The 57,671-nt window shown below is 32.7% G+C and carries 47 protein-coding genes and 1 riboswitch (2 of these 48 cut by a window edge); of the genes, 40 read left to right on the plus strand and 7 right to left on the minus strand.

Annotated elements, in window-relative coordinates:
* The 6 genes from ABV008_RS08260 to ABV008_RS08285 form a co-directional block, all read left to right on the plus strand.
* Positions 1-8 carry the 3' end of a class I adenylate-forming enzyme family protein gene (locus ABV008_RS08260; RefSeq protein WP_352419352.1) on the plus strand. 1,636 nt of this gene lie to the left of the window's left edge, so only the last 8 of its 1,644 coding nucleotides appear in the window; the start codon falls outside the window, past its left edge; the stop codon is at positions 6-8.
* Between the two features lie 100 nt (positions 9-108).
* Positions 109-906: an acyl-CoA dehydratase activase gene (locus ABV008_RS08265; protein ID WP_352419353.1), complete on the plus strand. Its 798-nt coding sequence runs from the start codon at positions 109-111 to the stop codon at positions 904-906.
* On the plus strand, positions 903-2,141 hold the full coding sequence (locus tag ABV008_RS08270; RefSeq protein ID WP_352419354.1) for a 2-hydroxyacyl-CoA dehydratase subunit D: 1,239 nt from the start codon (positions 903-905) through the stop codon (positions 2,139-2,141). The genes ABV008_RS08265 and ABV008_RS08270 overlap by 4 nt, the downstream gene beginning before the upstream one ends.
* A gap of 17 nt (positions 2,142-2,158) precedes the next feature.
* Positions 2,159-3,277: a 2-hydroxyacyl-CoA dehydratase subunit D gene (locus ABV008_RS08275; protein ID WP_352419355.1), complete on the plus strand. Its 1,119-nt coding sequence runs from the start codon at positions 2,159-2,161 to the stop codon at positions 3,275-3,277.
* A gap of 354 nt (positions 3,278-3,631) precedes the next feature.
* Positions 3,632-4,960 (plus strand): sigma-54 interaction domain-containing protein, encoded by a 1,329-nt coding sequence (locus tag ABV008_RS08280; protein ID WP_352419356.1) that lies wholly within the window; start codon positions 3,632-3,634, stop codon positions 4,958-4,960.
* Between the two features lie 62 nt (positions 4,961-5,022).
* The gene (locus ABV008_RS08285; protein WP_352419357.1) at positions 5,023-5,601 is read left to right on the plus strand and encodes a hypothetical protein; all 579 of its coding nucleotides are present in this window, start codon (positions 5,023-5,025) and stop codon (positions 5,599-5,601) included.
* 113 nt (positions 5,602-5,714) lie between these two features.
* Here ABV008_RS08285 and ABV008_RS08290 read toward each other — a convergent pair whose 3' ends face one another.
* From ABV008_RS08290 to ABV008_RS08305, 4 genes are all read right to left on the minus strand, one after another.
* Positions 5,715-6,365 carry a nucleotidyltransferase family protein gene (locus ABV008_RS08290; RefSeq protein ID WP_352419358.1) on the minus strand — a complete coding sequence of 217 codons (651 nt, stop codon included), beginning with the start codon at positions 6,363-6,365 and terminating at the stop codon, positions 5,715-5,717.
* A 104-nt stretch (positions 6,366-6,469) separates the two neighbouring features.
* Positions 6,470-8,842 (minus strand): xanthine dehydrogenase family protein molybdopterin-binding subunit, encoded by a 2,373-nt coding sequence (locus ABV008_RS08295; RefSeq protein ID WP_352419359.1) that lies wholly within the window; start codon positions 8,840-8,842, stop codon positions 6,470-6,472.
* Positions 8,842-9,372, minus strand: a complete 531-nt coding sequence (locus ABV008_RS08300; protein WP_352419360.1) for a (2Fe-2S)-binding protein — start codon at positions 9,370-9,372, stop codon at positions 8,842-8,844. Before ABV008_RS08300 ends, ABV008_RS08295 begins: the two co-directional genes overlap by 1 nt.
* A gap of 1 nt (position 9,373) precedes the next feature.
* The gene (locus tag ABV008_RS08305; RefSeq protein ID WP_352419361.1) at positions 9,374-10,228 is read right to left on the minus strand and encodes an FAD binding domain-containing protein; all 855 of its coding nucleotides are present in this window, start codon (positions 10,226-10,228) and stop codon (positions 9,374-9,376) included.
* A gap of 481 nt (positions 10,229-10,709) precedes the next feature.
* On the opposite strand from ABV008_RS08305, the gene ABV008_RS08310 reads away from it, so the two are divergent.
* The 11 genes from ABV008_RS08310 (at position 10,710) to ABV008_RS08360 (ending at position 27,056) form a co-directional block, all read left to right on the plus strand.
* Complete coding sequence (locus tag ABV008_RS08310; protein WP_352419362.1) at positions 10,710-11,906, plus strand: patatin-like phospholipase family protein; 1,197 nt, start codon at positions 10,710-10,712, stop codon at positions 11,904-11,906.
* 174 nt (positions 11,907-12,080) lie between these two features.
* Positions 12,081-14,102 (plus strand): helix-turn-helix domain-containing protein, encoded by a 2,022-nt coding sequence (locus tag ABV008_RS08315; RefSeq protein ID WP_352419363.1) that lies wholly within the window; start codon positions 12,081-12,083, stop codon positions 14,100-14,102.
* A 267-nt stretch (positions 14,103-14,369) separates the two neighbouring features.
* Entirely contained in the window at positions 14,370-15,776 is a 1,407-nt protein-coding gene (locus tag ABV008_RS08320; protein ID WP_352419364.1) for an MATE family efflux transporter, read from the plus strand.
* A gap of 75 nt (positions 15,777-15,851) precedes the next feature.
* A riboswitch (purine riboswitch) is annotated at positions 15,852-15,953 on the plus strand.
* A gap of 164 nt (positions 15,954-16,117) precedes the next feature.
* Positions 16,118-19,888, plus strand: coding sequence for a phosphoribosylformylglycinamidine synthase (locus ABV008_RS08325; RefSeq protein ID WP_352419365.1), 3,771 nt, complete (start codon positions 16,118-16,120; stop codon positions 19,886-19,888).
* An 11-nt stretch (positions 19,889-19,899) separates the two neighbouring features.
* Complete coding sequence (gene purE, locus ABV008_RS08330; RefSeq protein ID WP_352419366.1) at positions 19,900-20,391, plus strand: 5-(carboxyamino)imidazole ribonucleotide mutase; 492 nt, start codon at positions 19,900-19,902, stop codon at positions 20,389-20,391.
* A 24-nt stretch (positions 20,392-20,415) separates the two neighbouring features.
* On the plus strand, positions 20,416-21,822 hold the full coding sequence (purF, locus tag ABV008_RS08335; RefSeq protein ID WP_502929763.1) for an amidophosphoribosyltransferase: 1,407 nt from the start codon (positions 20,416-20,418) through the stop codon (positions 21,820-21,822).
* On the plus strand, positions 21,815-22,855 hold the full coding sequence (gene purM, locus ABV008_RS08340) for a phosphoribosylformylglycinamidine cyclo-ligase (protein WP_352419368.1): 1,041 nt from the start codon (positions 21,815-21,817) through the stop codon (positions 22,853-22,855). Before purF ends, purM begins: the two co-directional genes overlap by 8 nt.
* Positions 22,843-23,469 (plus strand): phosphoribosylglycinamide formyltransferase, encoded by a 627-nt coding sequence (gene purN / locus ABV008_RS08345; protein WP_352419369.1) that lies wholly within the window; start codon positions 22,843-22,845, stop codon positions 23,467-23,469. The genes purM and purN overlap by 13 nt, the downstream gene beginning before the upstream one ends.
* A gap of 4 nt (positions 23,470-23,473) precedes the next feature.
* The gene (gene purH / locus ABV008_RS08350) at positions 23,474-25,006 is read left to right on the plus strand and encodes a bifunctional phosphoribosylaminoimidazolecarboxamide formyltransferase/IMP cyclohydrolase (protein ID WP_352419370.1); all 1,533 of its coding nucleotides are present in this window, start codon (positions 23,474-23,476) and stop codon (positions 25,004-25,006) included.
* 64 nt (positions 25,007-25,070) lie between these two features.
* Positions 25,071-26,327, plus strand: coding sequence for a phosphoribosylamine--glycine ligase (gene purD / locus ABV008_RS08355; protein ID WP_352419371.1), 1,257 nt, complete (start codon positions 25,071-25,073; stop codon positions 26,325-26,327).
* A 45-nt stretch (positions 26,328-26,372) separates the two neighbouring features.
* Positions 26,373-27,056: a phosphoribosylaminoimidazolesuccinocarboxamide synthase gene (locus tag ABV008_RS08360; protein WP_352419372.1), complete on the plus strand. Its 684-nt coding sequence runs from the start codon at positions 26,373-26,375 to the stop codon at positions 27,054-27,056.
* A 46-nt stretch (positions 27,057-27,102) separates the two neighbouring features.
* On the opposite strand, the gene ABV008_RS08365 is transcribed toward ABV008_RS08360, so the two are convergent.
* Positions 27,103-27,294, minus strand: a complete 192-nt coding sequence (locus ABV008_RS08365) for a hypothetical protein (RefSeq protein ID WP_352419373.1) — start codon at positions 27,292-27,294, stop codon at positions 27,103-27,105.
* Between the two features lie 285 nt (positions 27,295-27,579).
* Between ABV008_RS08365 and ABV008_RS08370 the strand changes: the two genes are divergently transcribed.
* The 11 genes from ABV008_RS08370 (at position 27,580) to ABV008_RS08420 (ending at position 38,564) form a co-directional block, all read left to right on the plus strand.
* On the plus strand, positions 27,580-29,166 hold the full coding sequence (locus ABV008_RS08370) for a transporter substrate-binding domain-containing protein (protein WP_352419374.1): 1,587 nt from the start codon (positions 27,580-27,582) through the stop codon (positions 29,164-29,166).
* Between the two features lie 45 nt (positions 29,167-29,211).
* Positions 29,212-30,567 (plus strand): sigma-54-dependent transcriptional regulator, encoded by a 1,356-nt coding sequence (locus ABV008_RS08375; protein WP_352419375.1) that lies wholly within the window; start codon positions 29,212-29,214, stop codon positions 30,565-30,567.
* Positions 30,568-30,885: 318 nt separating this feature from the next.
* Positions 30,886-32,025, plus strand: a complete 1,140-nt coding sequence (locus ABV008_RS08380; protein WP_352419376.1) for an ABC transporter substrate-binding protein — start codon at positions 30,886-30,888, stop codon at positions 32,023-32,025.
* Positions 32,026-32,080: 55 nt separating this feature from the next.
* Entirely contained in the window at positions 32,081-32,959 is an 879-nt protein-coding gene (locus ABV008_RS08385) for a branched-chain amino acid ABC transporter permease (protein ID WP_352419422.1), read from the plus strand.
* Positions 32,960-32,973: 14 nt separating this feature from the next.
* Positions 32,974-34,089, plus strand: a complete 1,116-nt coding sequence (locus tag ABV008_RS08390; RefSeq protein ID WP_352419377.1) for a branched-chain amino acid ABC transporter permease — start codon at positions 32,974-32,976, stop codon at positions 34,087-34,089.
* Positions 34,028-34,795: an ABC transporter ATP-binding protein gene (locus ABV008_RS08395; RefSeq protein WP_352419378.1), complete on the plus strand. Its 768-nt coding sequence runs from the start codon at positions 34,028-34,030 to the stop codon at positions 34,793-34,795. The genes ABV008_RS08390 and ABV008_RS08395 overlap by 62 nt, the downstream gene beginning before the upstream one ends.
* Positions 34,796-34,797: 2 nt before the next feature.
* Positions 34,798-35,505: an ABC transporter ATP-binding protein gene (locus ABV008_RS08400; RefSeq protein ID WP_352419379.1), complete on the plus strand. Its 708-nt coding sequence runs from the start codon at positions 34,798-34,800 to the stop codon at positions 35,503-35,505.
* A gap of 157 nt (positions 35,506-35,662) precedes the next feature.
* On the plus strand, positions 35,663-35,986 hold the full coding sequence (locus ABV008_RS08405) for a YerC/YecD family TrpR-related protein (RefSeq protein ID WP_352419380.1): 324 nt from the start codon (positions 35,663-35,665) through the stop codon (positions 35,984-35,986).
* A complete protein-coding gene (locus ABV008_RS08410; RefSeq protein ID WP_352419381.1) occupies positions 35,976-36,266 on the plus strand; it encodes a hypothetical protein in 291 nt (96 codons plus the stop codon). The genes ABV008_RS08405 and ABV008_RS08410 overlap by 11 nt, the downstream gene beginning before the upstream one ends.
* Before the next feature lie 46 nt (positions 36,267-36,312).
* The gene (nagA, locus tag ABV008_RS08415) at positions 36,313-37,473 is read left to right on the plus strand and encodes an N-acetylglucosamine-6-phosphate deacetylase (RefSeq protein WP_352419382.1); all 1,161 of its coding nucleotides are present in this window, start codon (positions 36,313-36,315) and stop codon (positions 37,471-37,473) included.
* Positions 37,474-37,532: 59 nt separating this feature from the next.
* On the plus strand, positions 37,533-38,564 hold the full coding sequence (locus tag ABV008_RS08420; protein WP_352419383.1) for an amidase domain-containing protein: 1,032 nt from the start codon (positions 37,533-37,535) through the stop codon (positions 38,562-38,564).
* 72 nt (positions 38,565-38,636) lie between these two features.
* On the opposite strand, the gene ABV008_RS08425 is transcribed toward ABV008_RS08420, so the two are convergent.
* Positions 38,637-40,055, minus strand: coding sequence for an NCS2 family permease (locus ABV008_RS08425; protein ID WP_352419384.1), 1,419 nt, complete (start codon positions 40,053-40,055; stop codon positions 38,637-38,639).
* A 512-nt stretch (positions 40,056-40,567) separates the two neighbouring features.
* Here ABV008_RS08425 and ABV008_RS08430 point away from each other — a divergent pair.
* The 11 genes from ABV008_RS08430 to ABV008_RS08485 all read left to right on the plus strand — a co-directional run bounded on the left by ABV008_RS08430 (position 40,568) and on the right by ABV008_RS08485 (position 56,808).
* On the plus strand, positions 40,568-41,518 hold the full coding sequence (locus ABV008_RS08430; RefSeq protein ID WP_352419385.1) for a hypothetical protein: 951 nt from the start codon (positions 40,568-40,570) through the stop codon (positions 41,516-41,518).
* A gap of 174 nt (positions 41,519-41,692) precedes the next feature.
* Positions 41,693-41,950 (plus strand): hypothetical protein, encoded by a 258-nt coding sequence (locus ABV008_RS08435; RefSeq protein ID WP_502929765.1) that lies wholly within the window; start codon positions 41,693-41,695, stop codon positions 41,948-41,950.
* A 70-nt stretch (positions 41,951-42,020) separates the two neighbouring features.
* A complete protein-coding gene (locus ABV008_RS08440) occupies positions 42,021-42,959 on the plus strand; it encodes a dipeptidase (RefSeq protein ID WP_352419387.1) in 939 nt (312 codons plus the stop codon).
* 155 nt (positions 42,960-43,114) lie between these two features.
* Positions 43,115-46,408, plus strand: a complete 3,294-nt coding sequence (locus ABV008_RS08450) for a UvrD-helicase domain-containing protein (RefSeq protein WP_502929764.1) — start codon at positions 43,115-43,117, stop codon at positions 46,406-46,408.
* A 14-nt stretch (positions 46,409-46,422) separates the two neighbouring features.
* Complete coding sequence (gene ligA / locus ABV008_RS08455) at positions 46,423-48,414, plus strand: NAD-dependent DNA ligase LigA (protein ID WP_352419388.1); 1,992 nt, start codon at positions 46,423-46,425, stop codon at positions 48,412-48,414.
* 653 nt (positions 48,415-49,067) lie between these two features.
* Positions 49,068-49,985, plus strand: a complete 918-nt coding sequence (locus ABV008_RS08460; RefSeq protein WP_352419389.1) for an ABC transporter permease — start codon at positions 49,068-49,070, stop codon at positions 49,983-49,985.
* A 14-nt stretch (positions 49,986-49,999) separates the two neighbouring features.
* Positions 50,000-50,923 carry an ABC transporter permease gene (locus ABV008_RS08465; protein WP_352419390.1) on the plus strand — a complete coding sequence of 308 codons (924 nt, stop codon included), beginning with the start codon at positions 50,000-50,002 and terminating at the stop codon, positions 50,921-50,923.
* Positions 50,924-50,942: 19 nt separating this feature from the next.
* Positions 50,943-51,962 (plus strand): ABC transporter ATP-binding protein, encoded by a 1,020-nt coding sequence (locus ABV008_RS08470; protein ID WP_352419424.1) that lies wholly within the window; start codon positions 50,943-50,945, stop codon positions 51,960-51,962.
* Positions 51,963-51,967: 5 nt separating this feature from the next.
* On the plus strand, positions 51,968-52,930 hold the full coding sequence (locus tag ABV008_RS08475) for an ABC transporter ATP-binding protein (protein WP_352419391.1): 963 nt from the start codon (positions 51,968-51,970) through the stop codon (positions 52,928-52,930).
* A 145-nt stretch (positions 52,931-53,075) separates the two neighbouring features.
* Positions 53,076-54,764 (plus strand): peptide ABC transporter substrate-binding protein, encoded by a 1,689-nt coding sequence (locus ABV008_RS08480; RefSeq protein ID WP_352419392.1) that lies wholly within the window; start codon positions 53,076-53,078, stop codon positions 54,762-54,764.
* Between the two features lie 382 nt (positions 54,765-55,146).
* The gene (locus ABV008_RS08485) at positions 55,147-56,808 is read left to right on the plus strand and encodes a peptide ABC transporter substrate-binding protein (RefSeq protein ID WP_352419393.1); all 1,662 of its coding nucleotides are present in this window, start codon (positions 55,147-55,149) and stop codon (positions 56,806-56,808) included.
* A 136-nt stretch (positions 56,809-56,944) separates the two neighbouring features.
* Here ABV008_RS08485 and ABV008_RS08490 read toward each other — a convergent pair whose 3' ends face one another.
* Positions 56,945-57,100, minus strand: a complete 156-nt coding sequence (locus ABV008_RS08490) for a hydroxymyristoyl-ACP dehydratase (protein WP_352419394.1) — start codon at positions 57,098-57,100, stop codon at positions 56,945-56,947.
* 279 nt (positions 57,101-57,379) lie between these two features.
* On the opposite strand from ABV008_RS08490, the gene ABV008_RS08495 reads away from it, so the two are divergent.
* Positions 57,380-57,671 carry the 5' portion of a hypothetical protein gene (locus tag ABV008_RS08495; protein WP_352419395.1) on the plus strand. The gene runs 185 nt beyond the window's last position, so only the first 292 of its 477 coding nucleotides appear in the window; the start codon lies at positions 57,380-57,382; its stop codon lies beyond the right edge, outside the window.

Consider the following 57,671-nt stretch of genomic DNA (forward strand, 5'->3'; position numbering starts at 1 on the left):
GTCAATAAGGATTATAGTTTGCCTTTATTAACTAAAATACATTACATTATGAAGGAACTTCTGGGGGTCAGAAAATAGTACCTTCTTCATAGTTAGGAGTGAATTAAAATGAATACTTCTTATTATTTAGGCGTCGATATTGGTTCAGCATCATCAAAAGCTGTATTAATGAATGAAAATCGAGAAATCATTCATACAAGTGTGGTGCAATTAGGAACGGGAACTAGTGGACCCAAAAAAGTAATTGATGAATTGTTTTCGAAAACGACTTTATCTATTGAGCAAGTTAACTATATGGTGGCTACTGGATATGGCAGATATTCACTTGAACATGTAGATAAACAATTCAGTGAAATAAGTTGTCATGCCAAGGGAATTAATTATGTCTTTAAAAATGTAAGAACAGTTTTAGATATTGGAGGGCAAGACGTTAAAGCCATTTCTATTGATGAAAAAGGAAAGGTGTTAAGCTTCTATATGAATGATAAGTGTGCAGCTGGAACGGGAAGATTTTTGGAAGTCATGGCACGTATACTGGAGACACCTATTAATGAATTAGGAGCTTTAGATGAATTATCTCAAGCTCCTGCAACAGTAAGTAGTACATGCACTGTATTTGCAGAATCAGAAGTAATTTCATTATTATCTAAAAAAACTAAACGAGAGGATATTGCTAGAGGCGTACACAATTCTATTGTTAATCGTGCACTTGGCTTGTTATATCGTACGGATATGGAAAATGATTTTTCGCTAACTGGTGGTGTAGCACAAAATCAAGGGGTAATTCGTGCTTTGGAAAGAGTTTTAAAACAAAAAGTTTATGTAGCCAAAACACCTCAGCTAATTGGTGCAATTGGTGCAGCACTCTTTGCTGTTGAGTTTGGACAAGAAAGGAGTAGGATATGAGTATTATCAATGAAAGTATGACTTCAAAAGAAATGCTGAATATATTGGTGGCTAAGAATATGGAAGATGCAAGAAAAGCTAAGGAACGAGGCGATTTAGTTTGTTGGTCGAGTTCTATTGCTCCTTGTGAATTTTGTGAAACCATGGGTATTTATACAGTCTATCCTGAAAATCATGTAGTAGGAATTGCAGCACGTAAGGGAGCGCCAGAATTGTTGGAATATGCAGAACGAAAAGGATATTCCAATGATATATGTGGTTATGCTAGAGCAAATTTAGCTTACATGGATGTACAGAAATGTGTATCAGAAGAGTTGCCATTGCCAGATTTAGTTTTGCTATGTAACAATATCTGCGAAACTTTATTAAAATGGTATGAAAATATTGCCTATGAATTGAACATACCTTTGCTTATTGTTGATGTTCCATATAATCATGATAAAGAAATTACGGAAGAAAACATTAAATATGTTGAAGCACAGTTTCATGATATCATTCATCAATTAGAAGTAATTTGCAATAAGCCTTTTGATGAAGAAAAATTTCAAGAAGTAATGAAGGTATCTGCACAGAACGCAAAAGACTGGTATGAAGCTACTATGCTTTGTTCAGCGCGTCCTTCGCCTTTAAGTGGCTTTGATATGTTTAATTATATGGCATTAATTGTTTGTATGAGGGGAAAAGAAGAATGTGGAATGACATTTAGAAAGTTAAAGGAAGAACTAGAAGAAAAGATTTCAAGAGGCGAGTGTGGGTTAAAGGATACAGAGGAAAAATACAGAATTATGTGGGATGGTATAGCATGTTGGCCATATTTATCCCATACGTATAAAGTTCTGAAAAATCATGGAATCAACATGACTGGTTCAACGTATCCGTCAGCTTGGGCATTGGAGTATACACCGGGAAATCTTTTTGAAATGGCAAAGGCTTATACAGGCATGGGAAATAATCTGTCTTTAGATGGTCAAATTAATCTTCGAAAAAGTATTATTGAAGAAACTAAGTGTGATGGTGTAATTATGCATATGAATCGTAGTTGTAAAATGTGTGATTTTCTTCAATATGAGGTAGGAAAAGAATTAAAGGATAGTTTAAGTATTCCTATTACCACTTTTGACGGAGACCAGGCTGATCCAAGAAATTATTCTAAGGCACAATATGAAACACGTATCGAAGCTTTAGTAGAAATGATGAGTCAAAGGGTTTCCTCCAAAAACAGTTCTGAAGATTAAAAATAAAGGAGAATAAAATGGAGATAAATCAAATTATTAATTATTTTAAACAAATTGCTGATTCACCAGGTAAAGCTGTTAAACAATCTTGTGAAAGAAATCATAAAAATGCAGTAGGTTGGGTTGCACCTTATGCTCCAGAGGAAATAATCTATGCTGCAAATTGCATACCTGTGGGGCTATGGGGAGGAGAGGTTGAACTTAGAAAAGCCAGAACTTATCTTCCAGCATTTGCTTGCTCAATAATGCAGTCTGTGATGGAATATGAAACCAGAGGCACTTACGATATATTAAAAGCAGTTTTAATTCCTGCAATGTGTGATACTCTAAAGTGTTTTGGACAGAAATGGAAGGGAGCTTGCCCTGCTATTCCATTTGTTTACCCACAAAATAGACGAGCAAAAAGTGCAGAATTGTTTTTAGAAAATGAATATAGATCCATCGTAAAAAAATTAGAAGATATTTTAAATGTAGAGATTACCGAAGAAGCATTAAGAGAAAGCATAATTCTTTACAATGATTATCGTTTAGCTATGCGCGAATTTACAGAAATTGCTGCTATGCATACAACTACTATTTCCCCCACTGTGCGTCATCAAATTATCAAAGCATCTTATTTTATGGATAAAAAAGAGTATTTATGTTATCTTAGAGAGTTAAATGAGAAGCTTCGACTACAGCCGGTAGAACATTCTAAAAATAAACGAGTTGTTGTTTCTGGAATTATGCTAGAACCTAAAGGTATTCTTAGCCATTTTGAAGCGTTAGGCATTGACGTGGTTGGAGACGATTTAGCACAAGAATCTAGGCAGTTTAGGACAGATGTACCTTTTGCAGGCGATGCTATAAAGAGTCTTGCAAGGCAATGGACAAACCATACTTGTTCTTTGGCTTTTGATCCATATAAGCAACGTATTCAACATTTAGTTGACTTAACTCATCATTTCAAAGCAGACGGAGTTGTATTGGCGCTAATGAAGTTTTGCGATCCAGAGGAATATGATGTACCAATTATTATGTCAAAGATGAAAGAAGAAAATATACCTTTATTGGTAATTGAGGTTGACCAGCAAGCAACAGCTTTTGAACAAATTAATACAAGGCTGCAAGGTTTTGTGGAGAGTATGGATATTTAGTAAAGTATTGCATAAATTAATGTTCTTCCAATGTAAACTAAGGAGTAATTACTATTAATTTATGTTCTGAAGAAGGAATGGGAGTGATGCACCATTAACTTCAGTTTTCCATTCCGCTCTTCAGATATTTCTATACATACTGTAGATATAAAAAGAAAATGCGTTATAAAAAATTATTTATAAATTTATCTTATAATATTAAAGATTAGTGTTAGATAGTTCTTTCTTATACTAATCTTTAATATTATATTGCTTTAACATTAAGCGTTGTGGTGGTATTATTAAATTATGAGTATGATTGTTTAGCTTCGTCTATTTTGTGATTATTGTCTTTTGAAAAGGGGAGAGGAACCAATGAAAAACGACTTAATAACAAACGAAAATATAATTAAATGCATAGATGAGAGCAATGATGGAATAATGATTAGTGATGCAGAAGGAAGAATTTTATATGTAAATGCAAGCTATTTAAATATGACGAAATTAGATAAAACCATTTTAGACCATAATATTGGTGAATATGTATCAAAAGGAATCATTACTAAATCTACTTGTTTATCTTGTATTAAGTATCAACGTACATATACTCATGTACACCATGAAAAAAATGGCGTAGAGATTATTACAGTTTCAAAACCAATTTTTTCAACAAGTGGGGAACTAGAGTATACAGTTACCAATGTTAGGGATATTTCTAGTTATGTTAATTTAAGTCAAAACTTAATGGAAGTAAACGAAAAAATTGCTCAGTCGTCAAATAGTATAGAATGTGGTGATAAAGAAATTATAGCTAATTCTCCAGAGATGATGCAGGTTATTAATTTGGCACAAACAGTAAGCAAAGTCGATGCAAGTGTATTAATTTTGGGTGAGACAGGAGTTGGTAAAGATGTTGTAGCTTGCTATATTCATAAAAATAGTCCAAGAGCTAGTCAACGATTTATCACCTTAAATTGCGGAGCAATACCTGGTGAACTTATGGAGTCCGAGCTATTTGGTTATACACCAGGAAGTTTTACAGGGGGATTAAAAGAGGGGAAGAAAGGAATTCTTCATTATGCACAAAATGGAACACTCTTTCTAGATGAAATTGGAGAATTACCTCAATATCTTCAGGTAAAACTTTTGAGAGTTTTGGAGAACAGAGTATATTCACCTATAGGTAGTGTAGAAGAAATTCCTATTGATATTCGAATTATCGCAGCAACAAATCAAAATATTCAAGAACAAATTCAGAAGAACAAATTTAGAGAAGATTTATATTATCGTTTAAGTGTTGTGACTATTAATATTCCTCCTTTACGAGAAAGACAATCCGATATTATTCCTTTAGCTGTAAATTTCTTAAAGCGTTATACAAGTAAATATGGAATTACAAAAAAGCTAGGGGTAGATACATTAATTCAATTACAGCAGTATGATTGGCCAGGAAATGTTCGTGAATTAAAGAATATGATAGAAAAAATGGTAATATTAAGTCAAGGAAATACTTTGGATTTCCCTTCTAATAATATGAGTAGAAAAGAGATGTCAGAGTACAAATTAAATGAATATATGGAACGTATGGAAAAGGAATACTTAATTAATGTGAAAAAACTATTTTCAAGTACAAGACAAATGGCAGAAGCCATTGGAGTTGATCATTCAACAGTAGTTCGTAAATTTAAGAAGTATAATTTATAACTAATTAATTTCTCTTAAAACCAAGATAAAAAAACATGAAACAGTTAAAGGGGGATAAAGGTATGAAGCTAAAAATAGCTAAGATAATAAGCATTTTATCAGTAGTGCCTATTATAGCGTTGGCTTTATTAACCACTTTATTTAAGCAACATAGTTATATTTTTAACAACAGTTTCAAATGGTATATTGTTGCTATAATTTTTTTATTCATAATGCCTATTTCAGCCTATGGACTTAAGTACATAATACCAAAATATAAGGATAAAGGAAGAGATGGCGAGAGAAAACTTGCATTTATAATGGGAGTTATGGGTTATATTATTGGTACAATAGTATGCATCCTGTTTAATGCGCCAAAAAGTTTAACAACAATATTTTTATCATACTTGCTTTCTGGAGTAGTACTTACATTTGTTAACAAGGTAGTAAAATTAAAAGCAAGCGGACATGCATGTGGAGTATCAGGACCTATGACACTATTTATATATTTTGTAGGCAGGAAGGGATGGTATGCATTAATAATGCTACCAATAGTGTTCTGGTCAAGAATAAAGATGGGAAGACATACTATAAAAGAACTATTTGCAGGAACTTTTGTCGGGATAATATCTACTTCAATAGTGATTTTTACATATATTTAAATATTAAGAGATAAAATACAGGTAAATAAATCTATTTTATACTTAATATTTTGCAAAATAAAAAAGACGAAACCTTTTAGATGAAGGATTCGTCTTTTTTATTTGTGATACTTTCATAAAGAATTTGATTCCAATTGGTTTTTAAACTTAGCACAGAGTTTTAAATAATCTTCATAAGTATCGATATCAAAAACTGTTCCTTCGTCTTCTACTTCAACATAATATGCCTGCTCCTCATACTTATTCAGAAGAGCTTTAAGTCCTCCTGACCCATCATATTTAATGATTTTTGGAAATAAGCAGGATGAGATAAGAGGAGGGTGACCACGTCTATTCGAGAAGGAAGGATAAATAATACTTTGTTTACTTTGCTTGTAGCCTTCAACAAGGCTATCAATTGTTTCTCCTTTTACAAGAGGAATATCAGCAGGTAATAAAAAGAAGCCTTTTACATGTGAAGGAAGTGAGCTTACTCCAGCAATGATTGATGAATACATACCTTCAGAAAACTTCTCATTATATATCCATTTAACGCCTCTATGGTTTAATACAGGTATCAATTTTTTAGCTTGAAAGCCAATTACTACAGTGATATTTTCAATACCAGCTTCTAAAAAACTATCAATAGAATTTTCAATAACTGTAGAGCTTCCCAAAGGCAATAATGGCTTAAATAGCTTCATTCTTGACGAATAGCCTGCTGCTAATATTATAGCTGCCAAATCTTTTTTCAAGGGCTCGTCTCTAACTACAGTTTCGCTCATTTAATTTACCTCCAACTTATTTTTAGCTGAGGACTAAATATGAAACTTCAGGTAGAGTATATACTCTACCTGAGTTAAATTTTAGTTTATATTATACTAATTATTTATTCGCTTTTATTGTTATTTGCAATAGCTAAAGCTACGTTTTCTGGTGACAATGGTAGTCTGTGGAAGTTGATTCCTAGTGCATCGTAAAGAGCATTTCCTACTGCAGAAGGCACTGAAATCATAGGATGTTCTCCTATACCACGTGCTCCATAAGGACCATCTATTTGAGCTGATTCAGGATTTTCTATATATATTGGAACAATTTCATCAGGAATATCCTTAGCTGTAGGTATCTTGTTATCTGTAAATGAAGGATTGAGTAGTTTACCATTTGGGCTAAATTTGTATCCTTCAACTATTGCTGAACCTATTCCTTGAATTACCCCTCCCATTACCTGACCATCAACTAATTTCTTATTGATGCATTGTCCGATGTCAAATGCAGAAGCAATTTTTAAAATATGGATTTCTCCAGTTTCTACATCTACTTCCAAATCTATACCATGAGCACCAAATGTCCATACTAAACCTGGTCTACCTTGCCCTGTTTCAGGATCTGGATTTGTTAGACCACTTGCCATATATATTCCATGGGAGATTACTGGACCGCCAACACCATTACCATTTTCATACATATATCCCATTGCTAATTTAGTATATGGAACACGTCTTGCAGTATGGTGTACATGATAAATATATCCATCACCATGTGTTAATTCATCTGGATGACATCTTAGTACTTGGGCTGCAACTTCTTTCATCTGTTGTACCATGTTTTTAGCAGCTTTTCTAACAGCATTACCACCCATAAATGTGTATTTAGATGCAACTGTATTCCAGTCATATGGATGTTTATCAGTATCAATATTCCAAACAACTTCAACATTTTCCATAGGTATACGCAATTCTTCAGCTGCTATCTGTGCCATTATAGTATTAGCGCCTTGGCCCATATCTACAGCACCAATCATAACCTTTACATGACCATCTTCATTCATTTGCATAATTGCAGAAGTAGATGTGTAGCTTGGCATAGCAGGAGCTTTTTGTAGCATTGCAAAGCCTTTACCACGAATTTTGCCAGTTTTCAACTCAGCTTGACGCTCTTTTTCTGTTTTACGTCCTGTCCAGCCTATTTCTTTAGCAACTGCTTCTAAGCAAGCTTTAGGGCTACCAGTAGTTTCATATATTAATTCACCACTTATAGTAGTTGTACCTGGGCAAAGTAAGTTTTTCATTCTAAATTCATAAGGATCCATTCCTAGCTTTTGAGCTATAATATCCATATGTCTTTCTACTGCCCAGTGAGTTTCTAAGTGACCAAATCCACGATATGCAGTACTAAATACTTTGTTTGTATATAGTGTACGAGAATGAAGTTCTATGTTTGGAATTGAGTATGGGCCTGCACCAGAATAAACTGCTGTTTTACCAACATTTACAGCATAGTCTGCATATGCACCACTATCCCAGTCATGATAAACTATCATAGATGTAATAGTACCATCTTTCTTAACTCCAGTTTTAAATCTACTTCTCATACCTGCACGAGTAGGCAATAGGTTAAATTCTTCTTCACGAGTAGCTTTAAACTTAACAGGACGGCCTTTAGCTGCTCTTGAAAGAATAGTCACTAGTGGTTCAAGATGAATACCTGCTTTACCTCCAAAGCCACCACCGATGTATGGTACAACAACATGAACATCGCTTTTTGCTATACCTAAAGATTTAGCTAATAATTGACGTACTGCAAAAGGAGATTGTGCAGAAGACCATATTTTAACCTTATTTGAGTAAGGATCTGCTTGAGCAATAGTTACGTGTGTTTCCATTGGAACGTGTGCTACTGCAGGTACAGAAAATTCACCTTCAAATATAAAATCTGCTTCCTCAAATCCTTTACTTACGTCACCCTTCTTAGTCCTGTTCCAGCTTGCTATATTTGTATGAGCTTGTGGGAAGAAAACGCCTTCCATATGCTCATACTTGTGAAGATCTTCGTGAACTAATACTTTTCCTTCCAATGATTCATCTATAGTATGAACAACTGGTAGCTCCTTATACTCAACCTTGATTAAAGAAACTGCACGTTCTGCTATGACTTCATTTTCAGCTGCAACCGCTGCAACAATTTCACCTTGGTATCTTACTATGTTTCTAGCAATTACGTTTTTATCTACCATATATAAACCAACTAGATAAGGAGCATCTTCTCCTGTAATTACAGCCTTAACTCCAGGAAGAGCTTTTGCAGCAGATGTATCGATAGATACTATTTCAGCATGGGCATATGGAGAATGTAAGCATTTTGCATAAAGCATTCCTGGAAGTTCCATATCGTGTACATAAACTGCTTGACCTGTTACCTTTTCCTGTGCTTCTTTTCTATCATAAGACTTACCAATGTGCTTGTATTGTTTATCACTCATTATTTCAACTCCTCTCTTTCCCTTTTTGACGTAGCTTTAACTGCATCAACAATTGGAACATATCCTGTGCAACGACAGAAGTTGCCAGCAAGAGCTTCTTTTATTTCATCATCACTTGGTTCAGGATTTCTATCTAGCAATGAACGGGCTGACATTAGCATGCCTGGTGTACAGAAACCACACTGCAAAGCATCATTTTTAATAAATTCTTGTTGTAGAATAGAAAGCTCATTTCCTTTAGCCAGACCTTCAACTGTAAGTATATCTGCACCTTCTGCTTCAATTGCTAACACAATACAAGAATTCACAGTCTTACCATTCATTATAATAGTACAAGCTCCACATTCGCCTTCGCCACAGCCTTCCTTAGTACCAAAAAGCTTTAGTTCATTGTGAAGAAAATGAAGCAATGTCATTGTAGGGTCTATCATTTTATGAACATCTTCACCGTTTACAATGCAGTTTAGTGCTACAGGAGGCATACCTGAGCTAGTATATTCAAAGCAATTTCCATTATGTTTATCGCACATTCTAATTAACCCCCTTTTCGATAAGCTGTAACAATCCTTTTTTAGCTAAAACTCCAGATACATGTAGACGATATTCTGCTGAAGAACGAACATCTGAGATTGGGTTTATATGATTAGCTACTTCCTTACTTAGCCATTCTGCAGTTTCAGGTGTTAAGCTTTTACTGGATATAAGCTTTTCAAGCTTAGTAAGTCTTATTGGAGTTGGAGCTACTGCTGACATAGCAATAAGTACTTCTTTATTAGCAGTTATACGTACAGATACACCTGCTATACCTAAATCATGTCCTTTTATACGAGCTTGTTTGTTATATGTGCTCATATCTCCTTGCTCTACATCTGGAAGAGATACACCTGTTACAATTTCATCTTTTTGTAAAACTGTCTTTTTCACACCTGTAAAGAATTTGTCAATATCTACAATTCGTTCACCTTCTGGTCCTATAATGTGTACTTTTGCATTGTACACTAATAGAGGTGAAGATAAATCAGCACCAGGAGATGCGTTGGTGATGTTTCCTACTAAGGTTGCACGGTTTCTTAATTGAAACGAAGCAACAGTATCAGCTGCTTGTCCTAATGCTTCGTATTTTTCTCGGATTATTTTTGATTCAGCTACTTCGTTTACTGTGACAGTTGCACCGATAAACAAACCTTCACCTGGCTTATACTCTACATTTTTGAGTTCAGGAATACCTTTAATATCTAGAATATGGTCTACTAACTCAATATTACGACGTAAGAGTATCATTATATCTGTACCCCCAGCAAGAATCTTGGTACCTGGATTACTCTTTAAGTAAGTTATAGCTTCTTCTAGAGTTTGTGGTTTAAAATAATCAAATTTGCTTAACATAACTAACCTCCTTATTTTTTTATTATATTCAATGCATGTGCATGAATTAACCATTTTATTGTTGGATAAAAATCATATATGTATTTAATATTTTAGTGCTTATTATAGAGTCTAATGAGGTGCTAGATGTTTTCTTAATATTCAAATAAATTATAATAAACTGAGATAATATAGATTTTTTCTATACATATAATGGAAGCTTTCTTTACTTATAATTATATTAAACAAACGATGATTCTAATATGTGAATACTTCACAAACAAATGACTATTAATCTGTAGCTCTTTAACAACATATACTTTTGCAAATGAATTAATAATTATTTCATTTTGAAGAGTGCTCTTTTCTTAGATATAATATAGATATAGAGATTCAAGAAATTATCAAATAGAGAGAATAACTACTTATATATTAAATAAAATAGCTAATATAAACATATGATATAGAATAATTATAAAACATGAAATATAAGAGGTGGATTATGGTTGGATTAGTCTTAGAAGGTGGAGGAGCTAAGGGTTCTTATGAAATTGGAGCTTATAAGGCTTTAATGGAACTAGGTATAGAAATAAATGGAGTAGTTGGTACGTCTATTGGTGCAATTAATGGAGCAATGATTGTACAGGGAGATTTAGAAAAAGCATATGAACTATGGTATAATATAATACCTTCAGACATTTTTGATGTAAATGATAGAGATTTTAAGAAGATTGTAAATTTGGAAATAAAAACAAGAGACATCCCTAGACTTGCAAGAGGATTCAGAAAAATCATAAAAGACAAAGGCTTAGATACAAGGCATATTAGGAAGCTATTAGATGAAAACATAGATGAAAATAAGATTAGAGAATCTGAGGTGGATTTTGGAATAGTTACAGTATCATTAAGTGATAAAAAATCAATGGAGCTTTTTAAGGAGGATATTCCAGAAGGAAAGATATCAGATTATATAATGGCCAGTGCTTATCATCCTGCTTTTAAGCTTGAAAAAGTAGATGGGAAGTTATTCTTAGATGGAAGCTTCCATGATAATCTCCCCATAAGACTTTTATATGAAAAAGGCTATAGGAATATTATTGCCATAAGGCTTTTTGCAATAGGAAGAGTAAGAAAGATTAAAGAAAATGACTTAGAAATAACTTATATAGAGCCTTCTGAAAAGCTATGTAATTCATTAGATTTTACTAATAGAAATGCAAGAAAAAATCTTCAACTAGGATATTTTGATACTTTTAAAGTATTTAAAAACTTAAAAGGAAGGAAGTATTATTTAGAACCAAAAAATAATGAAGAGTTCTTTTTAAATTATCTACTAGAAATTGATGAAGAAAAAATATTAAGGATAGGTAAAATTTTAGGATTTGAAGATCTACCTTATAGAAGAATGTTATTAGAATTTATTATTCCTAGACTAATAGAACTCTTAGAATTAGATAAGAACATAGAATATGAAGAACTAGTTATTGCACTAGTAGAAGAAATGGCTAAAAAATGTGAAATTGAAAGATTTAAAATCTATAATTATGATGACTTTTATAATATGACAATAGAAAGTTACAATATGTACAAAAGAATACCAAAAAATAGAATCCCAAATTTCATAAAGCAAAATGAAATCTTATCAAAGGCCGCTAAAGAGCCTATTCTTGAAGAAGTAATCTTTGCAATATTTAGCTAAGAGCTTAAAAAACTCAGGCATAGCGATATGAGCCCCTTAAGGTAGAAAGACTATAGATAAAAGTCTAATATCAAGAGGGGCTTTTGTGTAGCTTTAAGGCTTCCATGTATTCAGCTTTGGTATGTGATATAATATTATTAATAGTACAACTATAAAAAGAGCGAGGAAAATAAGATGAGAAAAGAGTTTACAGAATACATGCCTAATATTCCTATAAATGTGTCTTTTGTAAATGTATTAGGATATCCATTGCATTGGCATGATTCAATAGAAATACTTTTCGTGCTTAAAGGAAGCATTAGTGTAACTATAGAAAATGAAACATATATAGTAGAAGAAAAGGAAATTGAGATAATAAACATTAATGAAGTTCATAGCATTAAGAGCAAGGACAAGGATAATAGAGTTTTAATATTTGACATTGATCCTAACTTCCTCAAGAAATATTACAATGATATAGATAATGTGTTTTTTTACACAAATTCCTCAGAAGAAGGAATACAAGAAAGAGAAGAATATTATGTTCTTAGAAAATATCTTGCAGAACTTTTATGTGAAATAACTGAAAAACATGATGACTATGATGATATAATAAGGGAATCTCTTTTAGAGCTTTTATATCATTTACTTAATAATTTTCACTATCTTTTTTATGATGAGGAAAGCTTAAAAGAAGATGAGTTCCAGTTAGAAAGATATCATCGAATAGCAAAATATATTAGCAATAACTATATGAATAAGGTAAGCTTACAGGACATAGCAAAAAAAGAATTTTTAAGCACACAATATCTATCATATAAAATAAAAAACACTTTAGGCTATTCTTTTAATGACTTTTTAAACTTTGTTAGAGTAGTGGAATCTACTAAACTGTTATTAGATACAGATATGAACATATCAGAGATTTCAGAAGAAGTTGGCTTTTCTCACGTCAGATATTATAATAAACATTTTAAAAAGCATTATAAATCTACACCTATGCAGTATAGGAAAAAACATAAAGTTGATGATGAGAAACTTGAGAAAATGAAGCAAATCACTTATTTTACTCTTGATGAAGGACTTAATATGGTCTCTCAATATTTGGAGGATTACAAACGGTTTAATTATGAAGATAGGATATATACAATAGATGTTGACTTGTCTAGCTCAGAAGGAAATATAGAGCTAAAGTTTATAGATACTATAGATTTAGGAGATGCAAAAGACCTTTTGATAGAAGATAATAAGTCAATAATATGGGATATTCAAAAAAATATAGGCTTTAAATACGGAATAATAAGCAATTTGTTTAGTGAAGAGATGGGCATATATATAGAAAATAATATGGATTTTATTAACTGGAGAAATACGGAGAAAATATTAGATTTTCTTCATAAAGTAGAAATAATACCAATAATTATAGTGCCAAATGTAGAAGATGCAGATATTTTTGAAAATTTATTATTTGAATTTACAAACTTTTTTTATAATTTATACGGCAATTGGATAACTGAGTGGAATTATTATTTTAATGAAAGTATTTATATAAGTCAAATTAAAAATGAAATGATTAAAGAAGAACAAATAATAAAATTTGACTCAAAATTCAAACAAGTATTTAAGCAAAATAATGCATATGACACCTGCGAAATAGTTCCATATATTATACAAAGCTGTATCTATGGCACTAATAATTTAGTATTTAAAGCCTTTGATACCTTTGGCAAAGATTTTAAACAAGATAATGAGTTGTTTTGTGGAGATGCTGGACTAGTTACTGTAAACGGAATAAAAAAACCTGCTTATTATGGATACTATTTTCTCTCAAAACTAGGAAATAATCTAATTAGAAAAGGAGAAGGCTTTATAATTACTGAAGAAAATGAAAATATACAGATTCTTTTATATAATCTTAAAGATAATAAAAATACTGTAAAGAATAAATTTTCTTTAAATTTGATGAATATATCATATAACTATAATATAACAAAATATGAGATTAGCGAAAATCAAGGCTCTTCTTATGGATATTGGATTGCCATGGGAAGTCCAGAGAGATTAAGTAATGACGATAAAGAACTGTTAAAGAGAATATCTTTTCCTAAAACAACCTTTATTAACATAAAGAAAAGTACTTTTTCAAATAAAGTTATTACAGTAGATGGAAATGGAGCAGTTCTTTTAGAATTCAAAAAAGGTACTTTAATAATATAATAAAGTACCTTTTTATAGGTTTGCCATAAAAGTACAAATCAAAAGACCCTAAACAAGTACCTCAAACTAAATATCTAAGTGAATGAAAAAAGGTCCTATTAATATTAACATAGTAACATAGGGCTTTTTTAAATTAACAGTTTCGAAACACAAATTTGTTCACTCCCTATGGTCGTGCAAATTTGGTTCTCATTGCGTTTGACCTACCATCGATTTTCTGACAAAAGCATCCAGAAAATCGGGTTAGGTCATAAGGAGGTAATGTTTATGGGTTTAGATGATAATGCTTTTTCAAAAGAAAAAGTAAGCAAGCTACTATTTAAGTTTTCAATACCAGCTATAGTATCTTTATTAGTAGCTGAGTTATATAACATGGTAGATACAATATTTGTAGGTAGAGAAATAGGAGGTAATGCCATAGCTGCACTTGTGGTAGTATTCCCTATTCAGCGTATAATAGCAGCTGTAGGTATGCTGCTGGCAATAGGTACTTCTACTTCTGTTGCTAGAAGTAATGGGGAGAAAGATTATGATAGTTTAAAAATGTATATAAAGAACTCATTAAGTCTTGTTATTGTAATGATTTTTACTCTAATAACTATTATTTTCATTTTTAGAGAAAAGATATTAATGTTTTTAGGAGCAAGTAACACAGTTATTCCTCTTGCTAATGACTATCTTTCCATAATAATAGTTGGCTCTGTTTTCCAATGCTATACAGTAGTAATTGGGTATATATTAATGTCTTTAGGAAATAGAAGAGTATTACTCACAAGTAATTTTATTGGAGCAATAACAAACATAATAGTGGATTATGTTCTTGTAGTACTACTTGATTTTGGAGTAAAGGGTGCAGCAATAGCTACAGTAGCTTCTCAGATTTTAGCCTTTACTTACATGTTATATCACTTTATCAAAGCAAATAAGGTTCTCAAATTGAAGATTAGATTTAGTATTAATAAAGAAACAGCACGCTCCATAATAATGATTGGATTTGCTGCATTTATAATAGAAGCAGAGGACGGTTTTGCATTGGCAGTATTAAACAATCTTTTACTCAATAATGTAGGAGACATAGGGGTTGTAATATCTGGAGTAATATCTAAGTTATCTATGTTCTTGTTTATTACAATACTTGGAATAAGCGCTGCTATGCAGCCAATTGCAGCATATAATGCTGGTGCTGGACAATATGATAGATTAAGAAAAGTTGTTAGAGAATCTATTATAGTAGCATTAATTACTTCAGCTGTTCTATGGGTAGGAGTACTAATATTTGCAAAACAAATAATATCTATTTTTGTAAAAGATAATTATATTATAAATGAATCAGTTAAAGCTTTCAGGATAATGATATCAGTGTTCCCTATAATTAGTATGTATTATGTTTCTATATACTATTTTCAAGCTATAGGGAAAGCTAAATCATCCTTTTTACTTTCAATATACAGGCAGATAATATTATTTATTCCGATTTCAGTACTATTAGTTGGAGTACTAAAGCTTGGAGCTATTGGTGCGTGGATTTCATATCCTATTTCCGATATAATTTCAGCTCTAACTTCATATTTCTTAATTAGAAGAGAAAGAGTAAGAATTAATAAAAAGGTTGAAGAAAGAAAGAAAAAATCTGATACTAGAAAAGCATACGGAGTACCTGTATATGGAAACTAGAAAGAAATGTAAAATAAATATTTGCAAAAATTCATTGACTAATTTAGTTTTTACTGCTACCATTAACTTGTAAGATAAAACAGATTAATATTTGCCCATATAAATCTCAGAATATGGCTGAGAAGTTTCTACCAAGTGACCGTAAATTACTTGACTATGGATGAAAGTGTACCTAGGGTTCCGAGGTGCTTATTAGCATTTGCCTGGTCCGAGCGGTACAGATATTACTCATGCTTATTTTAGAGTAATATTACACCTTGGGGATAAAAGCCCGGGCGGGTAGGTTTCACGTATAGTGAAACTTACTCTGCCCGGGCATTTTTTTTGAAAGGAGTGGTATTATGGATAAGCTAGTAAGAAGAATTTTTATCGAAAAGAAAAAAGGTTTTAATATCGATGCAGAACAATTGTTCAATGATTTAAGTGAAAATCTTAGCATTAAGTCATTGACTGAAGTTAGAATTGTCAATAGGTACGATATTCAAGGAATATCAAGAGAAGATTATGAAAAAGCAATAGTAAATATATTTTCAGAGCCTAATATTGATTTAGTTTATGAAGAGGACTTTGAGGCAGATAATGATTATAAGGTATTTGGAGTCGAATATCTTCCAGGGCAATATGACCAGAGAGCCGATTCAGCTGCTCAATGTGTAGAGATTCTTACTATTAGTGAAAGGCCAATTATTAAGACTGCTAAGATAATAATGCTTAGGGGAGATATTACAGAAGACGAATTTATAAAGATTAAAAACTTTTGCATAAATCCTGTAGACAGTAGGGAAGCCTCCTTGGCAAAACCAGAAACCTTAGAGGATAACATAACTTATCCAATGGATGTAGAAGCTATAAAAGATTTTACCCAAAAATCTTACAAAGAACTTATAAAGCTTAAAGAAGATTTGGGACTTTCAATGAGTGATGATGATATTAAATTTTGCCAAGAATATTTTAGGCTAACAGAAAAGAGAAATCCTACTATAACTGAAATAAGAGTTATAGACACATATTGGTCAGATCATTGTAGACATACTACTTTTATGACTGAAATAGAAGATGTGAAATTTGAAGAAGGAATATATAGTAGCCCAATAAAAAAAGCATACAAAGAATATCTTGATTCTAGAGCTTATGTTTATGGTGACAAAAACAAAGCTATTTGCTTAATGGATATTGCAACCATAGGAATGAAGGAGCTTAGAAAAAAAGGTTTATTAGAAGACTTGGATATTTCTGATGAAATAAATGCATGTAGTATTAATGTAAATGTAGATGTTGATGGAGAAATGGAAGAATGGCTCGTGATGTTTAAAAATGAAACTCACAATCATCCTACTGAAATAGAGCCTTTTGGTGGAGCAGCTACTTGTTTAGGGGGAGCTATAAGAGACCCCTTATCAGGAAGGTCTTATGTTTATCAAGCAATGCGTATTACAGGTAGCGGAGATCCAAGAACGAAAGTAGAGGATACTCTTCCAGGAAAACTACCTCAAAGAAAAATTACTACAGAGGCAGCTAGAGGATATAGTTCTTATGGAAACCAAATTGGTATAGCTACAGGTCATGTATCTGAAATATATCATGAAGGTTATGTAGCAAAGAGAATGGAGCTAGGAGCTGTAATAGCAGCGACACCAAAAGAAAATGTAGTTAGAGAAGTACCCAAAGAAGGAGATTTAGTGGTTCTAGTAGGTGGAAGAACAGGGAGAGATGGATGTGGTGGTGCAACAGGTTCATCTAAGTCTCATACTGACGAATCAATTTTAACTAGTGGAGCAGAAGTTCAAAAAGGAAATCCACTAATAGAGAGAAATCTTTTAAGATTATTTAGAAAAACAGAATTTAGTAAGATAATAAAAAGATGTAACGATTTTGGAGCTGGAGGAGTATCAGTAGCCATAGGTGAACTTGCTGACAGCTTAGAGATAAATTTAGATAATGTATTAAAAAAATATGAAGGTTTAGATGGTACAGAACTTGCGATATCAGAATCTCAAGAAAGAATGGCTGTTGTCATAGATAAAGATGACATTGAAATACTAGAAAAACATGTATTAGAGGAAAATCTAGAGGCTACAGTAGTAGCTAAGGTTACATCTAGCAATAGATTAACTATGAAATGGAGAAACAAAATAATATTAGATATAGATAGAGATTTCTTAAACACTAATGGAGTAAGACAAAAAACTAAGGCATATATAGAAGAACCTAATTCAAAAAGCTATTTTAATATATCAGCCCATGTTAAGAATGATAATAATGAAATAGAAACCGCTTGGATAAACAATTTGAAAAATCTTAATGTAGCTAGCCAGAAGGGGTTAGTAGAGAGATTTGATAGTACAGTAGGTGCAGGTACTGTATTAATGCCTTTCGGTGGAAAGTTTAACTTAACTCCATCACTAGGAATGGCTGCAAAAGTTCCTGTTTTAGAAGGGCAGACAAACACTTGTACACTTATGACTTATGGATTTAACCCTGAACTTTCTACTTGGAGTCCTTTCCATGGTGGACTATATGCAGTAGTTGATTCAGTCACTAAAATAGTAGGGATGGGAGGAGATCCTAGGAAAATAAGACTTACTTTCCAAGAGTACTTTGAAAAGCTAGGAAAGAATAGTGAAAAATGGGGTAAGCCTTTGGCTGCACTTTTAGGAGCATATGAAGCACAAAAAGGATTTAATATACCTTCTATAGGTGGCAAGGACAGTATGTCTGGAACGTTTAACGAGCTAAATGTACCACCTACTTTAGTAAGCTTTGCAGTATGCCCAGGAGATGCAAGAGATGTTATATCACCAGAGCTTAAAAAAATTGATAGCCATATAGTTTTAATTAGTTTACCTAGGCTGGAAAATGAAACTCTAGATTTTGAAATATTAAATAGAAACCTACTAAAGGTGCATCAATTAATAAAAAACAAAAAAGTATTATCAGCTCATAACATTGGAAATGGTGGGATAGCAGCTGCTATAAGTAAGATGAGTTTTGGAAATAAAATCGGTGTGACATTTACTGACAATGTAGATAAGGGAAGGCTATTCTCAGCTGACTATGGCTCAATAATATTAGAAATTAATAGCCATGAAAATCTAGATGAGATATTCGAAGGATTAGAGTATAAAGTACTAGGATATACTACTGAAGAACCTGTTATAAAAATTGGTGGTACTGAAATTAATTTGAGCCTTGCAATAAAAGAATGGGAAGAGCCTTTAAATGAAGTATTCCCTATTAAAAAGGACTTAGCGGGAAACCTTGAAAAAATAAATTATAACAAAGGAAATATGGTTAAAGCAAAATGTAGTATAGCAAAGCCTAAAGTATTTATTCCTATTTTCCCAGGTACAAACTGCGAATACGACATGGAAAAATCCTTCGTAAAGGCTGGCGGACAAGTTGATAGTTTTGTATTTAAAAATATAACAACAGAGGATATAAAAGATTCTATAACTACAATGGCTAGGAAAATAAAAGAAAGCCAAATAATAGCATTACCTGGTGGATTTAGTGCAGGAGATGAGCCAGATGGTTCAGGAAAATTCATAGCAACTGTATTTAGAAATCCATATATAGTAGAGCAGGTTATGGACTTACTAAAAAATAGAGATGGGCTTATCCTAGGAATATGTAATGGCTTCCAGGCACTTATAAAGCTAGGCCTTGTACCATATGGAGAAATAAGAGAGATGAAAGAAGACTCGCCAACACTTGCCTTTAATAGGCTAGGAAGACATGTATCACGTATGGTTAATACAAAAGTAGTGTCAAATCTTTCGCCTTGGTTTAACAACGTTAATGTAGGAGATGTATTTACTATCCCTATATCACATGGTGAAGGCAGATTAGTGGCTAGTGAAGAAGCTATTGAGGAAATGATAGAAAAAGGACAAGTAGCCACTCAATATGTAGATTTTGATGGGAAACCTAGCTACAATGGAGATTTTAACCCAAATGGTTCAAATCACAGTATAGAAGGAATAACAAGTCCAGATGGAAGAGTGCTAGGAAAGATGGGGCATTCAGAGAGAATTGGAAAAGACTTATATAAAAATGTCTATGGTGAAACAGATCAGAAGCTATTTGAAGCAGGGATAAGGTACTTTAGATAGGAGGTAATAACATGAAGGTTGCAATTATTATGGGAAGTGATTCTGATTTTCCTGTAGTGGAGAAGGGTTTAAAAATTTTAAAGGAATTTGGAGTAGATGCAGAAGTTAGAGTAATATCTGCTCATAGAACACCAGATAAAGCAGTAGAATTCGGAAAAAATGCTGAGGCAAACGGAATAGAAGTAATAATAGCAGCAGCAGGAAAGGCTGCACATCTTGGAGGCGTATTAGCAGCAGTTACTGTACTTCCAGTCATAGGATTGCCTATTAAATCGTCAACATTAGATGGACTAGATTCACTATTATCAATAGTTCAGATGCCTAAAGGAATACCAGTAGCAACAGTAGCCATAGACGGAGGAGAAAATGCTGCACTTTTAGCTATTCAGATTTTGTCTATAAAATATGAAGAACTAAAGGAAAAGCTTAAAGAATACAGAAAAACTATGGCTCAACAGGTTGATAAAAAAGATAATGAACTTAATCGTAAACTATGCAACTAACAAAATAGTTAGGAGGCAATGATAATGAACATAAATTTAATTGATGATGATAAACTTAAAGAAGAATGTGGCGTAATAGGGATATATTCAAAGGAAGAGAATGTTGCTAATATGATTTATTACGGTCTTTATGCCCTTCAGCATAGAGGACAGGAGAGTGCAGGCATTGCAGTAAATAATAATGGAACAATAAGTTATTACAAGGATGCAGGACTTGTATCAGAAGTCTTTAACAATAATAATAAGCTAGAAAAGCTAAATGGTAATATGGGCATTGGTCATGTTAGATATGGGGCAGATTCCGAAAAACTGGCTATTAATGCTCAGCCATTAGTTGTTAAATATAAAAAAGGAAGCATTGCTATTGCACACAATGGAAGCATAGTAAATGCAAATAGTCTTAGAGAAATACTCGAAGATGATGGGGTTGTATTTCAAACTACTAATGACAGTGAAGTAATGGCTAATATGATAGCAAGATATCACAAAGAAGAAATAGAGAAGGCAGTTAATAGAGTAATGGAGCTATTAAAAGGGTCGTATGCGCTTGTACTCATGACAGAAAATAAACTCATAGGAGTAAGGGACAATCAAGGCATAAGACCTCTTTGCCTAGGTAAAATAGATGATGGATATGTTTTGGCATCTGAAAGCTGCGCTCTAGATACTATAGGAGCAGAGTTTATAAGAGATATAGAGCCTGGCGAAATGGTTATTATAGATGAAAATGGTATTAAGAGCATATTTAATGATAAATGGAGCAAAAAGAAACTTTGTATATTTGAGCTTATATATCTTGCAAGACCAGACAGCAGAATTGATGATATAAGCGTTTATCATGCCAGAAAAGAAGCGGGAAGAATACTGGCTAGAGAATGTCCGGTTGATGCTGATATAGTAATTGCAGTTCCAGATTCAGGAATATCTGCTGCAGTTGGTTATGCTGAGGAATCAGGAATACCTTACAGTATAGGCTTAATAAAAAATAGATATGTTGGAAGAACATTTATTAAACCAAATCAGAGCAACAGAGAAGAAGGAGTAAAAATAAAATTAAATGTTTTAAAAGAAAACATTGAAGGGAAAAGAGTTGTACTTGTAGATGATTCAATAGTAAGAGGGACTACTAGCAGAAAACTAGTGAAGATGCTAAAAAAGGCTGGAGCAAAAGAAGTTCATCTTAGAATAAGTTCTCCACCTGTAATGTTCCCTTGTTACTTTGGCATAGATACACCATATAGAGAACACTTAGTTGGAGCCAATAAAACCATAGAAGAAATATGTGAAATGATTGATGCAGATAGCTTAGGATTTATATCTGAAGAAGGGCTTGTTAAATCAACAGGAAAAACAGATGGATTTTGCCTAGCATGTTTAAATGGTGATTATCCTATGGAAATACCTAGAGAGGAAGGTGCTTTTCATGAGTAAAGGACTAACATATAAAAACTCAGGTGTAGATGTAACAGCAGGATACGAAGCAGTCAAACGTATGAAAACTCATGTGCAAAAGACTTTTATAAAAGGAGTTTTATCAGATTTAGGCGGATTTGGCGGAATGTTTGCCTTAGACAAAAATCAGTATGATGAGCCAGTTTTAGTATCTGGAACAGATGGTGTAGGCACTAAGCTAATGATTGCATTTGCCATGGATAAACATAATACTATAGGAGAAGATTGCGTTGCAATGTCTGTAAATGATGTACTTTGTCAAGGTGCAAAGCCTCTTTTCTTCCTAGATTATATTGCTACTGGTAAGCTTTATCCAGAAAAAATAGCAAGTATAGTGGAAGGTATATCAAATGGATGTATTAAGGCAGAATGTGCTCTTATTGGTGGAGAAACAGCTGAGATGCCAGGATTATATGGAACAGACGAATATGATTTGGCAGGTTTTGCAGTAGGAATAGTAGACAAGAAAAAAATCATAACTGGAGAGAATATAAAAGAAGGAGATGTCCTAATAGGTCTTCCTTCTAGCGGGCTTCACAGTAATGGTTTTTCATTAGTTAGAAAGCTTTTCTTCGATATTAAAAAATACGATGTAAACCAATATATTGATGAACTAGGCAGTACATTAGGTGAAGAGTTAATAAAACCTACAAAGATATATTCTAATGCTTTAATAGAACTGAATGAAAAATTCAACATAAAAGGTATTAGCCATATAACTGGCGGAGGATTTTATGAAAACATTCCTAGAATGCTTCCTAATGGTCTTAGTGCAGTAGTAAATAGAAAACAGGTTGAAATTCTTCCTATTTTTAATGTAATACAAAAGCTAGGAGATATTGAAATAGATGAGATGTATTCAACCTTTAACATGGGTGTTGGCATTATAATGGCAGTAGAACAACAAGATGCAGATAGCATAATAAAATTCTTAAAAACTAAAGATGAAAAAGCATATGTAATAGGTGAGATTGTCCATGGAGAGAGAGGCGTATCAATATGTCATCAGTAAGGATTGGAGTCCTTATATCTGGAAGTGGGACAAATCTTCAAGCTTTAATTGATGGTGTAGATGCAGGAGAAATAAATGGTGAAATTTGTGTAGTCATATCTGATAAAGAACATGCCTACGGACTTGTACGAGCTAAAAAAAATGGTATTGATACTGCTTTTGTCAATAGAAAGGACTTCTTAAATGATATAGATTTCAATAGAAAAATTCTAGAAGAACTTAAAAAAAGAGACATTGAGCTTGTAGTATTGGCAGGATATTTGAAAATTTTAAGCAGTGAATTTATAAATGAATATAAAAATAGAATAATTAACATTCATCCATCTTTAATCCCAAGTTTTTGTGGCAAAGGTTACTACGGTGAAAAAGTTCATAGAGCAGTATTAGAGTATGGTGTAAAGGTTACAGGAGCCACAGTCCACTTTGTAGATGAAGGAGCAGATACAGGTCCTATAATTTTTCAAAAATCAGTGCGGATAAGTGAAGAGGATGATGTGGAATCACTTAGAAATAAAGTGTTGAAGGTAGAACATGTGCTTCTTACTGAGGCGGTAAGTCTTTACTGCAGTGGAAAAATAAATGTAAATGACAGAAAAGTTATTGTTGGGGAGTGATAAAATGAAAAGAGCATTGATTAGCGTTTATGACAAAACTGGTATAGTAGAGTTTTCAAGAAAGCTTGTCAATATGGGCTGGGAGATTATCTCTACAGGAGGTACATCAAAAATACTTTATGAATCAGGAATTGATGTTATTGATGTTTCTAGTATTACTAACTTTCCTGAATGCTTTGATGGCAGAGTAAAAACACTTCACCCAAAGATACATGGTGGACTTTTGGCCTTAAGAGATAATAAAGATCATTTGAAGACTATGGAGGAACTTGGAATACATGCAATAGATATAGTAGTGAATAATCTATATCCATTTAAACAGACTGTTTTGAAAGAAGGAGTAACTCATGAAGAGATAATAGAAAATATCGACATAGGTGGTCCTTCAATGATGAGAGCAGCAGCCAAGAATTATAAGTATGTAACAGTACTTGTAGACCCTAGAGATTATGATGCTGTAATAAATGAATTAGAAAAAAATAGTCAAGTATCAGAAAAAACTAGAGAGTATTTAGCAGCAAAAGTATTTCAACATACTAGTAGCTATGATGCACTTATTTCAAGCTATTTCAACAAAAAGGCAGATATTAGATTTCCTGATACTATAACTCTAACTTTTGATAAAAAACAAGATTTAAGATATGGGGAAAATCCTCATCAAAGTGCTGGATTTTATTCAGAAGTATTAGAAACAAAAGGCACTTTAACAGCTGCAGTACAGCTTCACGGGAAGGAATTGTCCTATAATAATATTGGAGACGGAAATGGTGCATTAGAGATATTAAAAGAGTTTGACAAACCTACAGTTGTAGCAGTAAAGCATGCAAATCCATGTGGAGTAGGCAGCGGAGAAACTATAGAAGAAGCCTTTAAGAAAGCATATGAAGGGGACAAACAATCTATATTTGGAGGAATAATAGCTGCCAATGGTGAGATAGGCGAAAATACTGCAAAGATGATAAATGATATATTCATAGAGTTAGTTATAGCACCTTTTTATTCTGAGTCAGCATTAGAAATATTAAAAACCAAGAAGAATATAAGACTCTTAATGTTACCTAGTATATCGAAGCATGAATATACAAGTTGTGACATGAAAAAGGTTCTAGGAGGAATACTAGTACAGGATAGGGATCAAAGCTGTCTTTATGAAAAACTAGAGATAGTAACTAATAGAAAGCCATCTGATAAGGAACTAGAAGATATGCTATTTGCTTGGAAGGTAGTTAAGAATACTAAGTCAAATGCCATTGTTTTAGCTAAAAATGGGGGGACTGTAGCAGTAGGGCCAGGACAGGTCAGCAGAATATGGGCATTGGAAAATGCAGTTAAACAAGGCGGAGAAAATACTAAAGGCAGTGTAATGGCATCAGATGCATTTTTCCCTTTTTCTGATTGTGTAGAGTTGGCTGCTAAAATAGGAATAACTGCTATTATACAGCCTGGAGGCTCAATAAAAGACAAGGACTCAATTGATGCTGCAAATAAGCATGGAATAGCAATGATTTTCACTGGGACTAGACATTTTAAACATTAGTTACGACATATTTCCCGGGGAATGACACGTATTTACAAAATAAGCATAATTGAGAGGTGAAACTATGAAAGTACTTGTTATAGGCAGTGGTGCAAGGGAACACGCTATTGTTTGGAAACTATCACAGAGCCCAAAAGTATCTGAAATATTTTCAGCACCTGGAAATGGAGGAATTAGTCAGATTGCTAAATGTGTGAATATTAAGGTTGAGGACACAGATGTTCTTCTTTCATTTGCACTAAAAGAAAGTATCGATTTGACTATTGTAGGGCCAGAAGTACCATTAGTAGCTGGAATAGTTGACAAGTTTACTGAAAAAGGGTTAAAAATCTTTGGCCCATGTAAAAAGAGTGCAATGCTTGAAGGAAGTAAAAAATATGCAAAAGAATTCATGATGAAACATGGGATACCTACTGCTAAATATGCAGTATATAACAGCTTTAATGAGGCAATAAATGGCTTAGATGAATTTTCTTTTCCATTGGTGATAAAAGCAGATGGACTAGCAGCAGGTAAGGGTGTAGTTATATGCAACAATAAAGAAGAAGCTTATGAAGCTGTTAGAGGCATAATAGAAGACAGAAAATTTGGAGAGGCTGGGAAGGAAATTATAATTGAAGAATTTCTTGAAGGAATAGAAGCTTCACTTATGTGCTTAGTAGACGGCAATAAAATAATACCACTAGAAAGTGCAAAAGATCATAAGAGATTACTTGATAATGACGAAGGACCTAATACAGGAGGCATGGGTTGCATTTCACCAAATAAAATACTAGACGAAAAACTGATGGCTGAAATAAAAGTGGAAATATTAGAAAAAGTATTGAATGGGTTGCAGAATGAGAAGCTAGATTTTAAGGGAATACTTTTTATTGGTTTGATGGTTACTGTAGAAGGAGCAAAGGTATTAGAATTTAATGTCAGATTTGGTGACCCTGAAACAGAAGTAATACTGCCAAGATTAGAAAGTGATATTGTAAATATATTTTTAAAGACCATAGATGGGACTATATCGCAGGAAGATTTAAAATGGAGTCCTAAATCATGTGTTTGTACAGTTTTAGCATCAGGAGGATATCCCGAAGCCTATGAAAAGGGCAAAGTTATATCTGGATTAGATAAAGTTGACAGCGATGTACTAATATTTCACGCAGGAACAAAAAGAGTTGATAATATTATTACTGATGGTGGGAGAGTACTTGCTGTGACTACTTTAGCTGATAGCATAGATGAAGGTAGAAAAAAGATATATGAAAATATAAATAAAATATACTTTGATGGGATGCAATACAGAAAAGATATTGGAAAGAAACTAAATTAGAGCTTAGAGATTGCAAAATAAAATTTAAAAGAAAGGACTGTTGCTATGAAAACTGTATATGAAGGAAAAACAAAAAATGTTTATACGTTAGAAGATGGGAACTATTTGCTTAAATTTAAGGATGATGTAACAGGAGAAAACGGAGTATTTGATCCAGGAGCCAACTCAGTAGGCTTATCTATTGAGGGTTCAGGAAAAGCTAATATTAGAGTGACTAAGTTTTTCTTTGATATCTTAAAGAAAAAAGAGGTTCCTACTCATTATATAGATGCTAATGTAGAAGAAGCAACTATGACAGTAAAACCTGCAAAACTGTTTGGAAATGGGCTTGAAGTAATCTGCCGTTATAAGGCAGTAGGAAGCTTTATGCGTAGATACGGTATGTATGCAGAAGAAGAACAATCATTAGATGCTTTTGTAGAATTTACACTTAAAGACGATAAGCGTCAGGATCCTCCTATTACAGAAGATGCTCTTGTTATGTTAGGAATTCTATCATCAGAAGAATACAAAACATTAAAAGATTTAACTAAAAGAATTTCTAATATAATAAAAGAAGAGTTAGCTAAAAAAGATATAGAATTATATGATATAAAGCTTGAATTTGGTAGGGTAGGAGAAGACAACGAAATAGCTTTAATTGATGAAATCTCTGGTGGCAACATGAGAGCTTACAAGAACGGAAAGTATATTGAACCATTAATGCTGGACAAACTAATACTAGAATAGGATGAAGGGAGCTTTTTGCTCCCTATTGTTTTTTGAAATAAAGCTTTTACTTTAGCTGATTTTCTTTTAAATCATTATTTGCCACTGCATCAGTATCTTTATAGAATCTCATAGTATCAATGGCATCTACATCTCTTATCATGCTCCATGGAAAAAAAGTTGCGTTAGTTTGATTTTCAAGAATAAACTCATACCCATTTATGTCTGTTGAATTTCTTCTTTCGTTCTTATTTCCCATATATACAACCTCCCAAAGTAATATATTAGGGTGTTCTTAAAGCTAAAATTACCCTCGAGCTCATCCCAAAATTTCTATGTGAAGATTACAATTAGGATTAATTTTAATCCTATAATTATTATTTCTCTATTTTAGTATAATAATTTAATGAATTGGATTATTTCCTTTGGTGCTATATGTTATTATTATATAGGATCTCATTTTAAAAATTAAAGCTATAGGATTTTTTGGCATACTAAGTACACATGTTATATTTTATTTCTAACTTAGTGAGGTGATAGTAAGTTGTGTTCAAAAAAACAAATTATAATATTTATATTAATATTTGCAATATTTTCGATAACTAGTATAGCATATGGTGTAGATGAAACAAATTTAACAAGCAAAGTTATTAGAATAGCGGGAGACAATAATTATCCTCCTTATGAGTTTGTGGATAAGGATGGTAATTATAAGGGATTCAATGTAGATATAATGAGAGCTGTAGCAATTGAGCTAGGTATTGAAATAGAGCTTGTGCCTACGAGCTGGGAAAGAGCTATTTATCTCTTACGTGAAGGAGAAATAGATGCTATACAAGGTATGACTAAAACACCCTTAAGAGAAGAAATGTTTGACTTCACTCAAGAGCTTGTGACAAATTCTCAGAATATATTTGTTATGAACAATACAACTCATATAGCTGCTTTAGAAGACTTAGCAGGAGTAAAGGTTTCTTTTCAAGCAGGGGACGTAACAGATGAAATACTAGCTAAAGTTCCTGATATAATCCCTATAGAAAAAGAAAATCAAAAAGAAGCAATAGATGCTTTATTTTCAGGTGAAGTTGAAGCTTTTATGGGTAACAGATTAACTGGAATTTATTATATTCAAAAAGAAGGTTTAGCTGGAGAATTTAAGATAGTTGGTGAGCCTATGTATGTTACACAGTATTGCTCATCTGTAAAAAAAGGTAACATAGAGCTACTAACGGAGTTGAATAAAGGAATAGATGATATAAAGAAAAATGGAACCTATGATAAAATCTATAAAAAGTGGTTTGGAGAAGAGATATTAGAGTCGGGTAGAAAATGGCGTCAACTTCTTTATATATCTTTGTTAGTTTTATTAGTAGCATCAATAATAATAGGAATAATTATATATTGGAATAGAAGTTTAAGAAGAGAAGTAGAAAATAGAGCCAAAGAAATAAAAGAACTATATGAGTTAGCAAAGCATGATGATAAGATGCGGGCATTAGGTAAGCTATCGGCAGGAGTTGCTCATGAATTAAGAAATCCCCTTACTTCCATAAAGGTGTTTATTGATATGCTACCTAATAAGTTAGATAATCCTGAATTTGTTGAGGAACTTACAAAGATAGTACCTATGGAAATAAACAGACTAAATAGTTTGGTAAATACTCTTTTAGATTATTCAAAACCTAAGGTCCCTGTTCCTAAAGAAAATAACTTGAAGGACATTCTCACTGAAATATTAGTTCTTTTAAAGCAGAAAATTAACGAAAAAAAGATTATAGTAGAAGAAAGTGGAACGAATATTTGGTTTTTGGCAGATACATCCCAATTTAAACAAATTATGATAAATATTATTCTAAATAGCATTGATGCTATAAAAGAGAAAGGCATTATATCTATTACTGGTAGAATAGAAGAAAAAAAAGCTATAATTATTATAAAAGATAACGGAATTGGAATGTCAGAGGATGTACTAAGTAAAGTATATGAACCGTTTTTTACATCTAAAAAGTCTGGATATGGAATAGGCTTATCTATTACTCATCAGCTTGTAAAGGAAAACAAAGGAGAAATTTCAATTGATAGTACAGAAGGAGTAGGTACAACTACTACTATTAGTTTACCAACAGCTTAAAGAAAAAGAGATTTAAATACACAAGAAGAGGAGGAAAATTTAAAAATGTACAATATATTAGTAATTGATGATGAACCTTCCATACTGACAGCTTTAAAGTTTGCATTGGAGGATAGCTTTAATGTGTATTGTACACCCAATGTACCAGAAGGTCTGGAGCTAATTAATAATAAGGATATAGATTTAGTATTATTAGATCAATATCTAGGAGAATATAAGGGACTTGAAGTATTACAGACTATACGAAGCCAAAATCCAGGAGTTTTAGTTATAGCTATGACAGCATATGGAAGTATTGAAGACTCTGTAGAAGCTATGCAAAGAGGTGCATACTACTATATTACAAAGCCTCTTGATATAAATGGCTTGATAATTCTTATAAATAAAGCATTAGATTATCAAAATCTTTCTAATAGAGTTGAAGATTTAACTAAACAAATGAATCAAAAACTAGGATTAGATAATATAGTGGCTTCGAGTAAGGCTATGAATGAAGTATTTAAAATAATAGAGAGAGTTAAAGATTTAGATATAAATGTTTTGGTAACAGGTGAAAGCGGAACTGGAAAAGAGCTTATAGCTAGAGCAATTCACAATTCAAGCAAGAGATCAAATGAATCACTAGAAATAATCAACTGTGCAGCCATACCTTATAATCTTTTGGAAAGTGAGCTTTTTGGATATGAAAAAGGAGCATTTACAGGAGCTAATCAACGGTATAGAGGTAAATTTGAATTAGCAGATAAGGGAACTATATTTCTTGATGAAATAGGAGAAATGGATATTCAGCTTCAAGCAAAACTACTAAGAGTAATACAAGAAAAAAGAATAACACCACTAGGAAGTGAAAAGTCAATTTCAGTAGATTTTAGACTAATAGTTGCTACTAATAAAAACCTTACTGAGGAAGTAAAAAAAGGTAATTTTAGGGAAGATTTATTTTTCAGGCTCAATGTAATAAGTATTAGTACTCCTCCATTGAGAGAAAGAAAAGAAGATATACCAGCATTGTCAAAATATTTTATGAATAAATATAGTCAAATGTTTAACAAAGAAGTATCAGGAATATCAAAGAGTGCTATATCAGTTCTTGAAAAATACACTTATCCCGGTAATGTAAGGGAATTAGAGAATATAATCGAAAGAGCAGTAGCATTAACTAATAGTGATATTATTGAAATTGGAGATTTACCAAAGGAAATCATAGAAAATATTGATATAGGAGCGTCAAGTGAGCTAGTACCTATTTATGTAGGAGAAAGTCTTGTAGAAGCAGAAAGAAAACTAATCCTAGCTACTTTAGAATACTGCCAAGGCAATAAAAGAAAAACAGCTAAGGTTTTGGGCATGAGTGAGAGGCATTTATATACAAAGATAAAGGAGTATGATTTAGAGGAATAATAGTATGAAATTATTTCATACTATGAAATATCTTCATATTTACGAACAATAAAATATCTAAAATTATAATCAAGACCCATAAGGGTCTTTTTTACTTTTTGCATATTCAATATCAAATTTTATCTTTTTAGAAGTTGCAATTGTGGGCCTTTAGCTTTTAATTGTTAAAAACTATTCGACACAATTTGACTATGTTTTTAACTTGGCACGATAATTGAATATATAATATAGCAAGTAATTCAGAAAGAGGGTTTTATGAAACAAGGAAAACGATTACAGTAACAAAACTATTATTTAAAATTTAAAGGAGGATTTTACATGAAAAAGAAAGGTGTATTAGCAGCAATATTAGTGTTAACAATGGTAATATTAGCAGGTTGTGGCTCAGGCTCAGCAAACAGTTCATCTAAAATATATATTGCTTCAGCAAACCCTATGACTGGCGACTCAGCTCAGTTTGGTGATATGAAGGTTAAAGCTATTCAGCTAGCAATAGATGAAGTTAATGCAGAAGGCGGTATTGATGGTAAACAAGTAGAGTTAATAGTTGGAGATGACACAGGTAATCCTAAGGAAGCTCCAAACGTAGCACAAAAATTTGCAGCAGACAATAACATACTTGCAGTAATAGGTCACTGGAACAGCTCATGTACACTAGCTGCAAGAGGTATATACGAAGCAGTGCAAATGCCAGTTATTACAGATTCAGTTAACAAGGCTGTAACAGACGGAACTACTCCTCACTTATTCCGTATATCTCTTACAGATACTACTCAAGCTAAGAACCTTGCACAATATGCATATGACAAGCTAGGTAAGAGAAAGGCAGCTATACTATTTACAGCAAACGATTTTGGTACAGGCTTGAAAAACGATTTCACAGAAGAATTTATAAAACTAGGTGGAGAAGTAGTAGGTTCAGAAACATATTTTGAAGGACAATCAAAGGATTTTAGTCCGCAGCTTACTAAAATAAAAGGACAAAACCCAGATGTATTATTCGTAGCAGGCTATTATGTTGAAACAGCTCTTATAGCACAACAATCAAAGGAAGCTGGACTTGATATTCAAATGATTGGAACAGAAGGAATAAGCTCAGAAGAACTTGTAAAATTAGGTGGAGATGCAGTTGAAGGAATTAAATTTGCAGCATTCTTCCATCCAGATGTAGAGTTCCCAGGAACAAAAGAATTTGTTGAAGCATTTAGAGCTAAATATAATAAAGAACCTGATAACTATACAGCATTAGCATATGACTCAGCAAAGCTTATACTTGAAGGTATGAAGAAAAATGGGGCAACTAGAGAAGGAATAACTAAGTATATAAATGAAACAAAGGATTTCCCAGGAGTAGCAGGTCCTATATCCTTTGAAAATAACGGAGTAACTAGAGGAATAATCATATTAACTGTTAAAGATGGCAAGATAGTGCCAGCAGATGTTCAATTAGCAGAATAGAAAATAATATGGGTGGGGTTCTTACCCCACCCCCTAATATCAAAAGAGGAAGGTGATAAATATGTTTATGGAGCAGTTAAGCAATGGAATAGCTTTAGGAAGTATTTACGCTTTGACTGCAATAGGCTTTACAATGGTATACGGAATAATAAGACTCATAAACTTTGCCCATGGTGATATATACATGATAGGTGCATTCTTAACATTAACATGCTTAACTCTTTTTAACATACCAATTATACCAGCATTTTTAATTGGCATGATAGGGGCATCTTTATTCGGTATAGTAATAGCTAAATTTGCTTATAGTCCAGTATTCAAAGCACCAAGAATAAATCTTTTCTTATCAGCAGTAGGAGTTGCAATATTTTTAGAAAACTTTGCAATGCTTGTATGGGGACCAGAGACACAATCATTTCCAAATGTAATATCAAATAAAGTATACAATATTTTAGGTTTAAGAATAACAACTCTTCAACTTATTATTTTAGGAACTACAATAGTATTAGTTGCTATTTTAACATATCTTGTTCAATACACTAAATTTGGTAGAGCCATGAGATGTACATCTCAAGACATGGACACTGCTAAACTTATGGGAATAAACACTAATAGAGTAGTATTTTTCACATTTGCTATAGGCTCATCATTAGGTGCAGCAGCGGGAGCTCTTGTAGGTATGTACTATAAAGCAGTTTTCCCTATGATGGGATTTGTTCCAGGACTTAAAGCATTCATAGCTGCAGTTATTGGAGGAATAGGTAGTATTCCAGGAGCTATGATAGGTGGAATAATAATGGGAGTTTCAGAAAGTTTAGGCGCGGCATATATTTCTTCAGGATATCGTGATGCAATAGCATTTGTAATTTTAATAATAATTCTATTAGTTAAACCTGACGGATTGTTAGGAAAATCAATTAAAGAAAAGATATAAGGAGGGGAAACAGAATGGGCAATTTACCAAAGGTTTTACTGAACCTAGTCATTTATACAGCAATACTATTTGTTGGCATTAAGCTTTTATCAAAGGTCTTTGACTTAGGCATAAAAAAATTCCTTACCTTAGACAAAAAGACAAAAAGAATATTATCTACAGTACTAACTGTTGCCATAATTGCATGGCCTCTTCTTGTTTCTAGTCAGCCTTATGTACTAAGAACAAGTGTAATCGTTTTACTTTATATAGTGCTAGCATTAAGTTTGAACTTTGTAGTTGGTTTTGCAGGGCAGTTATCTATGGGGCACTCATCATTTTATGCTATAGGTGCATATACTACAGCTTTACTAACAGTTAATTTTAGAGTTCCATTTTGGATAGCATTGTTAGCTAGTGCATTAATAGCAGGTATATTTGGACTATTGCTTGGTATACCTACACTTAGATTAAAAGGAGACTATCTAGCAATCACTACAATAGGTTTTGGAGAAATACTTCGTTTAGTTCTTGTAAACTGGACATCATTTACAAGAGGACCAGCAGGAATTCCAGGTATTCCTTCACCATCAATCTTTGGATTTGTGATAAATAACAACATTGGATATTTCTATATAATTTTAGCACTTGCATTATTGACTATATTCATATCAAATAGACTTTTAAATTCTAGACTTGGAAGAGGACTTATAGCTGTTAGAGATGACGAAGTAGCAGCAGAGGCTATGGGTATCAATCCTACCTATTTAAAGATATTAGCATTTGTATTAGGAGCAGCTTTAGCAGGACTTGCAGGAGGTTTCTTTGCTTCATTTATACACTATGTAAATCCAGACAACTTCACTTACAATGAATCAGTTACTATATTGATTATGGTGGTTCTTGGAGGAGTAGGTAGCGTACCTGGAGTTATAGCAGGAGCTACTGTACTAGCAGTACTACCTGAAGCATTAAGAAGTATTTCAACTTATCGTTATGCAATATATGGAATCTTATTAGTTCTAATGATGATTATAAGACCACAAGGTATGATTAGTATGGCTAGCTTAAAAGGAGGTGCAGGTAAAAATGAGAATACTAGAAGCAAAAGGAATCACAAAATCCTTTGGAGGGCTAACAGCAGTAAATAATGTAGATTTCCATATAGATGAAGGAGAGATAGTAAGTCTAATTGGACCAAATGGCGCAGGAAAAACAACCTTTTTTAATCTTTTGACCGCAATATATGAGCCAACAAAAGGTGAAGTAAAATTTTTGGGGGAAAAGCTTCAAAAATCTAAACCTTATGAAATAACTAAACTAGGAATAGGTAGAACATTTCAAAATATAAGGTTATTTAGTAGTATGACTGTATTAGAAAATGTTATGGTAGGTCAATACTGTAGAACATCGGCTAATTTGTTTGGAGCTATAATAAAGTCACCAAAAGTAATTAAGGAAGAAAAAGCCGTAAAGGAAAAGGCGTTAGAAATATTAGACTTTCTCGAATTAACTGATTTAAAAGATGAAATAGCAGTAAGTCTTCCTTATGGACATCAAAGAAGAGTTGAAATAGCTAGGGCTTTAGCATCTGAACCAAAACTTCTATTGCTCGATGAGCCTGCAGCAGGTATGAACACAGGTGAAAAGGTTGAGATGACAGAGCTTATAAAGAAAATTCGTAAAAAAGGATATACTATATTAGTTATAGAGCATGATATGAAGCTGGTTATGGGAATCTCTGACAGAATAATGGTATTGGATTATGGAAATAAAATAGCAGAAGGTCTACCTGAAGAAATACAGAAAAACGAAAAAGTAATTACAGCTTACTTAGGTAAGGGAGGTGCAGAATAACTATGTTAACTATAAAAGACCTAGAAGTTTATTATGGAGGTATTCATGCACTTAAAGGTATTACATTTGAAGTTAAGCAAGGGCAAATAGTTACCCTTGTAGGAAGTAATGGTGCTGGAAAAACTACAACACTAAGAGCCATATCAAATTTAGTAAAGTCCAAAGGTAGCATTGAGTACAATGGACAAGAGATAAGCAACATGCATTCTGAAAAAATAGTGGCACAAGGTCTAATCCACGTACCAGAAGGAAGAAGAATATTCACAGCCTTATCAGTAGAAGAAAATTTAATGATGGGTGCATATTTGAGAAAAGACAAGCAGAAGATAGAAGAAGACTTACAATATGTATATGAACTCTTTCCAAGACTTAAAGAAAGAACTAAACAATATGGTGGAACATTAAGTGGTGGAGAACAGCAGATGCTTGCTATTGGTAGGGCTATGATGTCTGATCCAAAACTATTAATGCTAGACGAGCCTTCAATGGGATTAGCTCCAATTGTAGTAGAAGAAATATTTGCATCAATAAAAGAGTTAAATAAAAAGATTGGACTTACAGTATTACTTGTAGAGCAAAATGCAAATATAGCATTACAGGTAGCAGATATTGGATATGTTATTGAAACAGGAGATATTGCATTTTCAGGAAACGCTAAAGATTTGCTAAATGATGATAGAGTTCGTAAAGCTTATCTTGGAGAAGAATAAAAGTCTTCCTTTAAATTATAAATATATTATAAACAGTAAGTAGACATAACTTATCTACTTACTGTTTGTTTTTTGCTTAACATATTGTAAAAACTCTCAGTTAATAATACAATAGTTATAAGAAAACGTTTTGCATAATTAGTTAAGGGGTGATTTTGTGGAATATAGGCCAAAGATTAAGGACAAGCAAATAGATGAATTGTTTGAAGCTGTATTGAAACTTGAAAATATTGAAGAATGTTACAGATTTTTTGAAGACATATGTACCATAACTGAACTCAAATCCATTAGTCAGAGGCTAGAGGTAGCAAAACTATTAAGGCAGGAAAAAACATATAATGAAATAGAAGAGAAGACAGGAGCTAGTACTGCAACCATAAGCAGGATTAATAGAGCATTAAACTATGGTGCAGAAGGATACAATTTGATACTAGACAAATTAGGATATATTAAAAAACAGGAGAAGAATGATGAAAGCTAAAAATATGAATGATAAAGACATGATGATTAAAAGAATGAGAACTATAAAGATAATTGAAATGTGTATATCATTATTGGTTATTGGTTTGGCTGTATTTCTATACTATAAAGGATATGATCCAACAGTTGTATTAATTTACCTTGCAGGCAAAAATCTTTATTCAATTACAAGAAGAAAAAATATTACAAAAAACTATAAATTTTTGTTAATTCTTAATGTTGCAGGTTTATTTCTTGGACTTTTAGGAGGGTATAATTTAATACAACAGTTAATCAAGTAAATTATAAAAGTAAGGATAGTATAATAAATTAAATGGGGATTAGTATATGAGATATTTGATAAAATCAGGAGAAGCCTTCTTAAAGGATAGAATACTAAAGAACGGCGTTTTCTTAATTAACAATGGCATAATAGAAGAAGTGAAAGTAGAAAATATCTTTGAAGATATAGAAACTATTGATTTAAGCAACTATAAACTATTGCCTGGACTTATAGACACTCATATTCATGGCGCAAGTGGCTATGATACAATGGACGCAAACTATGACTCATTAAATGAAATATCTAAATACCTAGGTAGTATTGGAGTAACAGGCTTTTTAGCCACTACAGTAACAGCACCTTGGGATAAAATAACTTCTGCAGTTAAAAATGTTGACCAGACAATGAAATTAGGAGTAGAAGGAGCAGAACTATTAGGCGCTTATATAGAGGGCCCATTTATTACTGAAAAATATAAGGGAGCTCATCCTTCTGAGTACATTAGAAGAATAGACATTGATGACACTAAGGAACTAATAAATAAATTCCCTTCTTGTATAAAAACTGTAATAGTAGCACCTGAAAAAGAAGGAGCTTTAGAGCTGATAAAATACTTAAAATCTAAAAACATAAATCCTTCTATAGGGCATACAAATGCAACCTATAAAGAGGTTATAGCTGCAGTAGATGCAGGAGCTAACATTGCAGTGCATGTATTTAATGGAATGAGAGGGCTTCATCATAGGGAGCCTGGTACAGTTGGTGCTGTTTTGTCAGATGATAGAATATGCTGTGAGTTAATAGCTGATATGATACATGTACATCCTGCTGTGACAAAGATAGTATTAAAAGCTAAAGGTCCTGAAAATATAAGCTTAATAACTGATTGTATGATGGCAGGCGGACTTGAAGATGGTGAGTACATGCTTGGTGAGCTAAAGGTATTTGTAAAAGATGGAGTAGCTAGAATAGAAAATGGTTCTCTTGCTGGTAGTACACTAAAACTGATAAATGCTATAAAGAACATGAATGAACATGTAGGAGTTAGTATGCTAGATGCAGTCAATATGGCATCCTTAGTTCCAGCACGAATAGCTGGTGTAGATCATGTTCAGGGTAGCATAGAAGCAGGCAAAAAAGCTAATTTTACTGTCGTAGATAATGATTTTAATGTAGTGATGACTATAGTAAATGGTAAGTGTATATATTCAAAGTATTTGGTTTAGGAAGGTTTGTAACTGATTACCAAGGAAATAACAACTTACTCTTTCATAGCATAAAATAAATGAAAAGTAATGAAGGGAGTTTTGCTATGTGGAGTAAATTCGCACTATTAGGGATAAGAAAAGAATCATTATTAAATGAAAAATTAACTAAAGAACAAATTTATAATAAAATCCTTCGCAGGGTAAAAGGTAAAAAAGTTAAACCATATGATATTGAAAAGCTTTATAAATATGTTCTTATAAAAAAGTATAATAACAATACGGTAAATAAAACAGATTCAGGTAATAAAGATATTTTGAATATAGAGGAAATTGAAAGCTATAGAAACATGATGAATGAGGAGAAATATATTACCAACCTTATTACTGAAAAGTATGGCAAAGAAACATCTATCTCCAATTGGCAAATGAATTTACAATTTTTAAAAGGACATTACTTAGAGATTATGAATGATATAAGTGTTGATATTGATATAGTAAATTCATATATAGAAGAATATTCTCTTATTGATAATATGAAAAATTGTCATACTATTAAGACAAGAAAAGGAGCAAAGACATTTTCCACTTACTCACCAGTCAAGGCTAGAGAATATGCAATAACTTATGCCTTTAACTATAACACAGCTAAGTATCCAAGCTATGCAGGAAATGGTGGGGATTGTGCCAATTTTATTTCACAAGCACTGCATGCTGGAGGAAAACCAATGAAAGGGTCTAATGCAACTAATTTTAACAACTGGTTTTGTAGATCAAATCATTTATGGGATGTAAACAAAATATCTTCAACTTGGAGAGGAGCAGATGCATTTGGACATTATTGGATTAAAAATGCTGTTTCTTATAAAAACTTTGATAGTTCTTACTTTAAAGACAACTTGAAATTTAAAAAAGTGTTTTCTTATGGACAAAGAGGAGATGCAGTATCGTTGCTTAATAGCAATGGTAGGCCTTTTCATACATTAATAATTATTGATTATGGTAAAGATGACCTAATATGCGCAACACATTCTAGAGATACAATAACAGCATCTTTAAGGAACTATGGCTTCTTTAGTGGAGTAAGAATATATAAAATGAGTGGTGAGTAAAAAAATTAAGTGTAAATACAAAAAAGGCCCAATTTATGGTAGTTGCCTATAATTGGACCTTTTTTATATTTACTAGTTTGGCAATAATGCAAATCTTATTATAAACAATATCGCTAATATATATATTATTGGATTTACTTCCTTATGTCTACCTGTAACTAATTTCATAATTGGGTAGAATATTATTCCTGCCGCAACACCGTTTGCAATACTGAAAGTAAATGGCATTATTGCTAATGTAAAGAAAGCAGGAACAGCTTCTGTAAAGTCTGAAAAATCAATATTGACTACGGATTGTATCATTAACACTCCAACTATTACAAGTGCTGGTGCAGTTGCCTGAGTAGGTACAATACCGATTACACCTGAAAGGAATAAAGAAGCTAAGAATAATACACCTGTTACTACTGATGTAAGACCAGTTCTACCTCCTGCAGCAATTCCTGCTGTCGACTCAACATAAGTTGACGTTGTAGTAGTTCCAAAGAATGAACTTAATGTTGTCGCAATAGAATCAGATAATAAAGCTCTGTTCATATTTCTAACTTTTCCATTTGGCTCAATCATATTTCCTCTTTGAGCAGTTCCTAAAAGAGTTCCAATATTGTCAAATAAATCAACAAAACTAATTGTCATAACGACCATACCAATGTTAATTAAAGCTCCTACAAATCCACCTTCTCCATTTCCTAATAATCCTGTAAAATCCCATTTCATAAATGTTGGAGCTATTGATGGTGGAGCACTAAATAATTTAATTCCTTCTATGTTTGTGATACCCATTGGTATACCTATTATTGTAGTAATAATAATTGATATAAGCATTGCACCTTTAACATCTTTGGCCATAAGAATAGCTGTTATTATTATACCTATTAGTGTTAACAATACACCTGGATTTGTAAAGTCTCCAAACTCAACTAGGTTAGCAGGGTTTGAAACAATAAGGCCACCACTTTTTAAACCGACTAATGCTATAAATAAACCAACGCCTGCACCTATTGCAGTTCTTATGTTCACTGGTAAAGCATCAATTATTTTCTCTCTTATTGATGTTACGGTTATTATGATAAATAGGATACCAGAAATCATAACAGCTGCAAGACCTTGTTGCCATGTATATCCTAAGTCTACTACTACAGTGTATGCAAAAAATGCAGTAAGTCCTAATCCTGGAGCTGTAGCAAAAGGTAGTTTAGCAAATATCCCCATTTGAAGAGTTCCATAAGCTGATATTAAACAAGTAGCTGTAAATAAAGCACCTACAATTGGGTCATTAAAAATTGTTAAAGTTGAAGCTTCATCTCCTAATAAACCAGCTGAATTCATACCTGCTGCTTTAAGAAGGCTTGGAATAACTAGCAGAACATATGCCATAGTAACAAATGTAGTTATACCTGCTACTATTTCAGTCTTAACATTTGTACCATATTTAGATAGTTGAAAATATCTTTCAATAAATGATTCGGATTTTCTATTTGTATTTCCCATTTTGAATCCTCCTGTAAGTATTCTTTAGTAATTTTTGTAACATAAGACCTTATAAAACAATGTTAACGTTATCAAGCTAGAAAACGTTAACACAGTTTAATATTCTATCATCCAATATATTGAATGTAAACTGTAAAAAAATTACCAATAACAAATGCTCTTTTTATTATGTATAATTAAAGCTAAAAAAATTCTTAAACAAATTACTTAATTTCAACAAACGAAGAGGTATATCGTGCTTTTCTAAAAATAAACTATTAGTGAACAATTTAAAAAGTTTTGTAGAAATTTAACAAAAGACTCGATATGTAAAGATAATTACATCTTTGGGAGTTTTGATAAAGCGAATTATTTCTACAGCTTGTTCAAAGTTGAGAATGTAGAATAAAAAATTTTTAACTTGAAACGGAACTTTTCATATGAAAATATAGTCTATATTTATATGGAAACAGGAATAATGCTATTTAAGTACTGTTTCTAATAAATAGATTATATTTTTAGGAGGAAAATAAATGACAAAGGAAAAAGTAACTATGGTGGTTATAGCGTTATCACTATCTGTACTAATGGGATGTTCAAATGTTGATAAGCAAAAAAATGGTAACAATTTAGATAATGGCAGTAAAGTAGAACAAGAGCAAAAAGAAGATGTGAAAGCAGATGAAAAAGGATTAGTTAATGAGCTAAATGAAATAGTAAAAGATAATGACAATCTATCGGATGCTATTAAATTTGTAGATACAAATATTTCAAATGTTTCCGAAGAAACTGCTTCTCAGATGGTAGACATAATTGAAAAAGCTCAGAAAGATTATTTAACTACTATAGAAGGTAAATACTATGCAGAGGGAATGCCAGAAAAGTTTTTTAATTTGAAAAAATCAGTAGAGGATTTAAATGAATTAAAAGATATTAATGATGAAAATATAAAGGATTTAATAACAGAAACAAAGAGTCTTGGCTACAAAGTAGAGACTGCTGAAGGAATGCATTTTCCCATTATTGATTATAGCTTCTTAAAGAAATATAGCTCCTATGTAACAGCTGATATGAAGGAATATATTGATATTATGTCAGTAGAATCAGATAAAGTTCCTGCAAAGGATGCAGCATTAACTATTGGCTGGGACGACATGATAAATAGGGCATTGACACAAGAAAAGTTTATAAACGAATATAAAGATTCTGTGAAGCTTAATGATGTTAAAGAGCTTTACGAAAAATACGTATACTTCATATTCAATGGATTAAATAATACTCCTCTTTTTGAATATGATACAAAGACTATGGTATCAGAAGCAAAAACATCCTATTTAACTGCTATAGAGAACAAAGACAATAGCCTGTTATTAGAAGAATTAAGTGAGTACATGGAAGTTCTTAAAGGAACAGATTATAAATTAACAGATACTGTTCAAGAATATAGAGAAGATGCTATTAAAAGATTTATAGATGGTGAATAAAAGACAGTGACTTAAGATGAGTTAGGATTATTTTCCTAACTCATTTTTATAACTCGTAGGCAAGTCCTAATTTACTTTTAAGAAACATTTTTATGACTAAAAAGTATGTGATAAAATAGAATTAAGGGGGAGATATTTTTGAAAAAGAAGGTATTAGTATTATGTATTCTAACTATGTTAGTGACTGTATTACTATCTGGATGTATACCTGGAGATGGAAGCTATACTAATAGCAAGCCAGCAGGTTTTCTATCAGGTATATGGCACGGTTGGATTGCTCCAATATCATTAATAGTAAGTATATTCAGACATGGTATCAGAGTCTATGAGACTGTAAACACAGGCTGGTGGTACGATTTTGGCTTCTATATAGCAATAATAAGTGGGTTTGGAGGTATTTCTCTTAGTAGAAAGAAGAAAAAAGATAAATAGTCGAAGAATGTTCCATTAAATCAAAGAATAAGAAACAACCTATACATAAACCTTGAAGGGACTGAAAAAAATGAGACCGATTGATATGCATTGTGATACTGTATTGAGACTTATGAAAGATAAAGAAAATTTAGAACTGTATGAAAATGATTTTAGTATAGATATTAAAAAGATGAAAAAGTCCAATTCTCTAGCTCAGTTTTTTGCTATGTTTGTAGATTTAAAAGAAGAAAAAGACCCTTTAGAAGTATGCCTTGAAATGATAGATAAGTTTTATATTGAATTAGAAAAGAATACTACTCATATTTCTTTAGCTACTAATTATGAAGAGATTTTAAAAAATGACAGTGAAGGGAAAATGTCTGCTGTACTTACTATAGAAGAAGGAGGAGTTATTAAAGGAAACCTCCATAATTTAAGAAATTTTTATAGACTAGGGGTCAGAGCAATAACTCTTACATGGAACTTTCCAAACGAAATAGGTTTTCCTAACACTAATTATGAGCATAAGGATAAGGGACTAACAAGCTTTGGAGAAGAAGTTGTACACGAGATGAATAGACTTGGAATGCTAATAGATGTTTCTCATCTTTCTGATAAAGGCTTGAATGATGTTGCAAGTTTAACTTCAAAACCCTTTATTGCTTCTCATTCTAACGCAAGATCTGTTAAGGAGCATTCTAGGAATCTTACCGATGATATGATAAGAACTCTTTCAGAAAATGGAGGAGTAATGGGTATATGCTTTGAAAGAAATTTCCTAGGAGAAAGCGAAACTGCAAGAGTAGAAGATATGGTTAGGCATATTAAGCATATTAGAAATATTGGAGGAATAGACGTCATAGCACTAGGTTCTGACTTTGATGGATGTCATCCTAATGGAGAAATAAGCAATATAGGGGAAATAGGAAAACTAGCTTATAGTTTAAAGAATAATAAATTTACAGAAGATGAAATAGATAAGATATTTTATAAGAATGCTATGAGAGTTATTAAAGATGTAATGTAGATTCACCTAGTCAATGAAAACCTTCTATAAATCGAACTTGATTTTATAGGAGGTTTTCTTTGTGTTAAAAGGTTTTAATAATTTCCTCCTTCAATAATTTTACTCTTTCCTATATAATAGTGAGAAGAGAGGAAAATGAAAGGAGCAACCTATCGATGAATTTTCTTGATGGACTTAATGATAAACAAAGAGAAGCGGTATTAGCCACAGAGGGACCACTACTAGTTCTTGCTGGTGCAGGCTCAGGCAAGACTAGGGTTTTGACTCATAGAATAGCATATATAATTGAGGAAAAAGGAATAAGGCCATATAATATACTCGCCCTTACTTTTACGAACAAGGCAGCAAATGAAATGAAGGAAAGAATTGCTAGGTTAATTGGAGATGAAGCAGAAGATATTTGGGCAGGGACATTTCACTCAATATGTGTGAGAATACTTAGAAGAGACATTGAGAAGTTAGGATATGGAAGGAATTTCGTGATTTTCGATACAACAGATCAGAAAACTTTAATAAAAGACTGTATAAAGGAATTAAACTTAAGTGAAAAAATGTATGAGCCAGCTTCAATGATGGGATTTATAGGGTCACAAAAAGATAATTTAGTAGAGCCAGATACTTACATAAATCAGAATTATGGAGATTTTAGAGAAAGACAAAAAGGTGAGATATATAGCCTTTATCAGAAAAAACTTAAGGAAAACAATGCTTTAGATTTTGATGACTTAATTAATAAAACTATAGAACTATTTAGAAGATTCCCAGACATACTTGAGTATTATCAAAATAAGTTCAGATATATTTTAGTAGACGAGTATCAGGACACGAACAGAGCCCAGTATATACTTATTAATCTATTATCAAAAAAATATAAGAATGTTTGTGTTGTTGGCGATGATGACCAGTGCATTCTTCAAGGCATGATGGTTAATACACCTAATGGGAATATACCAATTGAAAAGCTTTTAGAGGGACAAAAGGTCTACTCACCTTCTGGCTGGGGAAAAGTATTGGAAGGAATCGTAGAAAAAAAGATAGAGAAAAAATATTCTGGACCAATAATAAAAATTAAAACTAAAACGGGAAATGTTATTAAGACAACCCCTAATCACATTATGTTTGGCAAGTTAAATGCCCAACCAGGAGTATATTATGTGTATCTAATGTACAAAAAAGGAAAGGGTTACAGAATTGGTCAAACACAAGGAGTTAGAAGTAGAGAAGGAGAAATTGTAAATGGTTTAATGGTTAGATTAAATCAGGAGCATGGGGATAAAGCTTGGATTCTTAAGATATGTAGTAGTAAAGAAGAAACAGCTTTTTATGAGCAATTATATTCATTTAAATATGGAATACCAACTACTGTATTTCATGATGTTGGTAGAGGAATTTCAATGACTCAAAAACATATAGATGAATTATTTAAAGAAATAGATACAGAAAGAAATTCCTTAAAACTAATGAATGACCTTCTAATTTTTGAAGAGTATCCACATCATAGACAAAATGCAATAATTAGTGGAAGTTCTATAAGAAGACTCGTAAACTTAACTTTTTTTGGGGGAAGAATAACAGGAATAGATAAAGGATGGCATAGTCATAGGATCGCATTCAATACATCTAGTGATGAATTAGAGGAAAAAGCAAGAATGGCAGATTTTCCAGTGAGGAAGGGACAAAGAAACACTTGGAGAATTGAAACTGAAAGAATTCATTATGATGAGACTAATGAGTATGGGAAGAGTATTCAAGAATTAGATTCTGGAATAGAAATAGTAAGAAGGGCAAGATTAACTGAGGACGAAAGCTTTTATTATATGCCAGCTTCTCATATCAAACCATCAATGAGCATAGCCACTTTCAAAGATGGTAAAATAGTAGAGGATATTGTTAAAGAAGTTTCAATTGAAGAATATGATGGATATGTCTATGATATTTCCGTACCTAATTTTAGACAATATTTGTGTCAAGGCATAGTTGTTCATAACTCGATTTACGGATGGCGCGGTGCTGACATTAGGAATATTCTAGACTTTGAAAAGGATTATTTAAATGCAAAAGTTGTTAAATTAGAGCAGAACTATCGCTCTACAAAAACAATACTAGATGCTGCCAATCAAGTAATAGAAAACAACGAAGGCAGAAAGAGTAAAAGATTGTGGACTGCAAACGACGAAGGATGTCAAATAAAGATTTTTAGTGGAGCCAATGAACATGAGGAAGCCAACTTTATAGTAGATAAAATAAATGAATTATCTAGTAAAGAAGATAGAAAATTATCAGATTTTGCGATTTTATATAGAACCAATGCACAGTCACGTGTAATAGAGGAAGCTTTTTTAAAAGCTAATATACCTTATAAAATTGTAGGTGGACACAAATTCTACGATAGAAAAGAAATAAAGGACATCATAGCTTATTTAAGATTAATTCAAAATCCAGTAGATAACTATGCTTTTAAGAGAATAATAAATGTACCGAAAAGGGGAATAGGAAAGACATCCTTAGATAGGCTAGAGCAATATAGCATTGAAAAAGGAGATAGTATATTCGGGGCAATGCTAGAATGTGAAGAGGTTCCAGGGCTTACTCAAAGAGCTAAAGAAAGCTTAAACAGCTTTTCTTCATTAATAAGGAAGTTTATGGCTATGAAGGAGCTATTTACTGTAACTGAGCTAATAGAAAATCTTATAGATTCCATAGGATATATTGAGGAAATACAACAAGAGGAAAGTGTTCAAGCAGAATCAAGAATAGAAAATATTAAAGAGTTCCTGTCTGTAGCTGTAAATTTTGAAGAAACTAGTGAAGACAAAACACTTGAGGAATTTCTTGCAAATATCTCACTTCTTTCTGATTTAGATAAGACAGATGAAACTGACAGAGATACAGTTACAATGATGACTCTTCATAGTGCAAAGGGGCTTGAATTTCCAGTAGTATTTATGACTGGAATGGAAGAAAGCTTGTTTCCAACTTCTAGAGCATATTTCAGCGAGGACGATATGGAAGAGGAAAGAAGACTTTGCTATGTAGGCATTACAAGGGCAGAAGAAATGTTATTTATGACTCGTGCCTTTAGCCGTATGCTTTACGGAAAAACAGGTGTTAATTCTATGTCAAGATTTTTAAGGGAAATACCAGAGGAATTAATTGAGGACTTAAACGAAAGTAGAGCAAGTACTACATCTACATTTTCTACTAAGATAAACACTAGTATGTCTCCAAAATATTTTACTGGATATACTATAGAAAACACTAGAAAGAGTCCTAATAATCCAAGTAAAGATATTAAACCTGGGATGAAAGTTAATCACAAAGCTTGGGGAGTAGGTACAGTAGTGCAGGTTAAAGAATTAGAAAATGACAAGGAAATAACAATTGCATTTAATAGTCAAGGAATAAAGAAACTGATGCTTTCATTTGCGCCTATAGAAGTAATTGGTTAAGGAAGGTGAATCTATTGGATAACAGAGATAGAATAAAGGAATTAGTTGATACTCTAAATAAGCTTAGCTACTATTATTATACATTAGATTGTCCTAAGGTCAGTGATAAGGAATATGATGCACTTTATGACGAATTATTAAGACTTGAAAGAGAAACTGGCATTATATTACCAGATTCACCTACTCAAAGAGTAGGGGGGACCCCATTAGAAAAATTTGAAAAACACAGACATTTAGGTAGCCTATGGAGTTTAGATAAGAGCCAAAGCTTTGGAGAACTTAGAAACTGGGACCAAAGAGTAAGGAGATTGATTGAACAGTATAATCTAGAACATAGTGAAAAGCTACCTCAACCAATCTATGTAATGGAGTTAAAGTTTGATGGCTTAACTATTAATCTAACTTATAAAGATGGGAAACTAGTACAGGGTGCTACTAGAGGCAATGGGACCATAGGAGAGGCTATATTGCCACAACTTAAAACTATAAAGTCCATACCTTTAAGTATAAAGCACAAAGGCATTATAGAAGTACAAGGAGAAGGATTAATGCCACTATCTGCTCTTGAAAAATATAATGAAACAGCAGTAGAGCCTCTTAAAAATGCAAGAAATGCTGCGGCAGGTGCTTTAAGAAATCTTGATCCAAAGGTTACAGCCGAAAGAAATCTAATAGCTTATTTTTATAATGTAGGGTACACAGAAAGTCTTAATTTTAATACTCATTCTGAAATGATTGAGTTTCTTAAAGCAAATCGGTTCCCAGTTAATGATTACTTTAAATTACTTAATAACATAGAGGAAGTTATAGAAGAAATTGAGAGGGTTAAAGAAGATAGAAAAGGTTTAGATATACTTACTGATGGATTAGTAATAAAAATTAATGATATGAAAACTAGGGAAGCTTTAGGATATACACAAAAATTTCCTAGATGGGCTATTGCATATAAATTTGAAGCAGAAGAAGTAACTACAAAGCTTCTAGACATAGAATGGAATGTGGGTAGGACTGGGAAGGTCACTCCTACAGCACTTCTTGAGCCTATTGATATAGGAGGAGTTACAGTAAAAAGAGCTACTCTTAATAATTGGGATGATATACAAAGGAAAAAGGTTGCCTTAGGTTGCAGAGTATGGATAAGAAGATCAAATGATGTAATACCAGAGATAATGGGAACAGTAGAAGATAGCTGCGAAGATATAGAAGAAATATCAAAGCCTGAAAAATGTCCTTCATGCGATAGTGAGCTTGTCCAAGATGGAGTACATATATTTTGTCCTAATTCTCTTTCCTGTAAGCCACAGCTAGTTTCAAGACTAGTACATTATGCTAGTAGGGATGCTATGAACATAGAAGGCTTTAGCGAGAAAACTGCTGCACAGTTATTTGAGGAGATTCACTTAAAAGATATTCCTCAGCTGTATGAGCTTAAACTTGAAGATATAATAAGTCTAGAAAGATTTGGACCTAAAAAGGCCCAGAATCTTTTAGATGCAATTGAGAAGAGCAAAGATTGTACATTAGATTCATTCATTTATGCTCTTGGAATACCTAATGTAGGGAAAAAAACTGCAGCTGACCTTGCTGATGAATTTAAATCTTTAGAAAAACTAATGGAAGCGAACTATGAGCAGCTAATAAATATACCTGATATTGGAGATATAGTAGCTAATAGTATTATTGAATTCTTTCATGATGAGAAGATACTAGATAGTATAAGACAATTATTATCAGAAGGAATCAATATTAGATATGAGCATGAGGAAATAGAAGAAGAAACTATATTTACTGGGAAAACAGTAGTGATAACAGGTACCATTGAAGGTATAAGCAGAAGTCAAGCCGAATCCATAGTCAAGAAAATGGGGGGAAAGGCTTCTGGAAGCGTAAGTAAAAAAACAGATTATGTTATTGTAGGAGCAGATGCAGGTTCTAAGGAGGACAAAGCAAGACAACTAGGTATAAAAATAATTACTGAAGAAGATTTTCTGGAGATAATTAAGTAATATTTCTAAGTTTTAGCAGAAAATGCAGGATATTAAAACGATTCCTGCATTTTCTTTTTGATTAAATAAAAAAATAGTTGCATAAAATCCTATTTATAAGTATAATGTTTTCTTATAGACAAGCTATCATATTGGCATTTTGAGCCAAATAAGCGATTCTGTTATTAAAATTATATAGAATCAATTATTCTTTATAAAAAAACCAATATATGGTTTTTTTATTTATTAAAAATAATTATTAATTTTTTTTAATAAATAAAGGGGTATGTACTGCTTAGAAAACTTAAAATAATATAACAAAAATTTGTTTATAGCTATAGCCTTTGTATATACAAAAATAGCCATTTTTTAAAAATGAACCTTAGAAAACCGCATAAACACAAGGTTGTTACATTTTATTAACATCTTATTTAACTTTATTTAATTGAAAAGTTAATGGATATGATGTATCATAAGTAAAAGTTTTAAAAGTTCTGACAATTGGCAAGTGCATTTCATTTTTACTTATCCTAAAGTATCTTTCTAAGATTTCGAAGGCTTCAGAAACGGGTTTTTGTTCTAGCTTTTTATTTTTCAATTTCAATTAATTGATAAGGGGGGGATAGGATTTTAACTTATTTTTGGTTTCAAAAAAGAATTTTGGAGGTGTATTCATGTTAAGGTATACTTTAAAAAGGGGTATTATAGCCTTATTAACAATCTGGGTAATCATAACTATTACTTTTTTCTTAATGCATTCAATACCTGGAGATCCATTTACTAATGAGAAGAAAATTCAACCACAAATCATGGAAAACTTAAAGAGAAAGTATGGCTTAGACCAGCCTCTTATCGTTCAGTATGGAAAATATCTTCAAAATCTTCTTAAGGGTGATTTAGGAGATTCAATGAAGTACAAGACAAGAACTGTAAACGAAATGCTAAAAACATCATTCCCTGTATCAGCTAAACTCGGATTATTGGCAACATTAGTAGGAGCTGGTTTAGGAATTACATTCGGTATAATTGCGGCTTTACACAGAGGTAAAGCTTTTGACTATTTCATTATTTTCCTTGCAGTTATAGGGGTTTCTGTACCTGGATTCGTTTTTGCAGCTTTATTCCAATACTGGTTTGGTGCAAAGCTCCAATGGTTACCTGTAGCTAGGTGGGGAGAATGGAAGCACTATGTATTACCAGTTGCTGCTTTAGGTTTTGGTATGATTGCTTATATTGCTAGAATGATGAGAACTAGTATGCTTGATGTTCTAAACCAAGATTATATAAGAACAGCAAAAGCAAAAGGTCTTTCAAGAAATGTAGTAACATGGAAGCATACAATTAGGAATGCCATATTACCAGTAGTTACAATTGTCGGTGTTAGCGTTGCAGGTATTGTAACAGGTTCATTCGTTGTTGAATCAATATTTGCTATTCCTGGCATGGGAAAATATTATGTTCAAAGTATTCAGCAAAGTGACTATACATTGATTATGGGAACAACAATATTCTATGCAATTATTCTAGTAATTATGATGTATGTAATTGATATTGTTTATGGATTTATTGATCCAAGAATAAGATTTGATTAAAAGGGGGGAATGTAATGGCACAGGTTAGTATAGATAAAGATATGTTTGAAGTAGTAGGTAAGGACTTAGAAAGTGCAGATGCAATAATTAGGCCTAGCTTGACATATTGGGCAGATGCATGGAGAAGACTTAAAGAAAACAAGTTAGCTATTATTTCACTAATAGTACTTATGTTAGTAGTTGCCATGGCTTTCGTTGGCCCAATTATAAGCGAATTTACCTATGATGAGCAAGATTTTACTGTTATTAACAAAGAGCCAAATTCTGTGCACTGGTTTGGAACTGATGCTTTAGGAAGAGATATATTTGTTAGATGCTGGGAAGGTGCAAAAGTTTCACTTTTCATAGGTCTAGTATCTGCAGTTATTAACGTTACAATAGGGATTATTTACGGTGGAATATCCGGTTATTTAGGTGGATATGTAGATATTATTATGATGCGTATTGTTGAAATCATATATTCTATCCCACAGCTATTATGGGTAATCCTTTTAATGGTTGTTATGGGTACAGGTTTGAAAACCATAATCATTGCCATATCCATTTCTGGATGGGGAGGTATGGCAAGACTAGTTAGAGGGCAGGTATTACAACTAAAACAAATGGAATATGTTTTAGCTGCTAAAACCTTAGGAGCTGATACATCTAGAATTATAACTCAGCACTTGATTCCAAATGCAATGGGCCCTATTATTATCAATCTTACATTCCAAGTTCCTGGTGCTATATTTACTGAGGCTTTTCTAAGTTATATTGGACTTGGTATTCAACCACCTCTTGCAAGCTGGGGAAGTTTAGCAAACGAAGGAACATTGATGCTATTAATAAAACCTTATCAAATGTTTTTTCCAGCACTTCTTATATGTATAACAATGCTTGCATTTAATATTTTAGGCGACGGTCTAAGAGATTCATTAGACCCAAGACTTAGAAAGTAAGGGGGGAGAAAAATTGGAAATGAAAGATAATATTTTATTAGATGTTAGAGATTTGACTGTATCCTTTGATACTTATGCTGGAGAAGTTCAAGCAGTTAGGGGAACAACATTTCATGTAAAAAAGGGTGAAACCTTAGCCATAGTAGGAGAATCAGGCTGTGGAAAATCAGTTACTGCACAAACAGTTATGCAGCTTATTCCAATGCCCCCTGGAAGGATAAAAGGTGGGAATATATATTTTGAAGGAAGAGATTTGGCAAAGCTTACAGATAGAGAAATGGAAGCAGTTAGAGGTAAAGAAATAAGTATGATTTTCCAAGATCCTATGACTTCTTTAAACCCAACTATGAGAGTTGGCAAGCAGATAATGGAAGGACTTATAAAGCATCAAAAAATGACCAAAACAGAGGCAAAAGAAAGAGCCATAGAAATGCTAAGATTAGTTGGTATGCCAACTCCTGAAAAACGTGTTGAGCAATACCCACATGAATTCAGTGGGGGTATGAGACAAAGAGCGATGATTGCAATTGCACTTGCATGTAATCCAAAATTATTGATTGCAGACGAACCTACAACTGCATTAGACGTAACTATCCAAGCTCAAATAATGGAGCTGATGCAAGAATTACAAAATAAGCTTAATACATCTATTATACTAATAACTCACGACCTTGGAGTTGTTGCTAAAGTAGCAGATAGAATAGCAGTTATGTATGCAGGTATTATAGTTGAGAGTGGAGCAGCAGAAGAAATATTCCACAATCCTCAACATCCATATACATGGGGCCTTTTGAAATCAGTACCAAGATTAGATATAGGCCAAAAGGAGAGACTTATACCAATTGATGGAACTCCTCCAGATTTATTTGCTCCACCTAAAGGTTGTCCATTTGCTGCTAGATGTGATTATGCTATGAAAGTTTGTAAGGACAATCATCCAGAAAAAAGCAATTTAAATGACACTCACTATGTGCATTGCTGGCTTCAACATGAAAATGCACCTAAAGTTAAAAATCCTGTTACAGAGGGGAGGAGGTAGTCATTATGGATGAGAAAAAAACTTTAATAGAAGTTAGAAATCTAAAAAAACATTTCAATGTCGGAAGAGGATTGAACTTAAAAGCTGTAGATGGAATAAGCTTCAGCATAAAAGAAGGAGAAACATTAGGACTAGTTGGCGAATCAGGCTGTGGAAAATCTACTGCAGGAAGGACTATAGTTGGTCTATATGATATAACAGATGGAGAAATTATCTTTGACGGAATGGATGTTGGCAGACTTAGCAAGACAGAAAAGAAGCAATTTACTAGAGCTGCTCAAATGATATTCCAAGACCCATATGCTTCTCTTAACCCTAGAATGACAGTTACAGATATTATTGGAGAAGGAATTGATATCCATGGACTTCATAAGGGACAGGAAAGGCAAAAAAGAATTTATAATTTACTAGAATTAGTTGGTTTAAGAAGAGAGCATGCTAACAGATATCCACATGAATTTAGTGGTGGACAAAGACAACGTATAGGAATAGCTAGGGCACTTGCAGTTGAACCTAAATTTATAGTTTGTGACGAACCTATTTCTGCTCTTGACGTTTCTATTCAAGCTCAGGTAGTAAATCTACTTGAAGATTTGCAAAATGAATTTGGACTAACTTATTTGTTTATTGCGCATGATTTGAGTATGGTTAAGCATATTTCCGATAGAATAGCAGTTATGTATTTAGGAGCAATAGTGGAGCTTGCAAGTAGTCATGAACTTTACGAGCATCCTCTCCACCCTTATACACAGGCATTGTTATCAGCTGTTCCAATACCAGATCCTGAAGTTGAAAAGAATAGAAAGAGAATAATGCTTGAAGGTGATGTACCAAGCCCTATAAATCCAGCACCAGGGTGCAAGTTCCAAGGTAGATGCAGGCTAGTTCAAGATGTATGTAGAAAAAATGCTCCAGAATTAAAAGAGGTTAGGCCAGGACATTTTGTTGCATGTCACATGGTGAAGTAGTTTTTCAATTCACATAAGAATGAATATTGTATTTCTTAGTTTTAAGGAGATAATCTAGTTTTAAACAAGATTCTCCTTAAAAATTTTGAAAAAACAATTTTCATATAAAAACATTAAACTTTTAACAAAAAGGGAGGAGAAAATTATGAGAAAGAACAAATGGGTAGCATTAGTTTTAGTGCTTATGATGGTGCTAACTCTTGGCTTAGCTGGCTGTGGTAAAACTGAACCAGCTGATCAAGGAACAAAAGATAATAATACTGCAGGGTATGCTTCTCAAGGAGAAGAAAAACTAGCAGCAGAGCAAGTATTGAGAGTAAACTGGGGTTCAGATCCACCAGATGTAGATCCACAAACAACAACAGACCAAGTTTCATTCTGGATTATTAATGCAGTATATGATGGTTTAGTAAGACTGCAACCAGATGGAAGCGTTGAAAAAGGTTCAGGATTAGCAGAAGACTGGACAATTAGTGATGATGAATTAACTTATACATTTAAAATAAGAGATGCTAAATGGTCAGATGGCACACCAGTAACTGCGTATGATTTTGAATATGCATGGTTTAGAGCAATTGACCCAGAAGTAGCATCTGAATATGCATACCAATTCTATCACATTAAAAATGCTGAGGCATTCAACACAGGCGAAATTACAGATAAAAATGAAGTAGGTATCAAGGCAGTAGATGAAAAAACACTACAAGTTGAGCTAGTGAGACCAACTCCATTCTTCCTAAGCTTAACATCATTTATCACTTATATACCTGCACAAAAAGCGGCCGTAGAAGCTTATGGTGAAGAATTTGCTTCAGCACCAGATAAAATGGTTTATAGTGGACCATTCATAATTGATACATGGGATAAAGAACAAAAACTAAACTTAGCTAAGAACCCAAATTATTGGGATGCAGATTCAGTTAAGCTTGAAAGAATTGAAGGAGATATGATTACAGACAACAATACTAGAATCAATCTTTATGATACTGGTGAACTTGACACAACAGCAGTACCTTCAGAATTCATTACTAAATACAAAGATACACCAGAATTTGGTTCAGCAGCAAATGCAACAACTTGGTATTTACAATTCAATACTGAAGATAAATATTTTAGCAACATTAATATAAGAAAAGCTTTTGCTTATGCGTCAGATAGAAAAGCTTATGTTGACAATGTATTAGCAGATGGTTCTTTAGTAGCAGGAGGATTAACACCACCACTACTAGCAGGAAAAGATGGAAAAGACTTTGCTGAAAACCGCGGAGACTTATTATTCCCATATGATAAAGAAAAAGCAAAAGAATATTTTGAAAAGGGATTACAAGAGTTAGGAATAACTAAAGAAGAGTTCGAAAAACATGCATCTATATTGTCAGGCGAAGGAACATGGTGGAGTAGAACAGGCCAAGCATTCCAACAAATGTGGAAAGATACTCTAGGAGTAGAACTTCAAATTGAAGTAGTAACATTTGCTATGCGTCTAGAAAGATATGATAATAAAGACTACACAGTAACTATAGCTGGTTGGGGAGGAGACTATAACGACCCAATGACATTCATGGATATATTCATAACTGATGGTGGAAACAATGATGCATACTATTCAAATGCTGATTATGATGCAGCTATTAAGAAAGCCATGGAAGGGAAAGGCGACGAAAGAATCGATGCTATGTTAGAAGCTGAAAACTATTTAGCTAACGATCTTCCAATATATCCTTTATTCCATCCTGCAAGAGTATATGTTCAAAGAGACTATGTTAAGGGTGTTGCTAGATATGCAGTTGGTTGTGACACTGAGTACAAGTGGGCATATATATTAGAACATTAAGATGTATAAAAAATAGCGATGAATTTCATCGCTATTTTTTTTTATTCATCTTCAGCTATTATATTAAATATAATTTAAATAATAAGTAATTACAACTAAAGTAAATATATTGAAACTTTCTTGGAATTAATAAAATAGTTATTCAGAAACTCATAAGTTATAATGAAAAGTTAATATTACATTAAATTAATTGCTTTATCGTAATTAACGGAAGCAAATATTACATTTTTGTAATATTAACATTACAAGAAGGAAATTTTTTAAATATATTGAATATTTAATAAATATATGAATTCTAAATTGCTAGGAGGTGATTATTTAACATAATAAGGTAAAAAATATTTTGTTATAAATAAAATGCAAATTTAAGGGGGAAAGCATAATGAAAAAGTTTTTAGCTTTGACAATAGTTTTAGTGATGGTTTTATCACTAAGTCTTGTTGGATGCACTAAAAATGGACCAAGTGAAACTAATGCTCCTGGTCCAGAGCCTGGTGAAAAGCTAGCAGCAGAGCAAGTGTTAAAAGTAAACTGGGGTTCAGAACCACCAGATCTAGATCCACAAACAACAACAGACCAAGTATCATTTTGGATTATAAATGCTGTATATGATGGCTTAGTAAGAACTCAACCAGATGGAAGTACTCCAAAAGGTTCAGGATTAGCAGAAGACTGGACAATTAGTGAAGATGAATTAACATATACATTTAAATTAAAGGATGCTAAATGGTCAGATGGTACACCAATAACTGCATATGACTTCGAATATGCATGGTTTAGGGCAATTGACCCAGAAGTAGCAGCAGAATATGCGTACCAATTTTATCACATTAAGAATGCAGAAAAATTTAATTTGGGCGAGATAACAGATAAAAATGAAGTAGGTATCAAGGCAGTAGATGAAAAGACACTACAAGTTGAATTAGTGAGACCAACTCCATTCTTCCTAAGCTTAACATCATTTATCACTTATATACCTGCACAAAAAGCAGCTGTAGAAGCCTTTGGTGAAGAATTTGCTTCAGCACCAGATAAAATGGTTTACAGTGGACCATTTGTGATTGAGCTTTGGGATAAAGAACAAAAATTGAACCTAGCTAAAAACCCAAATTACTGGGATGCAGATTCAGTTAAGCTTGAAAGAATCGAAGGCGATATGATTACTGACAATAACACTAGAATCAACCTTTATGAAACTGGTGGACTTGACGTAACAGGAGTACCATCAGAATTCTTAAGTAAATATCAAGATTCACCAGAGTTTGGTTCAGCAGCAGATGCTACAACTTGGTATCTACAATTTAACATGGAAGATAAATACTTCAGCAACCTAAATATAAGGCAAGCATTTGCTTATGCAGCAGATAGAAAATCATATGTTGACAATGTATTAGCAGATGGTTCTTTAGTAGCAGGTGGATTGACACCACCATTATTAGCAGGAAAAGATGGAAAAGACTTTGCTGATAACCGTGGAGACATACTATTCCCTTATGATGCAGCAAAAGCTAAAGAGCATTTTGAAAAAGGATTAGAGGAACTTGGAATAACTAAAGAAGAGTTCCAAAAACACGCTTCAATTGTAGCAGGTGAAGGAACATGGTGGAGCAGAACAAGCCAAGCTTTCCAACAAATGTGGAAAGATACTCTAGGAGTAGAGCTTCAAATAGAACAAATGTCATTTGCTATGCGTCTTGAAAGATATAACAAGAAAGACTATTCAATAAGTATAGCTGGTTGGAGTGGAGACTACAACGATGCTATGACATTTATGGATTTATTTGTAACAAATGGCGGAAATAATGATGCATATTATTCAAATCCAGATTATGATGCATACATTAAGAAAGCTATGGAAGGTGAAGGAGACGAGAGAATCGATGCTATGCTAGAAGCTGAAAAGCTATTAGCAAGAGATCTTCCAATATACCCATTGTTCCATCCAGCAAGAATATATGTGCAAAGAGATTATGTTAAAGGTATTGAAAGATTTGCAGTTGGTTGCGATACTGAATACAAGTGGGCATATATCTTAGAACACTAAAAGAATAAAAAAACAGCGATGATTTCATCGCTGTTTTTTATTCTGTGAAAAGATTCATCCTTCTGTAATTTCTTATGAATTTTTAAAACACTGAATAGTTTAAGGATATAAGTAGAATAATATTATAGTAACTTTTTTATTTTATACTATTATGTATATTTTTTTGTGATTCATTTTTATCTTTAAAATAAGGGCAGCCAGAAGATATGTTTCCTGATGAAATTATTATTCGATTTAGTGTACATATGCCTTCGTTCTCATAAATACATTTCTCAGAGCAGTTTATACTCATTTTTAAATGCCTCCTTTTTTAAAATTACCTATATGTTAAGAGCCTTAATATATTTTATTTTGCCCAATTATCATAGGTATTATTTTTTATAGATTTAGTTTTATGTAAAAATGTGCTATTCTATAATAATGAGAGAATATTTTAAAAGAAGGTGATAACATAGTATTTTTTCCTGATTACAATGATACAAAGGTTGTCTATCATGTAGCGTGTGTTACTGATCTTAACAACATATTAAAAAAGGGAATTAAATATGATGATAAAACCACTTATTGCACTATGTATTTGGATTTTCACAAATATATCAGTTTGCTTAAACCAAGTAATATACCAGACTGGGTAAAAAGAGAAAAAGCTATATTTGCAAGTTTAAACTACAAGAGTAGCCATTCTTGGCATTCCCATACAGTTATATTGGCATTAAAAATAGACAAAGACAAATGCTGGGTTGCAAATGAAAATCTAGTAAATATGATATATGAACCATTTATATTACAGAATACTAAATCATTTGAAATGGCTCAAAAGTATTTAGACAGAGAAGGAAAGAAAGCTATAAAAGAATATTGGA

Origin of the sequence: Proteiniborus sp. (assembly GCF_040308045.1) — a bacterium.
Classification (GTDB): domain Bacteria; phylum Bacillota; class Clostridia; order Tissierellales; family Proteiniboraceae; genus Proteiniborus.

Coding starts and splice junctions, on each gene's coding strand:
- ABV008_RS08485 (WP_352419393.1), top strand. CDS start 55,147: ATGAAAAAGTTTTTAGCTTTGACAATAGTTTTAGTGATGGTTTTATCA.
- purN (WP_352419369.1), top strand. CDS start 22,843: ATGTCATCAGTAAGGATTGGAGTCCTTATATCTGGAAGTGGGACAAAT.
- ABV008_RS08475 (WP_352419391.1), top strand. CDS start 51,968: ATGGATGAGAAAAAAACTTTAATAGAAGTTAGAAATCTAAAAAAACAT.
- ABV008_RS08280 (WP_352419356.1), top strand. CDS start 3,632: ATGAAAAACGACTTAATAACAAACGAAAATATAATTAAATGCATAGAT.
- ABV008_RS08490 (WP_352419394.1), bottom strand. CDS start 57,100: ATGAGTATAAACTGCTCTGAGAAATGTATTTATGAGAACGAAGGCATA.
- ABV008_RS08470 (WP_352419424.1), top strand. CDS start 50,943: ATGAAAGATAATATTTTATTAGATGTTAGAGATTTGACTGTATCCTTT.
- ABV008_RS08440 (WP_352419387.1), top strand. CDS start 42,021: ATGAGACCGATTGATATGCATTGTGATACTGTATTGAGACTTATGAAA.
- ABV008_RS08310 (WP_352419362.1), top strand. CDS start 10,710: ATGGTTGGATTAGTCTTAGAAGGTGGAGGAGCTAAGGGTTCTTATGAA.
- ABV008_RS08395 (WP_352419378.1), top strand. CDS start 34,028: ATGAGAATACTAGAAGCAAAAGGAATCACAAAATCCTTTGGAGGGCTA.
- ABV008_RS08390 (WP_352419377.1), top strand. CDS start 32,974: ATGGGCAATTTACCAAAGGTTTTACTGAACCTAGTCATTTATACAGCA.
- ABV008_RS08430 (WP_352419385.1), top strand. CDS start 40,568: ATGACAAAGGAAAAAGTAACTATGGTGGTTATAGCGTTATCACTATCT.
- nagA (WP_352419382.1), top strand. CDS start 36,313: ATGAGATATTTGATAAAATCAGGAGAAGCCTTCTTAAAGGATAGAATA.
- purD (WP_352419371.1), top strand. CDS start 25,071: ATGAAAGTACTTGTTATAGGCAGTGGTGCAAGGGAACACGCTATTGTT.
- purM (WP_352419368.1), top strand. CDS start 21,815: ATGAGTAAAGGACTAACATATAAAAACTCAGGTGTAGATGTAACAGCA.
- ABV008_RS08450 (WP_502929764.1), top strand. CDS start 43,115: ATGAATTTTCTTGATGGACTTAATGATAAACAAAGAGAAGCGGTATTA.
- ABV008_RS08265 (WP_352419353.1), top strand. CDS start 109: ATGAATACTTCTTATTATTTAGGCGTCGATATTGGTTCAGCATCATCA.
- ABV008_RS08300 (WP_352419360.1), bottom strand. CDS start 9,372: ATGTGCGATAAACATAATGGAAATTGCTTTGAATATACTAGCTCAGGT.
- ABV008_RS08400 (WP_352419379.1), top strand. CDS start 34,798: ATGTTAACTATAAAAGACCTAGAAGTTTATTATGGAGGTATTCATGCA.
- ABV008_RS08420 (WP_352419383.1), top strand. CDS start 37,533: ATGAAAAGTAATGAAGGGAGTTTTGCTATGTGGAGTAAATTCGCACTA.
- ABV008_RS08325 (WP_352419365.1), top strand. CDS start 16,118: ATGGATAAGCTAGTAAGAAGAATTTTTATCGAAAAGAAAAAAGGTTTT.
- ABV008_RS08380 (WP_352419376.1), top strand. CDS start 30,886: ATGAAAAAGAAAGGTGTATTAGCAGCAATATTAGTGTTAACAATGGTA.
- ABV008_RS08275 (WP_352419355.1), top strand. CDS start 2,159: ATGGAGATAAATCAAATTATTAATTATTTTAAACAAATTGCTGATTCA.
- ABV008_RS08360 (WP_352419372.1), top strand. CDS start 26,373: ATGAAAACTGTATATGAAGGAAAAACAAAAAATGTTTATACGTTAGAA.
- ABV008_RS08480 (WP_352419392.1), top strand. CDS start 53,076: ATGAGAAAGAACAAATGGGTAGCATTAGTTTTAGTGCTTATGATGGTG.
- purE (WP_352419366.1), top strand. CDS start 19,900: ATGAAGGTTGCAATTATTATGGGAAGTGATTCTGATTTTCCTGTAGTG.
- ABV008_RS08285 (WP_352419357.1), top strand. CDS start 5,023: ATGAAGCTAAAAATAGCTAAGATAATAAGCATTTTATCAGTAGTGCCT.
- ABV008_RS08320 (WP_352419364.1), top strand. CDS start 14,370: ATGGGTTTAGATGATAATGCTTTTTCAAAAGAAAAAGTAAGCAAGCTA.
- ABV008_RS08425 (WP_352419384.1), bottom strand. CDS start 40,055: ATGGGAAATACAAATAGAAAATCCGAATCATTTATTGAAAGATATTTT.
- ABV008_RS08315 (WP_352419363.1), top strand. CDS start 12,081: ATGAGAAAAGAGTTTACAGAATACATGCCTAATATTCCTATAAATGTG.
- ABV008_RS08365 (WP_352419373.1), bottom strand. CDS start 27,294: ATGGGAAATAAGAACGAAAGAAGAAATTCAACAGACATAAATGGGTAT.
- ABV008_RS08305 (WP_352419361.1), bottom strand. CDS start 10,228: ATGTTAAGCAAATTTGATTATTTTAAACCACAAACTCTAGAAGAAGCT.
- ABV008_RS08375 (WP_352419375.1), top strand. CDS start 29,212: ATGTACAATATATTAGTAATTGATGATGAACCTTCCATACTGACAGCT.
- ABV008_RS08460 (WP_352419389.1), top strand. CDS start 49,068: ATGTTAAGGTATACTTTAAAAAGGGGTATTATAGCCTTATTAACAATC.
- ABV008_RS08465 (WP_352419390.1), top strand. CDS start 50,000: ATGGCACAGGTTAGTATAGATAAAGATATGTTTGAAGTAGTAGGTAAG.
- purH (WP_352419370.1), top strand. CDS start 23,474: ATGAAAAGAGCATTGATTAGCGTTTATGACAAAACTGGTATAGTAGAG.
- ABV008_RS08435 (WP_502929765.1), top strand. CDS start 41,693: ATGTTAGTGACTGTATTACTATCTGGATGTATACCTGGAGATGGAAGC.
- ABV008_RS08295 (WP_352419359.1), bottom strand. CDS start 8,842: ATGAGTGATAAACAATACAAGCACATTGGTAAGTCTTATGATAGAAAA.
- ABV008_RS08270 (WP_352419354.1), top strand. CDS start 903: ATGAGTATTATCAATGAAAGTATGACTTCAAAAGAAATGCTGAATATA.
- ABV008_RS08410 (WP_352419381.1), top strand. CDS start 35,976: ATGAAAGCTAAAAATATGAATGATAAAGACATGATGATTAAAAGAATG.
- purF (WP_502929763.1), top strand. CDS start 20,416: ATGAACATAAATTTAATTGATGATGATAAACTTAAAGAAGAATGTGGC.
- ABV008_RS08290 (WP_352419358.1), bottom strand. CDS start 6,365: ATGAGCGAAACTGTAGTTAGAGACGAGCCCTTGAAAAAAGATTTGGCA.